This is a genomic window from Motilimonas pumila, assembly GCF_003596335.1.
Classification (GTDB): Bacteria; Pseudomonadota; Gammaproteobacteria; order Enterobacterales; family CBDFNC01; genus Motilimonas; species Motilimonas pumila.
Map to the genome: position 1 here is coordinate 1 of NZ_QZCH01000030.1, position 45,411 is coordinate 45,411.

A 45,411-nucleotide genomic window follows, 5' to 3' on the forward strand; every position below is an offset into this window, starting at 1 on the left:
CTCTGGCAACGGCCGTCACGACTTTGTTGTATTCTTTGCCACGGGCTTTGAGTGTATAAAACCGGCGACACAATCTTAACTGAGCCTCCCAGGAGCGTTTCACTAATTGATAAGTGGCAACGGCAAACGCAGCAATTTAAAAGGTATTGGTGAAAAAGTATGCAGCATATTTACTGCAAATGTTTTTTTGCAACAAATAAGGGCTGTTTAAAAGGGGTGAGTAAATGTGCGTCTACCATATTTCAGCTAATGCCATTCAATGCCGCCGTTAAATTTTTTTTTTGCTTTGGGGCGCTGCTCACTTTTCTAGCCGAAGCCTTTTTTAATGCACTCTTAAGATTTAGGCTACTGCTAAGAGCAACTGTTCTAGGCTACAACACTAGGCTACAACAAAGGGAAAGTGGACAAGGCGTGGCTATTATTTGTTTGGGTAGGCAGTCTTTATCTCGCTAAAAGATCACTATTATCACCTGAGACGTATCTTGATTCATATTGTTATACCAGAGAAAAACATGACAGATAAAAAAGGCACCAAAGTTCCTACCTCTCGGTTTGCGCGATTGTCAAAGCTGGGCTCATTGGCGGCAAAAGTAGCCGGAAACGTGATGCTTGAGGGCGCGAAACAAGTCAGCAAAGGCCAATCTCCAAAATTGGACCAGTTAGTGTTGCAACCTCGAAACATTGAGCAATTGGCGGATAAACTGTCTCATCTTCGCGGCGCAGCGATGAAACTTGGGCAGTTGCTGTCGATGGACGGCGGCGATCTACTGCCAGAAGACTTAAGTCAATTACTCGCAAAATTGCGCGCAGATGCGCAGCCCATGTTACATAAGCAGTTGGTTCAGTTGCTTGAGCAGGAGTGGGGCACCCAGTGGGTTGATAATTTTAGCCACTTTGAGCTGCGGCCTTTTGCGTCTGCTTCAATTGGCCAAGTGCACCTTGCCTACGATGAGCAAGTTAAAAAGTTAGCGGTAAAAGTGCAATATCCGGGCGTGAAAGCCTCTATTGGCAGCGACGTGGATAACCTCGTTACCTTGTTGCGTATATCCGGCTTATTGCCGCAGCAACTTGACCTTACGCCGCTGTTTGAGGAAGCCAAGCAGCAACTGATTGCCGAAGCAGATTATGAACAAGAGGCAGAGTATGTGGCGGCTTATCGCGCCAAGCTCACCACTGACAAATTTACCTTACCCAAGGTTAACACTGAAATCAGCAACGGTAATATTTTGGTCATGTCTTATGTCGAAGGGGTCGACATCGATCAGACTGTAGATTTGTCGCAAGCGTGTCGAGATAACATCGCCACGTCGTTAATCGATTTATTTTTCAAAGAGCTGTTTGATTTTTGCTTAATGCAAACCGATCCAAACTTTGCCAATTATCGCTACCAACAAGACAGTCAAAAAATAGGCTTACTGGATTTTGGCGCTACCAGAAAAATCCCCGTGCACATCAGTGAAGGCTATAAAGCTTTGATTGCGGCCGGCGCCGACAATGACGAAACGGCCATGTACCAAGGGGCCAAAAAAATTGGCTTTTTCAACCAAGATATCGACCCGGAATATCTCAGCAAGGTACTTAAGCTGTTTGCGTTGGCTTGTGAGCCTATTCGCGCAAGTTCGGAATATGATTTTGGCCAAAGTGACCTCGCGCAAAAGATTAAACACACTGGCATGTCTATCAACAAAGACAAGTCTGAGTGGCACACGCCGCCCGTAGACGCCTTGTTTATTCACCGAAAATTGGCAGGCCTTTACCTTTTGGCAACCAAACTCAAGGCAAAGGTCAACGTAAACCAATTGTTTGCACCATATCGCGGCCTTTGATATGTGACTTTCACCTGTTTCTTGGCAGTGTGGCTAAGGCCGTTAGGCCTCATTATTATGCTCTCAGTCCCTATGAAAAAGCGGATTAATTAATTGAATAGGCTTGCCATTGCGCGAGCCCACCGCCGCAGTGACCGCGTGACGGGATATAAAGCTTTAAGGTTTTTGTGAGTTGATAGGGCTGGGCGGCGAGGCCCTAAATGGGGCAAGCATTGCTGGCGCATACGCGTTGGAATAAAACGGCAACATGCACCTTTGAACAAACTTAGTTATGTAGTCACGCTTACCATAAAAGATGACCGCGAGTTTAATAGCGCTTAACCTGAACCTTTATTGGTATCATTACAGTCTATGCCAAGGCCATACATGTGAACGGAGCGAGGCTTATAGCAAGGGCTAAATTGTTTCTATACCAGAGCGGGGTTAGGCAGTTTTCATGATGATCACCGCGCTTATCATCAAAGCGATACCTAACCAGCCAATAGGCTTAAGGGTTTGGTTGAAAAGCAACCAACCGCCGAGCGCGGTGCCTAAAATGCCGATGGCGCCCCAACTTGCGTAGGCAATAGCCAGATCCATGCCTTTTACAGCTTGTGCCAGCAAGGTAAAGGCGGTTAACACTAAAGCAATAGCGGCAAAACCCCAGGCCTTATTTTGAAAGCCATTTGACTTAGCCAACGCCATATTGGCGATAATATCCATGATAGCGGCCAGCACCACGAATCCAAATGAAACGGTTAAAAATGCATTCATGATCTTCTCCTTTTGAAATGTTGAAAGCGTTAGAACTTCACAATGATTAAGCTGTTTTAACGCGCTTGCCGGCAACAATTTGTGGCTCTGTCGTCACTTGCTTATTGGTTTCAGAACGACTCTCTGGGCTGTCATGACTCTCGCCCAAGGTAACCAAAACCACCCCGACAATTACTAATAGCAATCCCACCAGTTGCTGCGCCGATAAGCTAGACTCGAAAAAAAATACCGAAGTCAACGTAATCAAAGCAATGCCTAAGCCTTCCCAGCAAGCGTATGCCACGCCAATGGCTATTTTCTTTGCTGCTAAAGAGAGGCTGAAGTATGAAAGTGCTATCAGTGTGTACATAGCCAAATAGCCCCATACGTTGCCCGAATCGCCCGCCAGCTTCATTGAGCTTGTACCGGCAATTTCAGCTAAAATTGCGAATAATAAAAATCCTCTTGCTAACCACATTGCTTCCTCCTATTCAGGTCACCGAGATTATATTCAAGTATCAAAAAGCGGTGCTTACCTGAGTTGATGAGTGCATATTAGTTATTCACATTCAAAAGGTGAAGGGATAGCAGGTATACAAAAATGAATATCAAATTGGTTTTCAGCAGAGCGCTTCAGTCACTCAGTCAGTTAAGTGGGGTTTGTTTAACGTAAGAGGCATGAACGGCAAAGATACCTTGTTCTACCGTTGCAGAGCTGGTATCGGGTTAACCGTGGGTGGGCAAATCAGCGCTCAGTGGCCAACGGGGTTAAAGCAATCTTGCATAACTTGATGCAAGTATGCGTATTTAGGTTGGTTACGGCGGGTTTGCAAACAGCCTCCAAACACCCGAAAGTCCGGAAGTTTTAGTGAAGTTTGCGGTAAGGGGTATTGTTGTAACCCCGAAAATTGACGCGCAGTGCTTGAGCTGCCAAACATAATGGCATTTGACTCGGTTAAGTAGCGGCACGCGGCAGTGAGACTGTGAGTGGTAAAAGCGATGCGGGGTTGAATGCCTTGATCTAAATAGGCTTGTTCCACCAAGGTATAAGGCTCGGCTTTGTTTGGGGCGGGCAATAATACCAAGGGTAACTCGGTGAGTTGTTGCCAATTAAAATCTTGGCTAAGCACCGGGTGTTGGTTTTTGGCAATGATGCTTGCGTGCTCAGCGTACAGCGGTTGCATAAACACATCTTGCGGCAAACTCATATCTTGGTCTAATACGCAGTAGTCAAATGCGCCGGCATACAACTCTGCCAAACTGTGTTTGTTCCACAAAATGAACTTAAGCTGCGCCTGTGGTAGGTGATGGCGCAATGACGTGACCATTCGCGGCGATTGTTCTTCCATAATGTAGGGATCTATCGCAATAATGAGTTCGCCAATAAACTGCTGCGGTTCAAACTCAAAATAATCTTCAAGGGCAAATTGCAACGGCGCAAGCATTGCTTGCTCCACTGCGGCAAGCTTAAAAGCCAGCGCAGTTGGGCTCATACCATGAGAGCCTCGCACAAAAAGCGGGGCGCCAAACGCTTGGTTTGCTTTGGCTAAATTGCGGCTGACGCTGGCTTGAGACATGCCCAGTTGATCTGCGGCGGCCTTGGTAGTTTTAAACTTGATCAAAGCGGCGATCAGTTTCACCAGGTTCAAATCTAAAGACGATACGTCAATATTCATGGCTCGGACTCAAGGTGGCTATGCAGAATGGTTCTGCATAGATAGTAGCCTTGGCCATTGTGCGCTGGCAAGTGAATTACGCCTGCGGGATATGGCTGACGCGTGAATAAAATATGTTTTAAGGTGAAATTGAGTACATCTTAGAGAGGCTCCCTTAGAAATCGATAAGACAGTCACTTGGGCTAAGGTGGTGGTTGTCTAAAAACCAAGCCTTGTAGTGTACCGTGGTCCACTTGAATTTATCAGCCATATTGTGCTGCTGCGAGAGTGAGAGCCCTTTTTGGTAAGCGGATAAGCTTTCCCCTTTGTGCAACGCAGCGCTTACCATGTCTTTGCTGTCCATCGCTTGTTCGGCGCAAGCCATGTGTTTTGCCGCCAAGGTTGACCAAGTGACGACTTGGTCGGGCAGTTGTGGGTTGGGTTTACTGACTTCAGCTACCACCGTTAAGGGCTGTAAGCCATACATTGTCATCCCCAGCAGACACACTCGTTTCATTAGGCACTCTTTGAATTACTCGTTGAACAAGTAAGAGTGTAGGGTGTGCGTACTGAACTTGAGCTGAACCAGGTCGCGAGTCAGCTCAGCGGTTATTCAGTGTCGATGGGCAACAATAGAGATGATTTTCTCCGTTTGTCTGCCATGGCGTTTAGCTGTCTTCGGGCTGTTTGGTCGCAATCGCGTCGGCTTTTTGTTGCTCAATTTGTTGTGACAGGGTGTAAGCCAAGTAATATTTATAGACGTTTGCTACGTATTGCACCGTTTCGCGCCCCGTTTGCATGCCCGCTGCGATTTCCATATTGCCAAACCAGACGTTTTTATCTAATCCCATCTTTTCAGCGCGCTTTTGCATTTTTGCAAAATTCCCAGGGCCCGCGTTGTAAGCCGCCCAAATCAAAGGCAAGTCTTCGCCTTCTTTTATGCCTGGGTCGTTAACAAAGTGACGCTTTAGCCAGGCTACGTATTTAGCCGCGGTGGCGATGTTTGCCTCTAGTTGTCTAAAGTTTTGCATGCCCATTTCTTTGGCGGTAGAGGGCATGATTTGCATAATACCGACCGCGCCGCGATGGCTAACGGCGTTATTGTTTAGGGTTGACTCTTGATAACCTTGCGCGGCAAGGGCGATGGGGTCGTAGTCGTATTTATCCGCGTATTTTTGAAAAATTGGGGCCAATTTTGCCAGTTTATCTTTTTGGCCTTGAACGTCTGCCGCTTTGATCCACTGGGTATTTTCGTAATAGGTTTTAAACAGGCTGTTGCCAACCAAGGTGCCTTGCTTGGCTTGCTTTTCGACAAACTCAGTCAGGCTTTGTTGCAGCTGCGGGTTGTTCTGGCGAACGGCCCAGCCAACGTAGTTGTTAATACTAATCGGCATGTCTTTGTGTACAACAATGTTATCAAACACTTGCGCCCACAGCTCGGCTTTGTAATCGTCTATCAGGGTGGCTTTAACAATGCCGGCGTTGACCATTTCTAAAATATCCTCAGACAATAAATTTTTGTCCGCTTCAATCACGTTAATGGGCAAGCGACCTTGTTTGGTTAAAATACGATTGATGGTATTGAGGTGCTCGATATAGCTGCTGCCTTTGAGCACGGTAATGTCTAAGCCGGATAAGTCGTGAAAGCCTGTGACGCTGTCGATGGTTTTATCCGTCACCAGAATTTCATCAACGCTGGTGGCTAAACTGGTGGCGAACGCAACGCGGCGTTGACGGTGTGGGGTGATGCTTAAAAAGGCGGCGGCAATATCGCCGTGGCCTTCTTCTAAACTTGGAATAAGCTGATCAAAACGCACGGGCACGTATTTGATACGAATTTTATCGACTTCTTTTTTCACGCCTTTATTGAGGCTGTCTTCGTAGCGTTTAAGCAATTCAAATTGCATGCCTTTGAAGTGGCCGTGATGGATAAAGAAATCGGTACGGCTATAAGTGACCAAGGCGCGAATAACTTTACGCTCTTTTATCTCATCTAAGTCACCCGTGAAGGTATTGTTTTCGTAGTAGGGCAGAATATTTCCGTCGACGTCTTTCACTTCTACCGCTTGTGCATGGAACATAAAAATGCAGCTAAGCAATAGCGTGATACCGTGAATGGCGCGCTTCATAAGTGACCCTTTTAGATGAAAAACTTGCTTTACCATAAAGCAAACTGGTGAAAAAAAATGCGATTGTGGCATAAAAGCAGACAATTTGGTGTAAGGGTTATCCTTAGTGTGACGTGTGTTTTGTCTTTTATACGGTCAAAAAAAAGCAGCCAAATTGGCTGCTTTTCTATTTATATCATTAAGTTAGAGATTAACCAATGATCGCGTTTAGGGTTGCGCTTGGGCGCATTGCCGCTGATGCTTTATCAAAATCAGGTTGGAAGTAACCGCCTAGGTCAACTGCCTTACCTTCACTTGCTTCTATTTCAGCCAAAATCTTCGCTTCGTTGGTCGTTAATGACTCAGCGATACCTGCAAATTTAGCTTGAAGATCAGCGTCTTGCGTTTGCGCAGCTAGTGCTTGAGCCCAATACATTGCTAGGTAGAAGTGGCTGCCACGGTTATCTAGCTGACCTACTTTACGCAGTGGAGACTTGTTATTCGTCAACAGTTGGCTAGTGGCTTGGTTTAGCGCTTCAGCAATCAGCAGTGCTTGGCTGTTGTTTGTCTTTTGACCTAAGTCTTCGATAGACACTGCCAGTGCTAGGAACTCACCTAATGAATCCCAACGTAGGTGAGATTCTTTCTCAAATTGCTGTACGTGTTTTGGCGCAGAGCCGCCAGCACCTGTTTCGTATAAACCGCCGCCTGCTAGCAGTGGTACGATAGACAGCATTTTCGCACTGGTGCCTAGCTCTAGGATTGGGAAAAGATCCGTTAGGTAGTCACGTAATACGTTACCCGTTACAGAGATAGTGTCTTGACCTGCTTTAACGCGATCTAGCGTAAACGCAATGGCTTCTTCTGGCGCTAGAATTTGAATGTCTAGGCCCGCAGTGTCGTGATCCGCTAGGTAAGTGTTTACCTTCTTGATTAGGTTTGCATCGTGAGCACGGGCTTCGTTCAACCAGAAGATAGCTGGCGAGTTCGTTGCACGAGCACGGTTAACCGCAAGTTTCACCCAATCTTTGATTGGCAGATCTTTCGCTTGCGACATTCTCCAGATATCACCTTCTTCAACTGCGTGCTCCATTAGCGTGTCGCCCGCTTGGTTAACAACGCGGATAGAGCCGTTCGCTGCAACTTCGAAAGTTTTATCGTGAGAACCGTATTCTTCTGCTTTTTGCGCCATTAAGCCAACGTTGGCAACGTTACCCATAGTTGCAGGGTCAAACGCGCCGTTTTCTTTACAGAATTCGATGGTTTTTTGGTAGATACCCGCGTAACAACGGTCTGGGATCATCGCGTAAGTATCAGCCAGTTGACCGTCTGGGCCCCACATTTGGCCTGAAGAGCGAATCGCTGCAGGCATAGACGCATCAATAATTACGTCGCTTGGTACGTGTAGGTTAGTGATGCCTTTGTCTGAATCAACCATTGCTAATGCAGGTTGCGCCGCGTAAACCGCTGCAATGTCTGCTTCGATTTCGGCTTTTTTGTCTGCTGGAAGGTCAGCAATTTTAGCTACTACGTCGCCAAAACCGTTTTTAGTATTTACGCCTAGCTCAGCGAATAGATCCGCGTGCTTAGCAAAAACGTCTTTGAAGTACACAGATACCGCGTGACCAAACATGATCGGATCTGAAACTTTCATCATGGTGGCTTTTAGGTGTAATGAAAGCAGTACGCCAGCTTCTTTTGCCGCGGCGATTTCTTTTTCAAAGAATGCACGCAGTGCTTTAACGCTCATGCGAGATGAGTCAATCACTTCACCTGCTTGTAGTGGCGTAGACGCTTTTAATACAGAAACTGACCCATCTGCTGCTACGTGCTCAATGCGCACGTCATCTGCTTGTTCAAGGATCACAGATTGCTCGCTGCCAAAGAAGTCGTTGTCATCCATGTGAGCAACGCGCGTTTGCGAGTCTTTGCTCCACGCACCCATTGAGTGAGGGTTGTTTTGTGCGTAGGCTTTTACTGGGCCCGCAACACGGCGGTCAGAGTTACCTTCACGCAATACAGGGTTTACTGCACTGCCTAGGATTTTAGCGTAACGAGCTTGAATTTCTTTGTCTGCGTCGTTAGCTGGATCAGCTGGGTAGTTAGGAATGTCGTAACCATGAGCCTGTAACTCAGTGATGGCTGCAACTAGCTGAGGAATAGAAGCACTGATGTTTGGCAGCTTGATGATGTTAGCCGCAGGCGTTTTAGCCAGTTCGCCAAGCTCAGTCAGAGCGTCAGATTGGCGTTGTGCTTCGCTTAGGTGTTCAGGGAAGTTAGCAATGATACGACCTGCTAACGAAATGTCTTTTGTGGCTACATCTATATCACCAGCTTCAGTGAATGCCTTCACGATAGGAAGGAAAGAGTAGGTCGCCAAAGCTGGCGCTTCGTCAGTAATTGTGTAAATGATTTGTGAAGTTGGTTTAGTCATGATGTTCCTTCTTTATTCAGTCGAGCTGTAAAGTCATGAAAAAGACAATCAAAGTGTATTTTTATTATATTTAGCTCCGAGACAGGCGGTTAACGTTGCCGCCAAAGTCATGTCTGCAAAACCAGTTTGCGACAAGAGCGTACTACAATACAAAGCAAGCTTTGATGTGCCGGAAATCGGCACGAATTTTTGCTGGGTAACGGTATTTTCTATAAACAGAAAGGCACCAGGCTCCAGACAATTTTAAAAAATCACTGGGATGTTAATGAAATTGGCAAAAAAAGAAAGCAAAAATGTTTATCTATGGCAGGTTTTTCGAGCCAGGTTCCGTAATATTCTGACTTAAATCTCGCTTTAGCAAAGTCATTTTGCTTAATTTAGCTCTCCTCTACTATGTTACATACTGGTTACTTTAGCGTTACAAGTTGAATCTAAGAGTCAACAGCGTGATAAATTATCAAATATTGCTGATATACGCTTACACACGTGTTTTGAGGTTGTACTATTTTTTTTCATCGCTACAATCCGGCCTCAGTTTTGATACTCAGCATTTTAAAGGACTAAATTTCATGACAATTCAGCCCGCTTTTCGTAAAACCCTTGTGGCCATTGCTTTGGCTTCTGTTTCTGGCACAAGTCTCGCTGCTGGGTTTCAGCTTAACGCCCAATCTGCTTCTGGCTTAGGCCGTGCATTTGCAGGTGATGCCGTGATTGCCGACAACGCGTCCGTAATGGCCAAAAATCCAGCGGCCATGGCTTTATTTGATGAGATGTCTTTGTCACTGGGCTTTGTTATGTTGGATACCGACATAGAAGTGAAAGACACGACTTATACCACGCCATTTGGCGTAACTACGTCGAATTATGGCGATGCGGGTGACGTGTCGTTTGCCCCAAACATTCATTTTATCATGCCCATTAATGAGCAATTTGCATGGGGCGCGAACTTATATTCTAACTTCGGTACCAAAACCGAATTTGATGACAGTTTCACAGCTTCTGAATACGGTGGTTTAACCGACGTGAAAAGCATGAACTTAGGGCTGGCGGGATCTTATCGCATTAACCAAGCCTGGAGTATAGGCGCGGGCATCGACTTTATTTACGGCAAAGGCGAAATGAAGCGCAATTTTACCACGCCAATGGGCTCCCAAGAAGTATTGAACATTGATGCTGATGGTTGGGCGGTGGGTTTTAACCTTGGCGTGGTGTACGAGCTAGATGACGCAAACCGTTTTGGTTTGTCTTACCGCTACAGCCCTAAATTGGAAGCCGAGGGTGACATCCTGTACGCAGGCAGCGCCGCAGCGGGTAAACCGCCTCTGGCAAAAGACGACACCTTGTACATGCCGTTACCAGACATTATCGAGTTCTCGGGCTATCACCGTTTGAACCAAGAATTTGCAGTGCACTACAGCGTGCAATGGATAGGTTGGAGCAGCTTCGATGTCTTAAAATCGGACGCCCACGGTGTGCTTAATGACTATCAATGGCAAAACGGCATGCATTACGCCATTGGAGGCACTTATTACGTGAATAAGGATTGGACGCTGCGCGCCGGTTACATGCACGACACGAGCGCACAAGACCAAATCACTTCAATTTCTGTGCCTGACTCTGATCGGAATTGGTTTTCCGCCGGAGCTTCTTACCACTTCGCAACCAGCTCGACCGTGGATTTTGGCGTGACATATTTGTCAGGAAAAGACGTCAGCGTGGAAGAAGAATTTGCCGGTATTACACACCTAAAAGGCAAAACCCGAGCCAACGCTTGGCTGGTGGGTTTGCAATACAGCCAAGGCTTTTAAGCTCAAGCATTCAATAAAAAAGACCCGCAAGGGTCTTTTATTATGGCTGTACAACCTCATTCTATTGCAACAGGGCTTACTGCAGCATAATGGCTGAGTAGCCAGCCGCAATGGTAAACGGTTTATTCCGTCGCCGTTTCTGGGCTGGTTTCGGTTGCCGCTGTTTCTTGTATTGCCTCTTGCGCCTCTAATTTGGCTCGGTCTGCCTTTGATACGTACTTAGGCTTATTGCTGTGATGCAGCTTGGCGTTGGCTTTCTTTTGCTTTTTCTTAAGCGCTTGGTTAATGCGTTTTTTACGATTCATGTTCGTGGTTTCCTTCACTCTTTGCGGCAAATTGTAAAGGCCGTTACATAAATGGCAACGTAAACTTAATTAATTCATCGTAAGTTTCCCAAAGTGGACCGTTTCTGCTTCAATTAATGCAAACCGTTTTAGAGTGTAAGTGAATGAAAATACTTGTGATTGGCGCATTTGGTACGATAGGCAAAGCACTGGTGCCGGCTTTGGTTGCTGCTGGCCATGAGGTTAGCGTTAGTTCGCGGCGGGCAAAAAATCCTTTGCCTTGGCCTAATTTGCCCGTGCACAGGTTCACCTTAGACTTGCTGATACCAGAAACCATTTCGCCGGCCCTCGAAGGCATTGAGCTGGTTTACTATTTGATGCATGGCATGAGTGATGGCCAGCAATACACCAAAACGGAAGTGCAGGCGGCGCAGTTCTTTGTTCAGTGCGTCAATCAAAGCCAAGTGAAGCAAGTGATTTACATGGGCAGCTTGATTTCGGCTAACCCACAATCTAAACATATGCAGGCGAGGGTAAAAACCGGAGAGATATTGGCCAGCGCTAACATGCCTGTCATTGAGCTGCGCGCCGGAATCATTATCACTCCGGGCTCAGCCGCTTTTGAGGTGATGCGAGATTTAGTTGGTCATTTACCGGTATTATTCGCGCCGCGTTCGATCCATTTGTCGAGCCCGCCTATTGCTATCGATAACCTTGTTTACTACTTAACTTGCCTTGGGCAGGACACATTCAGTGAAAATCAGTGTTTTGATGCGTTAGGGCCGCAGTGGCTCAGTTACGTGGAAATGATGCAGTGCATTGGCAAACACCTTAAGCGTCGTTGCCGAGTATTGGCTTTGCCTTACTTACCGCTAAGTTGGTCTTCTGCGGTATTAGGCATAGTGACCAGCGTGCCAAAACATCTGGCGAAGGCGTTAATTGCCGGATTAGACGAGGCCATTATAGGCAATGATAAAGCGCTGCGTGAGCGCTATCCACAAACGTTATTGACCTTAGACCAGGCCATGGAAAAAGTATTGGCAGCGGAAACCATTAAAACGTACCCGCAAGAATGGCAAGACGGCGTGCCCGAGTTTCGTAACTTTTCCCCTCTACACGGTTTTTATGCCAAGAGCGCTGATATTGATATTAGCATTCCGGCTTCGACCCGCAGCGTGTGGCAAGTGATTAATTTACTTGGCGGTAAGCACAGGTATTTTTACCTAAATATGCTATGGGCAATGCGAGAGTGGATGGACGCGGCCGTAGGCGGAGAAGGGCGAGCCCATGGCCGAACCAACCCTGACGAACTGGTTGTTGGTGACAAGGTAGACTCGTGGACCATTTTGAGCGTGCAACCAGAACGACTATTAGTGATGAAGTTTGGCATGAAAGCGCCAGGGGGAGGTGGCATGCAATTTCGCTTAAAGCCGAATAAAGACAATACCCGCACCGATATGAGCTTGCGACTATTATGGCACCCTGCGGGGTTTTGGGGCTTGGCATATTGGTATTTCTTTGCGCCTTGGCATCGTTTATTGCTTAACGGCATGACAAAGGCCATGGCTAAACTGGCAATGCGTTTCGAGCAAGAGTGATCTTTCGCTGCCATGGCATATTGGCTGAAACAGGGTATTGCTTAATTTAATTATGGGTGCAATACTGAATTTATGAATACGAATAACTACTTCCAGCAAATTATTATCATCATTCCATAGGAATGGTGGGTTTGTTCGTATAACAAATATTAACCCGCCTAAGAGGCGGGTTTTTTTGTCCTTGACCTCTTAGCATTGTTTACCGAGGTCTATGATGAGTAATACCCCTGCAGATTTAACTCACCCAGAGCAAAACTGTAACAAGCAAAATGACGATGGTAGCTTTTCCTTTGTGCAAGCCGAGCACGAGGTATTGGCATTTTGGCAGCAACACGGCATTTTTGAACAGTCACTGCTGCAAACGAAAGGCAATCCCGAATACGTATTTTACGACGGACCACCCTTTGCCACGGGCCTTCCTCACCACGGCCACCTTGCGGCCTCAACAATCAAAGACGTCATTCCACGCTATCAAACGATGAAAGGGCATTATGTCGAGCGCCGATTTGGCTGGGATTGCCACGGTTTGCCGATAGAGCACGAGATAGATAAAGCGTTTGGTATGTCAGCGCAGGAGGCGGTGGCAAAGTTCGGCCTAGCCCGCTATAACGATGAATGCCGTGCGATTGTTCAACGTTATAGCCAGCAGTGGCGAAAAACCATCACTCGTCTTGGCCGTTGGGTGGACTTTGATAACGATTATCGCACCTTAGAGCCCTGGTACATGGAGTCGGTCTGGTGGGTGTTTCAACAGTTATGGCAACAAGATATGGTGTATCTCGGGCAAAAAGTGGTGCCATACTCCACCGAGCTCGCGACGGTATTATCCAATTTTGAAGCCAGTTCAAATTATAAAGATGTGCAAGATCCTGCGGTTACTGTGTTGTTTGAGTTGGTGAAAGAAGATGCCTACATTGCTGCGTGGACTACCACGCCATGGACGTTACCGGCCAATTTGGCGTTGTGTTTACATCCTGAGTTTGAATACGTCAAGGTCCAGGTGACAGGGTTTGACAAGCCGATATGGTTGGCAAAAGAGCAAATAAAATCTGTTTTTGCGAAACAAGATTGCGAGGTATTGGCGCGAGCCTTAGGTAAGCAAATGGCAGGTAAAGCCTACCACGCGCTGTTTCCGTATTTTGCGTCTGATGCCCCGCAAGCAACGTTTACTTTACTGGCTGATGAATTTGTGCAGTTAAACAGTGGCACTGGGGTGGTACATCTTGCCCCGGCATTTGGTGAAGACGACCAAAGGGTTTGCTTGCAACACGACATAGCATTGAGCCCTTGTCCAATCGATGAGCAAGGGAGATTTACCCATGAGGTCGCAGATTATGCGGGCCAATACGTCAAGCAGGCGGATAAATGCATCATTCGTGACTTAAAGCTGCGGGGTTTGGTATTGCGCCATGAAACGATATCTCACAGTTACCCTTTTTGTCCTCGCTCAGATACGCCCATCATCTATCGCACCGTGCCATCTTGGTACATCAAAGTGAGCGAGATGCGCGATGAGCTGGTGGCCAATAATGAGGAGGTAAACTGGGTTCCCGGTCACATGCAGCAAGGGCGAATGGGCAATTGGCTTGCCAATGCCCATGACTGGGCTGTTTCTCGTAACCGCTATTGGGGAACGCCGCTGCCAATTTGGCATAACGATATCACGGGTAAATATTATTGCGTGGGCTCTTTGGGTGAGCTGCAAACACTCACTGGAGAGACGGTGACAGATCTGCACCGAGATCATATTGACGACTTGTGCTTTAGCTTGAATCAAGAGCAAGGGGTGTATCGACGCGTTCAGGAAGTGTTTGATTGCTGGTTTGAGTCCGGTGCCATGCCATACGCGCAGCAGCATTACCCGTTTGCCAACAAATCCAACTTTGAGCAACGTTTTCCGGCAGACTTCATCGCGGAAGGCGTAGATCAAACCCGCGGTTGGTTTTATACCTTACAGGTAATAAGCCAGTGTTTGTTTAAACAGCCGGCTTTTAAAAACGTCATTGTCAATGGCACGGTGATGGCCGACGACGGTAAAAAAATGTCTAAACGGCTCAAAAATTATACGCCGCCAGACAGCTTGATGGAGCAATATGGTGCAGACGCTCTGCGTTTATATTTGCTCAACTCAGGTCTAGTGAAGGCTGAAGAGCAACGCTTTAGCGATAGCGGGGTGCAAGAAATGGTACGCCAAGTGCTGCTGCCTTGGCATAATTGTGTCAAATTTTTTCAAACCTACGCTGACATCGACCAATGGCAAAAACCTGCCCCTTGCGACCCGACTTCAGCGTCAAACAATGTTTTAGATCTTTGGATAGTGTCAAAGCTTGAAAGTTTGAAGCAGCAAGTTGATCAAGCAATGCAGCAATATCGCTTAGACCAAGTTGTAATGCCGCTGTTTGAGTATTTAGAAGACTTAACCAATTGGTATATCCGGTTAAACCGCGGCAGGTATTGGGCGAAAAGCATGAGCAAAGATAAGCAAAATGCTTATCGCACACTTCATTATTGTTTGAGCGAATTTGCCACTTTAATGGCGCCTTTTACCCCCTTTATGGCGGAATATACGTTTCAAGCTCTGAGTCAATATCAAAAGGAGGAGCGGCCAAAATCGGTCCACTTATGCCAGTACCCCGCAGCAAATGCGGCTTACCTTGACCAAGACTTAGAAAGCAGCGTTAAACGTTTTCAAGATTTGGTGACCATGGGCAGGCAAAACCGCAATGATCTCAAAATCAACCTTAAAACGCCGCTCTCATTAGCCACTGTGCTGCACACTGATGAAGCCGTGTTGAATGACGTTAAGCGGTTAGAAGATTATATTCGCGCTGAGCTTAACGTGAAAAAACTGCATTTTAGCACGGCTGAAAATGACTACATTCAGTTGCAATGTAAAGCCAATTTTAGCCGTTTAGGTAAGCGCCTAGGCAAACAAATGAAACGGTTTGCGAGCTTACTGGCGGAGTTATCTGGCGCTAAAATTTCCGAGCTGCAGCAAATTGGCAGCCTTACATTAGCAGGTGAAACATTCACCCTGGCTGACGTTATGATTGTGCGCCAAGCAAAAACTGGCGTTAACGCAGTATCAAATGGCCATATCGCTTTAGCATTATCGCCACAATTAACCCCGGAGCTTTTGGCTGAAGGTATGGTGCGGGAATTAACGAGTCAGTTGCAAAAGCTTCGAAAAGCCAGTGGTTTTGCTATTACGGACGCTATCGTTATCACTCTGCGGGCTGAGTCAGAAACACAACAGGCGATTCAAGCGCTGCAAGATTATCTAATGACGGAAACTTTAGCCCAAGCATTGTCGTTTGACTTAACCGCGGGCAGTGGCACCGTGCTCACGTTGAGTCAAAGCACGGTTGAAGTGTTGCTAGAAAAAGCCCAATAAGCTGATGTTGATGCGCGCCAGCCAAGTGAATTACTTGGCTGGTTTTTTAGCTTGTTCGGCGGTCAGCAAGGCTTGTTTACGCGCTAAACCCCAGCGATAACCGCCTAAGCCGCCGTCACTTCTTAATACTCGGTGGCAAGGCACTAATACAGCGATGCGGTTTTTACCGCACGCCGTGCCGACTGCGCGCACGGCTTTTGCGTGGTCGATGTTATTCGCCAATTGCTGGTAACTGCAGGTAGTGCCTGATTGCATTGATAATAAAAATTGCCAAACTTTTATTTGAAACGCGGTGCCACGGAGATCGAGTGGCAAATCGGGCCGCGGCGCGCCTTCGCTCATGTGCGCGTCTAACGCGGCTATCCAATTAGAAAGAGCGGGGCTGTGTTGCTGTTGGCTTAACCTGAACTCGGCATGGGGGAATTCGCCTTTGAGCTGGTCAATCAACTCTTGCTCACCGCCACCAAATTGGGCAAAACACACGCCTTGGTCAGTGGCGGCCATTAGCATTAAACCTAAGCTGGTTTGTCGGCAGGCATAGTGAATCTGTTCACCTTTGCCGCCGGTACGGTAAGCATTAGGCTTCATGCCTAGTTGTCTTGATGCTTCTCCATAGACGCGACTACTGGAACTGAAACCGGCTTCATAGATGGCGTCGGTGACGCTGGCAGCGTGTTGCAAAGCCGATTTAAAGCGCGCCATTTGCATGGCACTTTGGTAAGCCTTAGGTGAAATGCCAAACGTTGCCTTAAAGGCTTTTTGTAAACGTGAAGGCGACATCGCAAATTGCTCACCGAGTTGCTTTAAGCTTATGGGGTGTTCGGCATGTTCTTTTAGATGGTTCGCCAGTGCTATCATTCGCTGCTTTTTATTATCCGTATTATCTTGCAACGTTAAGCTAGGGTTGCAACGCTGGCAAGGTCTAAAGCCCATTAACAGAGCGTCGGGTAATTGCGTAAAAAAGCGCATCTTATCTGGTTGTGCCGGTTTTGCGGGGCAAGAGGGGCGACACACTATGCCGGTAGTGACAACTCCGTAATAAAAGCGTCCGTCATAGCGGGCATCGTGATTTTTCACGGCCTGCTGCATTTCCGAAAGTGGCAGAGCGGCCGTGGTCGACGGTGTTGATTTACTCAAGAAAAAGCCTATTTGTCGCATGCAATAAAAACACTGAAAATCAGTTTACTGGTAATGCACGTCAAGATGCTATCCGATTCTTGCCCCATAATGAAAGAAATCGCAGTAAAACTTGGGACGGTGTCGCTACAATAAACACACTGAGCGGGTGTAAAACATACGCCAAGTAATCATCAAACAAGGGCACAAGGCCATAGCATGATAGACGAAATCTGTATTGAACAAGGGATCATGGCGCTTGCAAAGCGAGATGCTGATTTGGCCAAGGCGGTAACCCGCCAAGGTTTACCCGAGCCGCGGTTACAGCCCCATGGCTTTGCGACATTTTTATCCATTATTGTCAGTCAGCAGCTTTCTACTCACGTTGCCAAAGTGATCATGTCAAGGGTGAGCGAGTTGCTCGGCGAGGTGAGCGCTAAAGCGGTATTAGCGACGCCAGATCAAGCATTGCGGGATACCGGCTTGTCATGGCGAAAAATAGAGTACGCAAATGGCTTAGCCCAAGCGGTTGAATCTGGAACGCTAGACATAAACGGCTTAAGTTTGTTATCTGATGAAGAAGCGATTAAGCAGATCGTAAGACTAAAAGGTTTTGGCCGTTGGAGCGCAGAAATCTATTTAATGTTTAGCTTAGGCAGGCAAGATATATTTCCCGCAGACGATTTGGGCATTTTAGTGGCATTGGCCAAATTAAAGGGCTTAGAAAATAAACCTACACCGAAACAGGCCCGGCTAATGACAGAGCATTGGCAGCCTTGGCGTAGCGTCGGCGCATTGTTTTTGTGGCGTTATTACCAAACTTTGTAGGCTAGCTAATTTTTCGCGGTGAATGTTGTTCGATCAAACATTTAACCGCGGCAAGCTAATCGGAGGCAGCTAAGTGGCTTGTCATTTGGCGTACAATTGTTTGCGCCTGCACTTAACTAAGGGAAGGTGTCAACACAGCAAAAAATGGTATTAGTCGAGCCCTTCAGGCTGTGTATTGCTCACTTAAACTGCGCGTTCGGTGTCTTATACAAATGGCAACGGCAATACAAACAGCCGGCACTAAAACTGTCACGACAAAAGCTTGCTTCGAGAGAACTCTGCTTAGCATCCGCACCTTAGCTATTTATTTGTAACATTCAGCCCTAAAGGGGTTCTGGTACATTTACCTGCAACATACGGGTCAAGGTACGCGCCATAATGGTGATATTTTACGGCGCACTGAAAATTTATTTCCAATAATGTGGAAATAAATTGACACGCGAAAGGTGTATGATTATATTTCGACTATTCCAGAAATGTAAGGTGTTAAAAATGAACATAACTCAACAAATGGTGATGGACGCACTGGGCATGTTTGCCTTTTTAGCGGTAGAGCTAACATTGTTATTTTTGTTGATAAGCTATGGCGTAGGGGTACTGCAAAGCTATATACCTCCAGCCAAGATCCAGCATATTCTTAGCAGCAAAAATGGTAAAGGTTACGTCGTCGCAGCCTTGCTCGGCGCTATCACGCCTTTTTGTTCGTGTTCCACAATTCCTTTTTTAAAAGGGTTATTGAGAGCTCAAGCGGGCTTTGGCACCATGATGGTGTTTTTGTTTGCCAGTCCTTTGTTAAACCCGATAATTATTGGCCTTTTTGCTGTGACCTTCGGTTTACACGTGACTTTATTGTACTTCACGGTCGCGATGGGGGTCTCAGTAGTGGCGGGCTTTGCATTAGAAAAGTTAGGCTTTGAGCGTTACGTGCGCATGGAAGCGTATGCTGAACCTGAAAGCAAAGGCTGCGGATCAAGTTGCGGCGCCAGCGCCAAGCCTGAAAGTAAATGGCGGAAAATTTGGCGTAGTACTTGGAAAGACTTTATCCAAGTATTGCCTTACTTATTAGGCGGCATTGCTATCGGCGCGTTAATATACGGCTTTATGCCAACCGAGTTTGTGGCCAAAGTGGCCAGTGAAGATAACCCTTTTGCCATTCCTGTGGCCGCGGTGATCGGCATACCTTTATACATTCGCGCGGAAGCGGTGATCCCTTTAAGCGCGGCATTGGCTGCTAAAGGCATGGGATTAGGCGCAGTCATGGCGTTAATCATTGGCAGTGCCGGTGCGAGCTTAACCGAAGTGATTTTATTAAAATCTATTTTCAAAAATCACTTAATAGGCGCATTTTTAGTGGTGATCATCACCATGGCCATCAGCGCTGGCTTGCTTTATCAATGGTTGTTTTAAGGCGCGCAGATTAAACGCAGTAGCGAGCTCCATCAAGCTCGCTTTTTTTGCTTTATGAATAGCGTGCTTACTACAACTAGGCGTGGTTTATATTGTCACCAGGCCCGGTATCACCCCACAGTAATTATGCATCCCCATAAAAGTGATATTTGTTGGGCGTATTAGTCACTTTGAGACCCGCTGTCGCTTTCGTTGCGAGTTACGCCGCTATATTGTTAGCTCAATCGTATCAATAACCAGAAATGGCCTTAATACACGTCAACTTAATACCCGCTAAGCAAAGTGATTAAGGACCCTGATGATTGCTCACTGTATCTCATCTCACAATTTAATGGTTTTGCCTTTTGAGCGGTAATGGCTTGATGCTTGAGCCTGTCACGCTTAAACATTCATGGCGAGCGTAATCCGTGACTTTAGCCAGTACTATTTATTGTATTTATCATACATGTACTCAAGCTACGTCTATAATGTATGGGTTTTCCAAGATATATATTACTGTTATCCCGGTGTTTGTAAGATTTTTTGAAATGTACACTTGTGATCTGAAAGATTCATATATAATATAATCATACAAATAAACGTTGCGAGGAATTAAATATGTCAAAACCTGTAATTGGTTTTATTGGTCTGGGCCTGATGGGCGGAAACATGGTAGAAAATCTGCAAAAACGCGGCTACCAATTGAACGTTATGGATTTAAACCAAGAAGCGGTAGCTGCGTGCGTGGCGCGTGGTGCTAACGCGGTTACCAGTGGCAAAGAGCTGGCTGAAAACAGCGATATTGTCATGTTATGTTTAACAACTTCTGCGGTTGTTGAAAAAGTGGTTTACGGCGACCAAGGTATTTTGGCGGGTATTAAAGAAGGTGCGGTACTGATTGATTTTGGTACATCTATCCCAGCATCAACGCGCAAAATCGGTGCCGAGTTAAAAGCCAAAGGGGCAGGTATGATTGACGCTCCGCTTGGTAGAACACCAGCTCACGCTAAAGATGGCTTGCTTAATATCATGGCAGCCGGTGATCAAGAGACCTTTAATAAAGTGAAGCCTGTGCTTGACGAGCAAGGTGAGAACGTCTTCCATTTAGGTGAGTTAGGCGCTGGCCACACCACTAAATTGGTGAATAACTTTATGGGCATGACTACGGTATGCGCCATGTCACAAGCATTTGCGGTAGCGGATCGTGCCGGTGTTGATCGCCAGCAATTATTTGACATTATGTCTACTGGCCCTTCAAACTCGCCATTTATGCAGTTTTGTAAAAACTACGCAGTAGATGGTGTGAGCGATTTAGGCTTCTCTATTGCTAATGCCAACAAAGATTTAGGCTATTTCTTAGAAATGGTGAAAGACTTAGGCACAGAATCAAAAATTGCCGAAGGCTCGTCAGCCAACCTACAAGCCGCGCTTGACGCTGGTTTGGGCAACGGCAATGTCCCTGAGATTTTTGATTACTTCTTAAAGCTTGAGTCGTAAGCGCTCGATAATTTGTAAGCTGATTAGTCGTACAAATAGACAACTAACAGACAAAACAGATAAAGCAACGATCAAAGGTGCCCTTGGGCACCTTTTTTATCACCGTTCAAAAATATTTGCGCAGATTGCATGTTGCCGCAAATGATTTTTTAAGCCAGATGCAATGGTCTCAAAGGCTATAAAGCGAGGTTTAGAGTCGGCAAAAAAGGTGTTTATCGTGGTAACGTTTTACTGGTAATACTGACTTGAGTGCCAAGCCGAACGGTTAACATATGCGTTATTGAGTTCCGGGTTTTGTTTCACGCTGCTCATTATGTTTTATTCGTCTTCAGGCTCTTAAAGGGTCAAGCGCAATGCGTAGCGTGCTTTACTCATTCAAACGCTATTAAGGCGAGGCAATACAGGTGTGGCTTTGCCATCAATCGTCTGTTTCCCACTACTTACTGCAATAGGCATGCGCTGGGAAACTACTTTATGCGTTTCGCAACTGCTGTAATAACCGCCCGTACTTATCTCGGTATTTGAGCAAAGTCAGTTTGTGCCGTTAAACGGTTTGTTTAGCTGGTATTAGTTGGTATTAGTTGGTATTAGCTGGTATTAGTTGGTATTAGTTGGTATTAGTTGGTATTAGTTGGTATTAGTTGGTATTAGTTGGTATTAGTTGGTCTTAGCTGGTATTAGTTGGTCTTAGTTGGAATTAGTTGTTTAGTTGTAGTTGGTTGGTATCAGTTGGTATCAGTTGGTATTGGTTGCTATTAGTTGGCTAGTTTAGATGCTTGTGCAGAAGGCTCGTGTGGAAGGGCTGCGCTGATCGGCGTTGGCGAGTGTTATGTCGCTGAGTCTGGTGTTGTATGCTTGAGGCTGCGAGTTCGTTATGAATCAAGGGGTGTCTTGAGGCAAAGCCTGCTCGCACAAAAAAACCGCCAAACGGCGGCTTTATCATCTTAGCTCACTTACGTTGACAGTGAGCGCGACCTTTCAGTTACTCGTAGTCTGTGGCGTACGTTTCTTCATATGTGTGTGAGTAAAGCTCAAACAAGTTACCAAATGGGTCTTCAAGGTAAATCATTTGCGCAGGTTTGCTATCGTCTTCTGGGTGATAGCGCATAATGTCCATGCGCGTTTTGCCGCCAAACTCTCTTACCCGTTCGATAACACCTTCAAAGTCGTCGGTTTGCAAACAGAAATGGAAGATGCCCAAACGTTTGAAATCCACGTCGTGGCGTTCTTGACGCTCTTTCATTTCAAACAGCTCTACACCTATGCCACCTGTTGTTACCAAATGGGCGATATTGAAGCCTTTAAAACCTTCACCAAACACGGCGATGCACATACGGCCAATCGCGCTTTCACGTTCTTCTATGACTTTGGTATTGCCCATCACCACTCTTAAGCCAAGCGCTTTAGTGTAAAACTCAACGGCTTTGTCCATGTCGCCAACCATGATGCCTACGTGATTCATTTTCATATTTGACTCCGAATGTTTGTGTTGTTAACTGTTGTTTGTTTCGATGTGGAGAGTATATGGTGACAGTGAAATTAATAAAAATTATCAATTGTTATTCTAATGATAAATAAAAATTATATGTTAATAAGGTAATGTGCGAAGGAAGCGGTCGAAGATGTGAGCATAGGGGCTGGTGTCACAGCTTTGGGGCGCAGGCTATGACAATGAATGTATTGTCATAGCCTACTTACAGATTTTAAACGTTAAAGCAGGTTGAAGGGCTCGTTAAAATGTGTAGCGAAGGCCTGCTTTGAACTCGTTGTCACGAGACTCGTTAGCGGTGTATTCAACGTAAGGCTGCGCATCGCCAAAGCCGGTGTATACAAGTTTCATTTCGTGAGATTTATCGCTGCCTTTTATCGGCCCAGAGAAGTTTTTGTGCACGTAGTTGTACTGCGCCACTAATGGTGCAATGTCTTTTGCGTCATACCCGAGCGTGAGATCCCAACGATTTGTTTTGAGCTCTTTATTTGAACTTAGTTGGTAGCTGCCTTGGGCCACGGGAACAATTTCATCTTTTGACCCTCGAGCTAAGTGTGCTGTGTGTGTGGTACTGTTCACTTTTAACTGAGCGCCGCCTATTTCATGGCGAAAACGGGCAGAAGCAAACAAACCATTGTTGAATTGGTAGCCAGTTTTTAGGCCAAATTTCGCGACATTGGTACGCGTTAGGTCATACTGGGTGGCAGTGGCCCACGCACCCATACCTACCCATTGAGCATTACCGTCAACAAATGGCATAACGCCATAGTCGGTGATATTCGCGCCTTTTATTTGCATGCTTTTATTGAACACGTAATTGACTGAAGGAGTGACGTACCAGTTTTCGGTAATATTGAATTGGTAAGCGGCTTCAAGTTCCGTTTTGTCGTAATTGCCTTTAACGGTTTGAACTTCTGCGCTCAAGTCTAAGCCAGTGAAGCCAAAGTCTGAGCCCAGCTTGATAGCGCCAACGTCGTGAGATTTGTAGTTAGCGTCTAGATACACTTCGCTTGCCAATACGTTAGCCGAAAAGAGTGCGATTGAAGCTGCTAATAATGTGCGTTGCATTGTAAATCCTCATTAGTAAAACTCATTCCATGAGGGGGAGCATCCGTTAATGTTCTCGACTGTTTGATTAGCCGTTAAAGCGCTTGTGCTTTTTATCGACAGGGCTGGCGGCCCAAAGACGTATTCAAAACAGCCTTGATGTCGGATGAGCATGTTACTGGCTAAAGCATTTCGAGTGATTTAACGCAGTGTTACAGGTCATTAGAAATACAATAAAAACACGGCGCCGAGTATCAAAGTGCAGGCGGTGATTTAAACGCAGTATGTAGCAGTATTTAGTGCGACTAAAGCAAGTCTGATTAGCATGGATCCGGCTTCAGGTGAACATTGGCTTATCATCTGGCATCAACCGCTACAGGGTATTTTGTGAAAGCCAGTGAAGGTGATTGGAGATAAGACAGAAAAGAGCCGCTCAGACATTGCATTCCATCGCGCGCTCAATATCGTGAGTTGCCCTTGGTATAATATTTAAACCAAAGGCTTAAGGTCTACAAGCCTTTGGTTAGTTGGGGTGGGTTATTACCACGCGTAGGTTTCTATCACATTTTTCTTGGCCATGGGGTTGTAGGCAATGTGCTCATTAATGTGCGCTAAAAAAGGGTCTCGCACTGCGGGCCATTCACCTTTCATTGAGGCGATATTGTTACCGTGATCGCCCCAATAATAACAAGGAAAGTCACCCATATTTTCCAATAGATACTTTTCTTCTTCGAGCAACTGCAAAGGCGTTGGCAAGATAAACTCGCCACGTTGGATCTGCGCGGCAAGCTCACTGCCAGGTTGCACCGCTAATGCCATCGGTGCTATGGCGTCTGGTTGCATTATATTGAGCAAGCTTGTGGTATTTTCAGCGTGCTCTCGCGAGCGGGTTTTACCGCCCAAGCCAAAAATAAACGAGGCCAGCACCTGAATACCGGCTTCTTTGGCCCGAGCCATGCCTTCTATAGCGTGCTCCCGTGTCATGCCTTTTTTGATGTTTTCTAGCACCACTGGGTCGCCGGACTCGAGGCCAGAATACGCCGTGGTTAAACCCGCAGTGCGTAATGCTGTTAAGTCTGCTACCGATTTACGGCGAAAATCGTTAAAGCAGGAATACAGGGCCAAATGCTGCAGCTCGGGAAAAGTATCACGAATTTTGTCAACGATACGCAGCAACTTCTCAGTGCGCATGGCCATCACGTTGCCGTCGATCAAAAAGATAGACTCAACCTTGGCGTGGCGCTGTCTGGCGCTGGCGATGTCGGTGAAAATATCTTCTAACTCTCTGACTTTAAATCTTTTGTCATCAAACATGGTGCAAAAGGTGCATTGGTTATTGCTGCAACCTAAAGTGGTTTGAATTAAGACGCTGTCGGCCTCCATCCAGGGCCGGTAAATTTTACCTTGGTAACGCATCATCTGCTCCTGTTAGCGGTGGGGCTCTGCGTGTATAGCGCAGAGAATTCATCACATGCAGTGTATGCGCATCGTATAAATTTGATAATAACCGTTAAAATTAAATCACTTTATACAAAATCTATATAGTTTTGAGATGGAGATACTGCTCGATAAACCTTAAGAGTGGGTAAGCTATATTTGGCAAGGCAAGGCAAGGCAAGGCAAGCCAAACCAAACAGCAAGTATTTGGTATTGAAATTTCATCAAGGCGGGTTTCTGGGCCACTAAACTATTATGGCTAAGGGTATGGCTAAGGGACTTTTATTATTTAGTTAACTTTCTTTAATCTAATTCGCGTGATTTTTAACCAAAACACTCGACGGTGCACTTTTCATTTAATGGTTTAATCGCTAGCATGCTGATGATTTTCGATTGATGTGAATCAAAGAAGTGTAAATTATCATGGTGGGACTGAAGCAGTGAAAGACGTGAACAGACAATGGAATGTCGTATGTACAGGCAGAACCAAGGTTCATTTTAACCGTCAAATCGTGATTGAAAATATATGCCGTGCGTTAAACACCACTCGAGGCAGCGCCAATGCATTATTGCAAGGCAATAAAACGGTACTAAAAGAAGGTCTCTCTCGTGAGGAGGCGAGTATCGCCCAGCATAAGCTTGACGATATGGGCTTAGACGTTCGCGTAGAGCGGGCGAGGTCAGGCGCTAAAAGTGCTTCTCTAAAAGCCAAACCCAAAGCCATTATCAAAAAAGTCTGTCCAAATTGCGGCAACGTTCAGATCTCACTCAATATCTGTGATTATTGCGAAACCCCCATGGTGGTGAAAAAAGAATTTGTCACCGAGCCGGTCACAAGCAAACAAAGCCAACCTTCTGCTGGTAAACAAGCTCAGGCCGAAACCGCTGCTTCTGAGCTCACGGCGGAAAAGTCCAAAATTGCTGGCGCTGCAACGGCAAAGGTGAGCAATAAGCCTGCAAACAAAGCTGCGCCACGAGCCAGTAAACCAACCATGGCAGACAGCGCGGTGGATAAAGACTTAGAAGTTAATGAGTCACAAGCAAAAAAAGCGAAACAGCGAAAACTGAAGTTACCCAAGATGGCGCTGCCCAAAAATAAACACTCAACCTCAGAAGCACCTGCAGAGCAAGCGGCTACCACGCCCACTTTCTCATCGCAACCCACTTATGTGGTGGAAAGCCGTTGGCACAAGCTGGTTAAGATTAAAGCAGGGTTAGTATTAGTTTGCGCTTTGGCAGCTTCAGGTTGGTGGGGCTACGACTATTTAGGTCACTACCAAGTGGCCGCACAAACTGGATTGGCTAAAAAGCAGATAAAGGCTCAGCAATCCGCACTGGCGAGGCAGGTTGCAAGCCAAGATGATTTAACCCCTTTGCTGCAAGGGCAAAAATACTCTGTGTTAGATGCGCACTTTAATGATCTCAGCCAAAAACTGTCACAAGATATTCAATGGGAGCGGGCGCTTACACAAAGTATTGACGTCTTAGCGAATATCAACACAGCCCAACATGAACTTGATAATTGGGTGACTCAAGCTCCTTCGCCTTATGCTCATTTAGTTCGCGGTGTTTATTATGCGCAGCTTGGCCAGTTAAGCGCTAAAAGCCAAGCCGACGGTCAATTAACGGCGGCTCAAGCAAAAGCCAGAGATGCGCATTTTAATTTAGCATATCAAGATTTAACGCAAGCCAAGCAAATGGCACCCAGTCTTTTACCCGTGTACGACTGGCTGATTGTGATAAATAAAGGCACTGCGTTACTGAACCCGCGTAAAACGTATTTACTTGAAGCTATTGCAATTAACCCAGCAGGGTATCAATATCGCGAGAACTATATGACTGCTTTACAGCCAGAGCAGGGGGGGTCGCTGGAAAAAATGCGCGCCTTCGCTGAAGAGACCCAAGGCTTTGTGAAACACAACCCTCGGCTATATTTGTTGGCGGGTGCGGCCGCTGCTTGGCAAGGCAATCAAGCCTACCTGAATGGTCAAGATGGCAAGTGCATTACCCACTACAGTGAAGCTCTGCAGTTTGGTTTAGACGATGAATGGTTACGTAAGCGAGCCTATTGTTTGGCCGAAAAATCAGAATTTGAAAAAGCCTTGGCAGATGCTGAGCAATCTCTACAAATGCAAGACCATCCGTTGGCCCAGAAAGTAAAACGCTTGGCGCAAAACCAAATGGCAGCAAACGTCAGTGGTTAGCTCAGCAAGGTAAGCATCGTTGTAAACTTGCTCATCGTTGTGTAATTGTTGTAGGGTTTACTTGTTAAAAGTCTATAATTATCAGTTTATTGCCAAGGAGAAACGGTGAAACTATTCATGATGCTAGGTTGGCTGTTCACAGCTTGCATGGCCAGTGCTTTTGCCAGCGAAGAAATTGATTGCGATAATGCCGTAAACACCTTACAAATTAATGATTGCGCCGGACAAAAGGCTGAACTCGCCGCGCAAGAAATGGCCACCTATCTTGCTAAAAGTAAAAGCCATAACAGCTCTGACGCCGAGTTAATCAAAGCCATTGATGCGTCGCAACAAGCATGGCAAACCTATGCGGATGCTCATTGTAATGCCGTATACACTTACTGGCGTGAAGGCAGCATTCGCGGCGTCATGCATGCCACCTGCATGGAAAAGATGATTAAGCAACGCACCCACGCGTTATGGTCTAATTACCTGACTTACATGGATAGCACTGCACCTGTGCTGCCCGAGCCGCAGTAGACATTACCACACTAATTTACTTACGGTTTAAACCTACACTAAAAGCTTACCCAGTGCGTTGTGGCATCTGCAACGGGGTAACCGTAAGCAGTAATTTGCTTGAGGGCTTCTGGTTTGAGTTTTGATGAAAAGCGGGTGCCTATGGCTATGGTTTACCTTGTAGAGCTAAGTTACATTTTTATCGTAAATAGTATCGGGTGATCTCAGCCTTGTCAGACGAGTTGAAATGTGTATTTGCAAGGGAAAGTTCCAGATGCCATCAGGGTAGGGTTTCAGATAGCGCATGTTTAGTACAAACAACCAAGATTCTACGATTTTAAATACAAAAGCGGCAAGTCAATGACTTACCGCCTTTCCAAATGTTTGGTGGGCTGGCGTAAGTTGATCTTAATCTTTAAGATCTTGAATTTAAATGCTTTATTTCGGTTTGATTTTTTGTTTGGTTACTAAGGTGGTTACTAAAGGTGGTGGTGACCACTAAAATGCTTTCAATAATGTGATGTGGTCGGGCTATTCGGCTAAGTATTGGTCTAGCTCTTTTTGAGCTTCTTGTGCTAAATCTTGCAGTTTTTTGTTCTCAGCTTTTAGTGTATCAGTTTCTGCTTGCAAGGCTTTTAACTTGCTTTTTACCTCAAGTAGCTCCGCTGTTTTCTCTTTAATGGTATCTCTTGCTTTTCCTAACTTTTCTTTACTGGTGCTCTTCTCGTAACTGTTTCTCTTTTCTAGTTGCTGTGTAACAAGTTCAGCTTTAGCCATCAGCATGTCATCAGCAAAAAAAGTGGATAGGAAATTGCAGTTGACTGACCTGCCATAGTCTTTTTCTTTCAATACACGAGCTAACTGTTTTTGAAGGTGTTTTATTTCCTGAGCATTAAGTAACAGCTCTTCAATTATGCCACTGAAACTGGAATTACCATCCTTTGCTAGCATTTCAAGCTGATTCCTGGCAGCTGAGGATATGGTATATGAACCCTCGGAAAATTTTTGAGTTCGTTTATTCTTATCTCGCTTATCCCAAGATTGCCATGCAGCTTTGAGATTTCTGCATCGTTCTCTTGTGTCGGCATTCTCATCCCACGTTATCGCTTCAGTCAAAAAAGAGGTTACATAATTACTAGCCCACCCACTAAAAGGGGTATTCGAGTACCAACCTTTCTGACTAATGTAGCCTCGCAACCATTCTGCTTGTCTTGGTTCTTGTGGCGTTATCCAACTAAGTCTTTTTTCCATTTTAGGGTTGGCACTATGCACTGATTTTACCTTGAAGTTTCTAGCTTGCTTAAGGCATATTCTCATCGCTCCTTGAATCAGTCTAGTGGTTAGTTCACATATTTAAACAGATAAGCAAACAACTTATATAACGTGTTTTTGTACGTGTTAATATTCTTTATATACAGACTGTTTTTAAGTTGGTTATCCGTGTTGGAGTCAAGTTTTGCCTAAAGAATTATCCCCAGAATCAATCTATCTGTTGGTCACTTTGTTACGCCGATTCAGACAGGACTCGCACTTCGAAATTAAGGTTGAAGACATCGTGACGGAGCATTATTCGACGAGGAATACAGTCAATAATCTCTTAAAAAAACTTGAATCTGAAGGGTGTTTAGAAACAGAGAAAACGAGAAATTATCGAGGTAAAGGTAGAGGACCAACTCGCTACCGCTTCACTGTAAAAATGGAAAAGGTTATTGAGTCGACGCCATTGTTAAAGAAGTTCTGTGAGGCAAATGTCCATACTATGGCACGAATTATTGATGCCGACGGCAGTGGTTGTGGTGACGCTTTAAAAGGTGGATTTAGAAGTTCTAACAAATTGTTTTTGCTGATACTCGTTCTTCACTCTGATGAAATGGGGGTTGTGTCTAACTTAGGTACAGCAGAGATATCCAGATTAATGGGAGGCATAAGTAAGGATAGATTCAAGTCTCAGTTGGCTACGATGGTTGATAATGGGCTTGTCAGAGCATATGTTCCTGGGGTTACAGGGGCTGAACTATTTGGCAAGGTTAAAGCAAAGTACTACCTAAATGTATACCACCCCCTTCTAACGGGATGCTACCCAAATGCTTCTCGGCTTACTTTCTACGTAAATGGTATCACGTGGGGGAACATGTCTACCGAGGCAGACGCACTTTTTGGGACAAGACCGTCCAAAGGAGCAAGTTGGCCCCAGATAATTGCTAGGTATTGCCAGTACCTGGATATGAAGAATATCTATCCGTTTCTCAAGCGCAAGTCGCTTGCCAGCCAGTATCAACTTAAGTTGTTTGAACTCGCGTCTGTGATGCTAAGTGAAAACATGCACACCTTGGCTGAAGAATCGACCTTACTTAGGGTCATTGATTTGGTTTCACCCAACGTGTTCCTGGGTAAAACAAAAGCAGCTTCGCTTATGGACACGACTTTGAAGCTGGTGGCTGCTATTGATGCTCCCGAGGGAATTTCAGCTTTAAAAGATGAGTACTCTGTTTTTGATTACATTAGAAAGCAACTTGTATTAAGCGTTGAAGGCGAAAAAAGAGAGTTTAGCGAAGTGACCAATCTATGGTCTGGATATCTTGATTTTGCTTTGCTAACCCTTTCTATTGCACAAGGGATAGCGAAGAGGTATCAAGCTATCCTGACATACTCTTATACCGAGTTAAGCGTCGATAAAGTCGTTTTGGTACCGGTGTTTACTTACAGGGCCACAGAAAAACGAGAAAAGTACATTGAGTCATTCGAGGTGCTGTTTACGTCTAATCAATGGTATGGAGAATCTAAACTCACACTTTTAAAAGATCGTTGTGAGGTAAGTCATGAAGGGGCTTCCCCTCACGTTGTTGAGTCTTTTGAAAATCATGAGCAATTGAGTAAACGAGTCGACAAATTGCTTTTGCCATGGTGAGTTTTTATCAGAGTGACCTATGATCCCTGAATGCTCCTATTTCAAGGGGATTTTGACAAGCAGTACATTGATATCGAACTCTGATCTAACTACCTCAATGTCGGTTTGTTAATACTAGTGTCTATATATCAATAACTAATCACTAGTAAGCAACAAGCTTACTAGGTGAAATACTTCCTTATCGAACAGTAGGTCAGAGTTAAAAAATACAGTGATCACTTCTTCTATGGAAACTAACCATAGGAAGAAGAATGATGAATAACCTATACAATTCAACAAACAATAAATCATTAACATTCAATGGACTAGAGGTATTGTCGAATCTTACGCTAAGCGAAGCCTATCTCAGTTCAATCTACAATTTAATGGATCGAGCAATGGCCGAACAGGCTCGTACAACGGTACTTCGCTTTGACTTGCACCTTCCCAATTTACAGACCTATCTAGAAGAGCCTACACAAGAGTATAGTTCTAACGTTATTACTCGGTTTATTGAGTCTTTCAAAGCACAAGTTCGAGCAGGCATTGCCAAAAAAGAACGTGAAGGTAAAAGAGTACACCCGTGTACTATTAGGTACGTTTGGGCAAAAGAAATGAATGCGGCTACGCAACCTCACTATCACGTAGCCCTGATTCTAAATAAAGATGCTTATTTTGGCTTTGGTGATTACCGAGAGCTACGAAATAACCTTGCTGGAAAGCTCTACAGAGCTTGGGCTAGTGCATTAATGTATGAGAACCCTGAAGACGTTGTGTCTTTAATCCACATCCCTTCTGATACTCCTTATTACCATTTGGACAGGAATTCATCGGATTACCTCCAGCAGTGCAATGATGTCTTTCGACGACTGAGTTATTTGGCAAAGTATGAAACAAAACAGTATGGGAGCAGAAGTAAAAATTTTTCATGTAGCCGAGTATAGAGGTTGCATGTAGGGACAGGACCGTATTTGTGATTCACTAATAGTGGCAATCATCTTGATAGAGCTTGGGACTTCCCAAGCTCTCTATGCCGTGTTGAAAAATCATGCCAATTTGTTCTCTATCTTATGAGACCTAGTGATTCTTGGTGATGCGTGATATCTGGGCCTTCAAGAGAGTCAATTGTTTAATTATAAGGGTAAGCAAGATGAGATTAATTCGCCTAAAAGAAGTCTTACACAAAACAGGCCTAAGCAAAGCTACGTTGTATCGCTTGATTCAGTCAGGTGACTTTCCTGCGAGTGTTTCCATTGCAAATAGAGCCGTGGCTTGGGAAGAGTCGTTAGTTGATGAGTGGCTGATAAAAAAAGTGAGTGAGCACAATTACAAAAGAGAGCAGATGGAAATGAGGAACAGCCCCAACTACGTTGAGCCTAGACAACGTTACAATCCTTTTGCTCGTTGCTAACAACTAAAAATAGAGTGAAGAACAATACTTTCGCTCTTGTATTGGAGATTGCGACCAAAACGTCTTTTTCTTTAATAATATACGTTTCAAACTAGGTTGTTTCGTTGTTGTATTATGTTGTCGATTAACAGGCATAAAAAATCCTTACTACCCATTGTAGAGCAGTAAGGGGTATGGTTAGACGCTTGTTAGCGAGAAAGTTTCTTTAGAACAGTAAGGGTGAGCTGATTGAAAGCTTTTTTACGGAGTAATCGCACAAAGGCTTTGTCCCATGATTTAAACAGCTCGATCACTTCAGGCCTATTCAAGTCACATTGCTCGATATCTGGCTGATAAAACCAACCTTGTTTCAAATTGAAGTAAAGTTGCACCTCCATTTGCGAGCTTGCGGCTTCTGGGTATGCAAAGCACGCCATGATAGCTATGTGCCAAGGACTATCCTGTGTTTCTCTAGCTAAGTGAACTTCAACCGGGAGTGAACCCTTACCAGTTTGGTTGTACTGTGTATCTCTAAAGTTCAGTGCTATTCGTTTGGCGTCTCTGGGTATGTTGCAAAGCTCAAGGGATGTACTCAAACTAACCAAAAGTTCATTTGATAATGGCAATATGCTATCTCTCAAGATTGGTAGATTCATATTAGTCCCCTTTCCGCAAACGACACACATGATTCACCAACGATGAAATGGTCGAGCACTCGAACATCGACTAGAGCAAGAGCATCCTTTAAACGTGAAGTAATTCGTCTATCTGCCTGAGATGGTTCCGATACCCCTGAAGGGTGGTTGTGAGCGAAAATTACAGCAGCTGCATTCGTCTTTAGTGTGAGCTTAACAACTTCCCGTGGATAGACACTGGCAGAGTCTATCGTGCCAAAAAACAGTTCTTTAAACTCAATAAGTCGATGCTGATTATCTAGCATCAAGACAGCAAATACCTCTCTTTCATAGTTCCCCAGTTTGTAGGTTAAAAATTCCTTTGTCGCTTCTGGACTAGAAAACACATCGCCCCTCAGATACTTGTTAGCAATGATCTCTGCTGCTTGTTCTAGTACCTGGTGGTCGGATAATTGACTCGTTGTCGGGTAATCTGTCGATAAATTTTCTATTTGCATAATTCAACTCTCCTAGGTGCATCCGTTTGGATATGCACTTAGGTAATATGTGCTTGAAAATTTTTTGAATTGAATCTTGGATCGTCGGCTTGAGAACTAGTGAGACGTCTTGGGTTAAAAAATACGCATCGGACTCCTTTTATGGATGAATAAAGGAGATACCGACATGAGATTTCTAAAACTAAAAGAAGTAATGCAAAAGACAGCCCTTAGCCGCTCTACGATTTATCGTAAGATGAATAATGACGAGTTTCCTAAGTCCATCTGTTTAGGGGATAGAGCTGTGGCTTGGCTGGAGAGCGAGGTTGATGAATGGATGGGAACAGTTCTACAAAACAGGAACATAGATCTTAGTTAGTCGATTGAAAACTAAATTTTGGCTAGAGGTGAACTTATTGCGAGATCAAGGGGAATATCACAACTTATTTATAATCAATAGCCTAGCTTCTCGATTATATCGGCTTTATTCGTTATTATGCTTTAGTGTGTATATGTGACATGTAGTGGATTATGTTGGGTCAATAGTTCACGGTTTATTGAGAGTTATTGTCAATTATGAAGCTGTTGTCGTTACCTCCAGTGGCTGGGCCATTTGTCCAGAGTCTTAGAAGTATTGGATATTCAATGGAATCTGCGGTTGCTGATTTAATTGATAACTCTATATCCGCAAGGGCAGGATCTGTCGAAATATTTACAGAATGGCGCAATGCCGATCCAGTACTTGCTATCATAGATGATGGCTATGGTATGACGCCAACGGAAGTACAGAAAGCTATGCAGCTTGGTACTATTGGTCCTGACAATGAGCGATCTGAAAATGACCTTGGTCGATTTGGAATGGGGCTTAAAACGGCATCATTTTCTCAATGCAAGAAGCTTACACTTATCAGTAGGGCAGACAGCAATGATGATTGGTACGGAATACGATGGGATCTTGATTTAGTTGAGAGAGAAAACCAGTGGTTAGCGCAAATTATTAAGCCCGCTGAATGTGAGTTGTACCTGAAAGATGTTGGATTCGAATATTCAAAAGGTACTGCAGTTATATGGAATACTTTTGATAGAGCTTTAGACCTAACTGCTGCCAGTGCTGAGCGAGCTTATGATAGGCGCGTTAGCGCTCTAGTTGATCATCTTGCACTTACTTTTCATCGATTTATAAGAGGTAGGGAGGGTACAAAGAAACTTACTCTGCGTCTTAATAAACGGCTTATTAAGGGGATGGATCCGTTCGCAACCCGGCCTGAAACTAGCAGACAAGCATCGACTTTATTGTCTGATGAGACTCTGAGGTTGGGTCATTGCTCTATCAAGATAAAAGCCTACCTATTACCGCACCCATCTAGCATGACTCACTCATTTGCTCAAAGAGTATCTCTTAACGGTGAACATCATGCTGGGCAAGGCTTATATATTTATCGTGCGGGAAGGCTAATATCTTCCGGGAGCTGGTATCGGCTTGCTAGAGCATCTGAAGCTAACAAGTTAGCTCGAGTTCAAGTGGATTTTGATAACAATGCTGATCATTTATGGCGTATTGACGTTCGGAAGTCTCGAGTAGATTTACCGGCTTCACTTCGTGAGCAGCTTAGAAGAGTCATAATTCAGTGTTCAAAGAAGTCATCAACTACGTTCACTCGCCGGGCAAAGATGCCATCGTTAGATATAGAGCCAGTTTGGCAGCGGGTTTACGATAGAGATAAAGAACAAGTTCATTACGTTCTTAACCGCAGTCATTCTGCGCTTGCTGTAATGCTACAGTCAATTACTTGCGGTCAAACAAGGTCTGCTTTAGTAAGCATTATCGAGACTGCGCTGCCTTTAGCACTGATAAAAAATGATGTGTCCGCGACAAATATAAAACTAGATCAAGACTCAGAAGATTTGTTTGGTCAAGGTCAGAAATTGGCTGAAAGTCTATTCAAAGCCGGAATCGATCTTGAAATTATCTTTAATGCGTTAGTTCACGACAGCAATATTGGCCTTACTAGAGAGCAGGCCGAGAAAATTATAAATAAGATAGAGGTTAGGTAATGTTATCTAAGGATACAATCGTTGAAATGGTTGTGAATCAGATGGAAAAAGATGCACACCGTTACGATCGAGAAATAACAAAAAACTGGATTGACGAGCAGTTAGATAGCTATCGAACCAAACTAAACCTTGATCAGGTTGATGTTGAGGTTATCGAAAAACTTTTTCGAGAAAAAGTTGCTGTTACCGTTGGTGAGGCGGCAATCCTAATCAGCGATGAACCACGTAAAGAGTGGTTAACAGAAGACAAAAAGCAGACGATTGACTGGTACTATTGGCGACGCTTCAAGGATCATTTTAAGACTAAAGATATACCAGAAAGTGTATTAAAAAGGACTGATACTGATACTGACCGAATTCTTTCTCTCATTGGCGATCCTGAATCTAGCTCAGGTTTTCCGTGTCGAGGAATGGTGATCGGTGATGTTCAAGCTGGAAAAACTAACAACTATTCTGCTTTAATCAACAAGGCTGCCGATGCAGGCTATAAACTAATCATTGTCTTGACCGGAACCGTAGAAGATCTCAGGCAGCAAACTCAGGAAAGGCTTGATAAAGATTTTGTTGGTAGCGTCTCAATTGCGGGGAAGTCCAATAAGGACAGAGAAACAAAAATAATAGGGGTTGGTCGCTCAAATGACTCGAGGCTTCCATTCTGTCTGACAGATCGAGATGATGATATCAAGAAGGACCCTCGTTACAGAATTTCCACAATAAGTGAGCCAATTCTTGTTGTCACCAAAAAGAACAAGCACCCACTGCAACGACTTGTTACTTGGCTAACTTCTGAGGTCAATGCAAAAAATGGTGGAGTGGAACAGCCTGTCTTAATTATTGATGATGAAGCTGACAATGCTTCAGTTAATACAGGTAACGATGATGAAGATCCAAAAACCATCAATCGTCTGATACGTGAAGTACTTCATGCATGTAGAAAGTCGAGCTATGTAGCTTATACGGCGACTCCTTTTGCTAATATATTCATTCATCCAGATTCGGAAGGCGATAGGGCTGACACTGACGATCTGTTCCCTAAAGACTTTATCGTGGCATTGGAGCCGCCAAATAATTACTGTGGTGCACGTTATTTCTTTAGGAATAACGAGGTGACAGATCGAACCTGTGTTGAAATTGAAGATGCGGGAGAACATCTTCCTATAACTCACAAACCGGGTACTGCTGTTACCTCCATACCTAAGTCGTTAAAAGAGGCAATCGGAGCTTTCCTTCTAGCCTGTGCTATTAAGGATATCCGCCGTAATAAGTACCTGATCAAGCACGACCATGACTCAATGCTTATCAATATGTCGAGGTTAACGACAGTACAGTCTGATATCACTCCTTTGGTGGATACTTGCCTAGATGAATATTGGAGTGCGATAACTGTACACGCATATAAACTAGGATCTGAAGTTAGCTCTGAGGGTATGAAGGCTCTTCACTCTATATGGAGTAAGCATTACGAAGGTTGCTCCAAAGAGTCTTGGGATGAAGTGCGTAGTTCTTTGGCTGAAATGGAGAAACCTAAAACAGTTACAGTTCACAGCAAATCCGGTGATTCGCTGACATATGAAAAAGATGGTCCCAAAAAACAGATTGCGATAGGTGGTCTTAAACTCAGTCGTGGCCTTACGCTTGAAGGGTTGGTTGTAAGTTACTTTTATCGACGTTCGGTAATGTATGACAGCCTCATGCAAATGGGACGTTGGTATGGTTACAGAGATGGATATCAAGATCTGTTACGTCTTTGGATTACCTCCGAGTCCTTGGATTGGTACGCTCATATCTCTGAAGCATCTGACGACTTGCGTGAACAAGCCGCTGAGATGCAGCGCAGAAAGATGACTCCAAGCGAGTTTGGTCTTCGAGTTCAGGCGTCTCCAGATTCGCTGATGGTAACCGCGGCCAACAAGATGAGAACAGCAAAAACTATTATGACCCGACTTCGTTTTGATAACCGACTTTTGGAAACAGATTGTGTTGACTCAAGACCAGATGTCATTGAAAACAACTTTGATGAGTTCTCCAACTTCCTAGGACGAATAGCGGATAAACGTTACAGCGGTTCTGATATACCAAAAGCACATCGTCAGCATATTCATTTTAAGAATGTAGACGCAGGAAATATTATCAAAGGTCTTAGAACATTTAATAATCATCCAAGTTGTGGTTTTTGGGCAGAGAATAACTTGTTTCTACAGTACCTGGAGGAACGTTCAGGTGATGAATTAGCAATTTGGGATGTATTTGTTTATCAGCCAAATAAGCCCAAAGAAGGTGAATGGGTAGCAAGTGATGGCGAGAGATTTGCACGCCTACGAAGAGGGATAGTTGATAAACCAAAGAACGAGAAAAACCTTCATGAATTACGGTTAAGTCGAAAGCAATCGATTACTAGCCGTGGGGTAGAAGCGTTGGGACTCACTCAAGATGAAATTGATGCTGTGGAGCAAGGCTCAGGACTTGTTGCCGATAAGAAGTACCGAGCTGCCAGAAAGAAGCCTACGCTAATTTTTCATGTTATTAAAGCATGTGAATACGATGGTTCCGATAGGAAAAATATCTTGTCAGAGCGTGATGTTCTTGGTTGGGCCATATCCATTCCTGAGTCTTCTGAACCTCAACCTGATGTTCTGTGGAATGTGACTATCGATTGGTTTGAAAAATATGGCATAGAGTTAATCGATGAGTCTGAATTATGAGTAGTATTGAAACGCCATGGACAAATATGCGAGCACCTAGAACTGGTGCATTAACAACAATACTAGTGGATCAAGAGCAAAATAATTCATGGTACTGGATACGGTGTAAAGATGGTCAATTTGGTGTTGCTATCCAGCTTCCCAGTGATGCAGTTACTTCAACTGCATCTATAAAGGGAACGTCAAAGCTAAATATTGCTCGTGTTAATGATATGAATGGTGAGCATTATTTAGGGGTGGTAATCGGTGCGTCTGAGCTTGCGACAGTATTTTATCGGCTGTGCCTTGACCTTATGTCCGCATGTCAGTTTTCTACATCTCCAGAGCAGATTGTGGCGATTTTAAAGCGTAGAGTTCTTGTGTGGCAAAGGTTGTTTGAAAAGGGGAGGCGTAAGCTGAGTCCAGAAGAGTGCTTAGGGCTCATCTCTGAACTAAAGTTTTTACGTGAAATCTGGATCCCTGATGTATCTACAAACGGTGTTTTGGGCTGGCAGGGGCCTACGGGGGCAGCACAGGACTTCTATGATGAGACGATTAGTGTGACAGTCGAAATTAAATCTCATGCTTTTGATTCCAGTGTTGTTAAAATCTCATCACGCGAGCAACTTGATGCCGAAGGGCATTTATTTCTTACTGCCTATCCTGGAGGTCTATCTTCGGATGGAAATGGGGTGACACTTAACGACTTTATAGAAGAAACGAGAACTATGATTCCATCTAGTCAATATGCCGCCTTTGATGAGTTATTACTTAGCGCTCGATATATCAAAGACGATTGTTACGATGAATTGTATTTCGAACTTGGTGAACCTAGAGTATTTCTAGTTGAAAATGACTTTCCTCGGTTGACAGGGGATAACCTTCCATCGGCAATAGGTAGAGTCAAATATGATCTTGATTTAGTCTTAGCTGCTGACTGGGCATGTGCGATTAGTGAGATTAGTGCGAGAGCTAAAGGCTGATATGAATGAACTGACTGAGTATTACACTTCGCTTATTGAGCATGTAAAGGCTTCATCAGATGTTGAAGGACGTTTAGTTGAATTCGAATTTCTTAGCTACATCCTTGATCTTTTGTCTGATGCTGGTGAATTTGATGATTATGTGATCGTCGAAGATGGTAGAGATGGTGCAGGAAGGTGGTTGATTGATGGTTACTCCTTTGATACAAGTAACTTTTCTTTGTCATTGTTTGTAACTCTAATCTCTTCATCAGAAGAGGCGTCAACACTAACGAAGCGTGAAATTGAATCAGCAATTAAAAAGCTCTCCAAGTTTGTAAAAAATACTCTTACAGAGCACTTGCCTTCAGTCTTTGAGCCATCTAGCAACTGTTATCAAGCCGCCCGTCTAGTTTTGGATAACTGGTCTGACATATCCAGAATCAGGTTTGTTGTGGTGTCTAACAGGCCTACTTCAGACAGAATGCGTGATGTTATCCTGGATGATATTGATGATCGACCTTGTACCGTCCATTTGTGGGATCTTAAGCGGATATTTAAACTCGAATCCTCTCGTAATGAGCGAGAGGAGATGATTATAGACTTTCGTGATAACCCGCTACCATGTTTGGTGGCTCATGATGATACAGAAGGGGAACAGTCAATACTTGCTGTAATGCCTGGTACTAGATTGGTTTCACTCTATGGGGAATGGGGAGCACGATTACTTGAGCAGAATGTCAGAAGTTTCCTTCAGCACAGAGGTAAAGTAAATAAGGGGATCCGGACAACCATTCTGAATGATCCAAGCCATTTTTTCGCATATAACAACGGATTAACAACAACGGCTCAAGGAGTGGTAATTGAACAAACCAGTCATGGACCAATGATTGTTGAGCTTAGAAACCTCCAGATTGTTAACGGTGGGCAAACAACAGCCTCTATTTACAGTGCATACGTCAAGGATAAGGCTGACTTATCGCGAATATCTCTGCAAATGAAACTAACTGTTCTTTCTAGTGAGGCATCAACAGAGCTTGTTCCAAGGATTTCTAGGTACGCAAACTCCCAGAATAAAGTTTCTGATGCAGATCTTTTTTCTAATCATCCATTCCATGTTCGTCTGGAAGAATTTTCAAGAAGAATTTGGGTTCCTGTGCGCACAGGTCAGAACGCACAGACACATTGGTTTTATGAAAGAGCCAGAGGGCAGTATCTAGATTCACAGGCATATCTAACACAGTCAAAGAAAAAACAATTTCAGCAACTTCACCCACGATCACAGTTACTTACAAAGACTGATGTAGCAAAGATTATGAACTCTTGGGATTGCTTACCACATGAAGTAAGTAAAGGTGCTCAGAAGAACTTTGCAAAATTTGCAGAGCTTATTGATGCTCAGTGGGAAAAAGATGATCTAGTATTCAATGAGTTGTATTTTCGTAAGCTGATCTGTAGAGCCAGTATTTTCAGAGCTCTTGAAAAAGTGATAATGAAAGAAGATTGGTATACTGGTTATCGAGCCAACCTCGTTACTTATGCTATTGCCCGGTTATCATATGAGGTTAGTGAGAATTCTTTAGACTGGAATTTGGATGTTATGTGGAGAGCGCAAGTTATACCGGAAGCAATTATGATGACTCTTCGTAAGTTGTCTTATGCAGTTCATGAGTTATTGCTTTCTGAGCACCGCCCGGTTGGAAACCCTAGTGAATACGCGAAGCGACAAATGTTCTGGGATACTGTAAAGAATTTAGAGTGCGATATTCTTGAGGTCAGTACTCTCTTGATAAGCAAAGCGGATGTTATGGAGCAAGCTGTAACTTCCAAGAAGGTTCAGAAGATTGATGACGGTATTGACGCGCAGGAAAGAGTTTTAAAAACACCTAAGAAAATATGGGATCAAGTAGAGTTACACTTGCTTGACGACGATGCAGCAACACCGGCTTTGATTGGAATTTTGCAGGTAGCAAAAAATCCCGCGAAACTACCATCAGAAAAACAGTCTACAGTACTAGTTAAACTATTGAGTCGCTATTCGGAAAGGTTATCACTTGAGCATATTATAAAAAATTAAGTATAGATATCAAGGTAGTTATTGGGGAAGTAAAATGACAAACACCTATTACGTATATGCCTTAAAAGATACTCGAGTTACCCCTGCACAAGTTTTCTATATTGGGAAAGGTACAGGAAGTCGAGCAACTGATCATTTAAAACGAATAGATGACACGCGAAAAGGTAAACACATTCAAAACATTCTGGATGCTGGTGCCACAGTAATCATTAGTAAAATTGTCGAAGATATCACTGAAGAGCAAGCTTTAAAGATTGAACTTGAATTTATTTCTAGCTTTGGGACCATCGATAATGGTGGCACTCTCTACAACAGTGTTATACCTAAATCAATTTCAAGGAAAATAGATTCTAATGTTAGCGTTGCAATAGGCTCAGTAGAAAAAGCTCAACTTGGCCTTAAACTATTGAAAGACTCTATAACATCATTAGCAGAAGAGAATCCTGAAGGTATAACAAATTCAGATTGTGCTCATTATTTAGGTCTACAATCGGATAATGAAGGTAATCAACAAGATTACCTTAGCTATAGCGTGCTAGGGCTATTGCTCAAAGAAGGTGTTTTGGAAAGTGCTAAAGTTGGTAACCGCCGAAAGTACAAGAAGCTCTAATTAGGTGTATTAGTTCAGACAAGATCTGACATTTCGATTTGAAAAATTGAGAGTTACCCGTTTTGATAAAGGTGTCGAATCTTTTAATCAAAACAACCCAAAAGGTGGTAACTCTCATGTTGCATACTAACAACCCAATCATAAAACACAAAACTGGATTACTTAATCTTGCTGAAGAATTAGGTAACGTGTCAAAAGCCTGTAAAGTCATGGGCGTTTCAAGAGATACATTTTATCGATACCAAGAGCTAGTCGAAGATGGTGGCTTGGATGCGTTAATTGATAAAAGCCGTAGAGCACCAAACATCAAAAATCGTGTAGATGAAGTGACCGAAAATGCGGTTGTTCAATACGCTATTGATTTTCTTGCGCACGGTCAGCACCGAACCAGTAATGAACTGCGTAAACAGGGAGTATTCGTTTCAGGCAGTGGGGTTCGCTCAATCTGGCTACGGCACGACTTGGAAAACTTTAAGAAGCGCTTAAAAGCATTAGAAGGGAAAATTGCAAATGAAGGCATTATCTTAACTGATAGCCAAGTCGCTGCACTGGAGAAAAAGAAAAACGACGATGAGGCCTGTGGCGAGATTGAAACAGCACATCCAGGCTATCTGGGGTCACAAGATACCTTCTATGTTGGCAACCTTAAAGGCGTAGGCCGTATCTATCAGCAGACGTTTATCGATACCTACAGCAAAGTAGCTTTCGCTAAGCTCTACACCACCAAAACACCAATTACGGCGGCCGACATACTCAATGATAGAGTTCTGCCGTACTTCGAGCAGAACGAACTGCCAATGCTGCGTATTTTAACTGACCGAGGCACTGAGTATTGTGGCAAGGTTGAACATCATGACTATCAGCTTTATCTGGCGATTAATGATATTGACCATACTAAAACTAAAGCAATGTCGCCTCAAACTAATGGCATCTGCGAGCGCTTTCACAAAACGATACTTAACGAGTTCTATCAGATTACGTTCCGCAAAAAGCTTTACAGCTCGCTTGAAGCACTTCAAAAAGATCTGGACGAATGGATGGCTTATTACAATAATGAGCGAACTCATCAAGGAAAAATGTGTTGTGGCAGAACGCCCTTTGAAACATTACTTGACGGGAAATCGATTTGGGCTGAGAAGAATTTAGCTCAAATCTAAACTGACAGTCACCGATAGAAAAACGGGTAACTGTCAGATCAAGTCTGAGCTAGTACAAATTAGGAATATGGAAAAATGCCAAACCTAAAACCAAGAGCTTCTTACTCTAAGTAACGTCATTTAGTAGTTTTAGCACGATTTGACCAATTTGCTGCGCCAAAAAAGGTGGCACAGCATTGCCTACTTGTACATATTGTTGTGTTCTATTGCCTTCAAATAGATAGTTATCTGGGAATGTCTGTAATCTTGCAGCTTCACGAACAGTTAAACTACGACACTGTTTTGGATCGTAATGGATAAAGTAATGGCCATCTTTTGAAATATGGCTGGTTACTGTAGTAGCTTCTTTATTCGCAGATTGAACTCGGAATCGATCAGCATGTGTCCCTGTATTCCAATTAGCATGTGCTGGTGCTAAGAACGTTGGAAAATCACGAGATTTAGGTGAAACACCATTATTTAATAATGAGTAGGTTGCACAAAAGGCGTAACGAAGTAAATCCTCATTCATATGACCTCTTGTTTCATGATTTAGCACACAGCCTAAATTTTTATCCAACAACCAATTGCTAAGTGGCTGCGGAATTTCTGCACTATCTATATTGGAGTGTACTGAATTTTTACGCTTTAGATTTTCATATGGCGTTAAATCTAGCCCGGCAAGCTTTTCATTCGGATACTGATTACATAAGAATTGCTTTAATTGCTTAGCATGGTTTTTAACGGTACTAGTCCATATGCAGGTATCATCTTTTTGTTTAGAGAAGCCACTTCGCAGTTTTGGTAAATCATTCAGAACACTTCGTGTCGTAATTGGATATTCTACTGCCTGTTGTAATGTCTTAGGAACAGCTTCAATGTCGTCACGAACACCTAGGAGGATTACGCGGTGTCTTGCTTGAGGTATGCCATAGAATTCTGAGCGTATTAAGAAGTCTGATGAGTTAATATAGCGAGGATCTTTCTGAACATCCGCATCAACAACTAAAGAATAGATTTTGTAACCTGATATACCAACTACACCAGTAACCGTATTAGGGTTCCTTAAATCTTCAAGGATTTGGGGAAACATCATCTTACCGTCAACTTTAGCCGACAATATCCCTCGGACGTTTTCCATTACAAACACTTCAGGTTGAGCAATAGATATGACTTTTAAGTATTCTTTGTATAAAAAATGTCGATGATCATCCTCGGCTTTATAATCTTTAATACCCGCATTACGAGAACGTCCAGCTAAAGAGTATGCTTGGCAAGGCGGCCCGCCAATGACTATCTTAGGACCTTGGTGTCCGGTGACTAGTTCTTGAATCCTTTCATGGATAAGCTCGTTATCTTCACCAAGAGCCCTTGGTTGATATAATGTTTCCTTAAGTGCCGCTTGAGCTTGAGCATCATATATAGAAAAAAGCTCATCGCGAGTAATTAGACCACGAACGTATTTATAGTAATCATTTCTAGCTGCGGAGTTATCTGCGATTTTTCTAAAAAATGCTCTAGTTGTCAGTGTTCTATGTGCTGATGGTTCTTTTTCGACCGACACGCCAATATCAAATGGCTTAATACCATTTTTAGTAGTACATGACGAGATCCCTTCACCAAGCCCACCAGGACCAGCAAATAGATCAATAACTAGAATTTCGCCTGCTTCCATTTTTTACTATTTCTTTTCATTAAAATTCTAGGCAATCATACCAGGCTAAATTCTTAGGGCAACAAGATATGGTTGTTCTTGTTAATATAGATTGGAAGGGGTTGAAGTTTAGACACATAAGCCAATTTCAATGCTTCTATATACCACCTCTACGTGGTTAGCATGGGTATAAATCGTTCTAAATGAGCGGAATGAGTATCGACACAAAGAGTCTAGTTATCACATCTGTAAATAAAGTACATCGACGTCAAAGTTTACCCATTAAGTGTAAGGCTAGCCACTGAACGTAATAAGCGCCGACAAACAGGCCTACCAGCAAGATAAACGTACGTTTTTGAGCCATATTATAACCTTACAGGAACATCGAAAAAGCGAGTTGCTAATGAGAATCTTTTTTATTGTTTCGCTAGACCTTGCTAAACAATAATTTTTAAACCTTTAGTTCCAGTAACAGAGAGGCTACCTTTGGCGGCCTCTCCTATATGCCCGCTCCACCAGCACATCATAGGTATTCGACGCTCTAGGTAGTCGGTACGGTTATAGGCGCTGCGAACCTGGTTATCATCAACGTGAGCAAGTGCAGCTTCAATCAAATCAGCTTCAAAACCTTGTTCATTGAGCGTTGTACTCGCTAGTGAACGTAAACCATGACTAACAAGCCTACCAGCAAAACCCATACGTTTGAGAGCCATATTTGCTGTTTGGCTATTACATGGTTTCTTAGGATCTCTGTCTGAAGGAAAAACAAATTCCCTATGTCCGCTAATTGGTTTCATTACTTCAAGCAGATCAAGAGCTTGTTCAGTAAGGGGGATACGGTGTTCCCTACGTTTTTTCATTCGTTCGGCAGGTATGGTCCAAACTTTTTCATAGATATCAATTTCACACCATTTAGCTCCAGAAGCTTCAGCTGGGCGAGTCATAGTGTTCAATTGCCACTCTAACAAGCATCGAGTTGTACGTTTGATGCTAGCATTTGCAATGGCTCCCATAAGTTCTGGTAACTCTGCTGGTTTTAACGCTACCATATTTTCTTTTTTAGGCTTCTTAAAAGCGGCTTTAATCCCAGTCAATGGGTTAGCTTGAATTAGACCGCAGTTGGTAGCGAAGTTCATCACTTCATTGAGGCGTTGAGATAAACGTTTCACGGTTTCTAAGCTGCCTTTAGCTTCGATAGGCTTTAGAAGCTCAATGACTAATGGCGCTGTAATACTTTTAACTGGCATATCGGCAAGGTGAGGAAATATATGAAGCTCTAGAGACCGCCAGATGTCAGTGGCGTAATCTGGAGTAACCGAGTCTTTCTTAACTTCAAACCATTCCTTTGCCACGTTTACAAAGGTGTGTTCATGAACCTCTTTATACTCTTGCTGTTTTTTCTTTTGGTCTTCTTGAGGATCTATACCTTGCAGGGCGGGATCGCACTTTTTCAACGAATATGATCTAATAGGCTCAAACCCGTAAATCGATACGAATTTTGAGCCTG

The 45,411-nt window shown here is 44.1% G+C and carries 34 protein-coding genes and 1 pseudogene; 19 read left to right on the forward strand and 16 right to left on the reverse strand.

Translation table 11 applies throughout. From position 1 onward, the window contains the following. Window positions 1-512 precede the first annotated feature (512 nt). On the forward strand, window positions 513-1,826 hold the full coding sequence (locus tag D1Z90_RS17390) for an ABC1 kinase family protein (protein ID WP_119912068.1): 1,314 nt from the start codon (window positions 513-515) through the stop codon (window positions 1,824-1,826). 423 nt (window positions 1,827-2,249) lie between these two features. Here D1Z90_RS17390 and D1Z90_RS17395 read toward each other — a convergent pair whose 3' ends face one another. The 6 genes from D1Z90_RS17395 to D1Z90_RS17420 all read right to left on the reverse strand — a co-directional run bounded on the left by D1Z90_RS17395 (window position 2,250) and on the right by D1Z90_RS17420 (window position 8,755). Further along, complete coding sequence (locus D1Z90_RS17395; RefSeq protein WP_119912069.1) at window positions 2,250-2,579, reverse strand: SMR family transporter; 330 nt, start codon at window positions 2,577-2,579, stop codon at window positions 2,250-2,252. Between the two features lie 46 nt (window positions 2,580-2,625). Continuing rightward, the gene (locus D1Z90_RS17400) at window positions 2,626-3,036 is read right to left on the reverse strand and encodes an SMR family transporter (RefSeq protein ID WP_119912070.1); all 411 of its coding nucleotides are present in this window, start codon (window positions 3,034-3,036) and stop codon (window positions 2,626-2,628) included. 274 nt (window positions 3,037-3,310) lie between these two features. Beyond that, the gene (locus D1Z90_RS17405; protein ID WP_119912071.1) at window positions 3,311-4,234 is read right to left on the reverse strand and encodes a LysR substrate-binding domain-containing protein; all 924 of its coding nucleotides are present in this window, start codon (window positions 4,232-4,234) and stop codon (window positions 3,311-3,313) included. 154 nt (window positions 4,235-4,388) lie between these two features. Beyond that, complete coding sequence (locus D1Z90_RS17410) at window positions 4,389-4,730, reverse strand: hypothetical protein (RefSeq protein WP_147378791.1); 342 nt, start codon at window positions 4,728-4,730, stop codon at window positions 4,389-4,391. Window positions 4,731-4,881: 151 nt separating this feature from the next. Next, the gene (locus tag D1Z90_RS17415) at window positions 4,882-6,342 is read right to left on the reverse strand and encodes an MltF family protein (RefSeq protein ID WP_158587177.1); all 1,461 of its coding nucleotides are present in this window, start codon (window positions 6,340-6,342) and stop codon (window positions 4,882-4,884) included. 190 nt (window positions 6,343-6,532) lie between these two features. After that, window positions 6,533-8,755 carry an NADP-dependent isocitrate dehydrogenase gene (locus D1Z90_RS17420; RefSeq protein WP_119912074.1) on the reverse strand — a complete coding sequence of 741 codons (2,223 nt, stop codon included), beginning with the start codon at window positions 8,753-8,755 and terminating at the stop codon, window positions 6,533-6,535. Between the two features lie 569 nt (window positions 8,756-9,324). Between D1Z90_RS17420 and D1Z90_RS17425 the strand changes: the two genes are divergently transcribed. Further along, entirely contained in the window at window positions 9,325-10,563 is a 1,239-nt protein-coding gene (locus D1Z90_RS17425) for an outer membrane protein transport protein (RefSeq protein WP_119912075.1), read from the forward strand. 122 nt (window positions 10,564-10,685) lie between these two features. Here the strand turns inward: D1Z90_RS17425 and D1Z90_RS17430 are convergent, their stop codons facing one another. Further along, entirely contained in the window at window positions 10,686-10,868 is a 183-nt protein-coding gene (locus tag D1Z90_RS17430) for a DUF2986 domain-containing protein (protein WP_119912076.1), read from the reverse strand. Window positions 10,869-11,011: 143 nt separating this feature from the next. On the opposite strand from D1Z90_RS17430, the gene D1Z90_RS17435 reads away from it, so the two are divergent. Together D1Z90_RS17435 and ileS are read left to right on the forward strand one after the other, a co-directional pair. After that, window positions 11,012-12,445 carry a DUF2867 domain-containing protein gene (locus D1Z90_RS17435; RefSeq protein ID WP_119912077.1) on the forward strand — a complete coding sequence of 478 codons (1,434 nt, stop codon included), beginning with the start codon at window positions 11,012-11,014 and terminating at the stop codon, window positions 12,443-12,445. 214 nt (window positions 12,446-12,659) lie between these two features. After that, a complete protein-coding gene (gene ileS / locus D1Z90_RS17440; RefSeq protein ID WP_119912078.1) occupies window positions 12,660-15,839 on the forward strand; it encodes an isoleucine--tRNA ligase in 3,180 nt (1,059 codons plus the stop codon). A 30-nt stretch (window positions 15,840-15,869) separates the two neighbouring features. On the opposite strand, the gene ada is transcribed toward ileS, so the two are convergent. Next, the gene (gene ada, locus D1Z90_RS17445; protein WP_232525288.1) at window positions 15,870-16,976 is read right to left on the reverse strand and encodes a bifunctional DNA-binding transcriptional regulator/O6-methylguanine-DNA methyltransferase Ada; all 1,107 of its coding nucleotides are present in this window, start codon (window positions 16,974-16,976) and stop codon (window positions 15,870-15,872) included. Between the two features lie 198 nt (window positions 16,977-17,174). On the opposite strand from ada, the gene D1Z90_RS17450 reads away from it, so the two are divergent. The 3 genes and pseudogenes from D1Z90_RS17450 to D1Z90_RS17460 form a co-directional block, all read left to right on the forward strand. After that, entirely contained in the window at window positions 17,175-17,783 is a 609-nt protein-coding gene (locus tag D1Z90_RS17450) for a DNA-3-methyladenine glycosylase family protein (protein ID WP_232525289.1), read from the forward strand. Between the two features lie 492 nt (window positions 17,784-18,275). Beyond that, the gene (locus tag D1Z90_RS17455) at window positions 18,276-19,190 is read left to right on the forward strand and encodes a permease (protein ID WP_119912080.1); all 915 of its coding nucleotides are present in this window, start codon (window positions 18,276-18,278) and stop codon (window positions 19,188-19,190) included. 594 nt (window positions 19,191-19,784) lie between these two features. Next, a pseudogene (locus D1Z90_RS17460) lies at window positions 19,785-20,666 on the forward strand (NAD(P)-dependent oxidoreductase); the annotation flags it as partial. 982 nt (window positions 20,667-21,648) lie between these two features. Here D1Z90_RS17460 and D1Z90_RS17465 read toward each other — a convergent pair. From D1Z90_RS17465 to D1Z90_RS17475, 3 genes are all read right to left on the reverse strand, one after another. Beyond that, window positions 21,649-22,134, reverse strand: coding sequence for a VOC family protein (locus tag D1Z90_RS17465; RefSeq protein WP_119912082.1), 486 nt, complete (start codon window positions 22,132-22,134; stop codon window positions 21,649-21,651). Between the two features lie 264 nt (window positions 22,135-22,398). After that, entirely contained in the window at window positions 22,399-23,223 is an 825-nt protein-coding gene (locus D1Z90_RS17470) for a hypothetical protein (RefSeq protein ID WP_119912083.1), read from the reverse strand. 519 nt (window positions 23,224-23,742) lie between these two features. Continuing rightward, window positions 23,743-24,621, reverse strand: coding sequence for a radical SAM protein (locus D1Z90_RS17475; protein WP_232525290.1), 879 nt, complete (start codon window positions 24,619-24,621; stop codon window positions 23,743-23,745). 458 nt (window positions 24,622-25,079) lie between these two features. Between D1Z90_RS17475 and D1Z90_RS17480 the strand changes: the two genes are divergently transcribed. Together D1Z90_RS17480 and D1Z90_RS17485 are read left to right on the forward strand one after the other, a co-directional pair. Beyond that, a complete protein-coding gene (locus tag D1Z90_RS17480) occupies window positions 25,080-26,843 on the forward strand; it encodes a hypothetical protein (RefSeq protein WP_147378792.1) in 1,764 nt (587 codons plus the stop codon). Window positions 26,844-26,948: 105 nt separating this feature from the next. Further along, window positions 26,949-27,362 (forward strand): lysozyme inhibitor LprI family protein, encoded by a 414-nt coding sequence (locus D1Z90_RS17485; protein WP_232525291.1) that lies wholly within the window; start codon window positions 26,949-26,951, stop codon window positions 27,360-27,362. Window positions 27,363-27,872: 510 nt separating this feature from the next. On the opposite strand, the gene D1Z90_RS17490 is transcribed toward D1Z90_RS17485, so the two are convergent. Beyond that, a complete protein-coding gene (locus D1Z90_RS17490; protein ID WP_147378793.1) occupies window positions 27,873-28,613 on the reverse strand; it encodes a hypothetical protein in 741 nt (246 codons plus the stop codon). A gap of 184 nt (window positions 28,614-28,797) precedes the next feature. On the opposite strand from D1Z90_RS17490, the gene D1Z90_RS17495 reads away from it, so the two are divergent. From D1Z90_RS17495 to D1Z90_RS17505, 3 genes are all read left to right on the forward strand, one after another. After that, on the forward strand, window positions 28,798-30,249 hold the full coding sequence (locus D1Z90_RS17495) for a hypothetical protein (RefSeq protein WP_119912087.1): 1,452 nt from the start codon (window positions 28,798-28,800) through the stop codon (window positions 30,247-30,249). Window positions 30,250-30,500: 251 nt separating this feature from the next. Continuing rightward, entirely contained in the window at window positions 30,501-31,172 is a 672-nt protein-coding gene (locus D1Z90_RS17500) for an inovirus Gp2 family protein (RefSeq protein ID WP_119912088.1), read from the forward strand. Window positions 31,173-31,378: 206 nt separating this feature from the next. Then, window positions 31,379-31,639: a helix-turn-helix transcriptional regulator gene (locus D1Z90_RS17505; protein ID WP_119912089.1), complete on the forward strand. Its 261-nt coding sequence runs from the start codon at window positions 31,379-31,381 to the stop codon at window positions 31,637-31,639. Between the two features lie 188 nt (window positions 31,640-31,827). Here D1Z90_RS17505 and D1Z90_RS17510 read toward each other — a convergent pair whose 3' ends face one another. Both D1Z90_RS17510 and radC read right to left on the reverse strand, forming a co-directional pair. After that, a complete protein-coding gene (locus D1Z90_RS17510) occupies window positions 31,828-32,274 on the reverse strand; it encodes a DUF2787 family protein (RefSeq protein WP_158587178.1) in 447 nt (148 codons plus the stop codon). Beyond that, the gene (radC, locus tag D1Z90_RS17515) at window positions 32,271-32,750 is read right to left on the reverse strand and encodes a RadC family protein (RefSeq protein WP_119912091.1); all 480 of its coding nucleotides are present in this window, start codon (window positions 32,748-32,750) and stop codon (window positions 32,271-32,273) included. The genes D1Z90_RS17510 and radC overlap by 4 nt, the downstream gene beginning before the upstream one ends. A 166-nt stretch (window positions 32,751-32,916) precedes the next feature. Between radC and D1Z90_RS17520 the strand changes: the two genes are divergently transcribed. The 7 genes from D1Z90_RS17520 (at window position 32,917) to D1Z90_RS17550 (ending at window position 42,271) form a co-directional block, all read left to right on the forward strand. Continuing rightward, window positions 32,917-33,108 carry an AlpA family transcriptional regulator gene (locus D1Z90_RS17520; protein ID WP_119912092.1) on the forward strand — a complete coding sequence of 64 codons (192 nt, stop codon included), beginning with the start codon at window positions 32,917-32,919 and terminating at the stop codon, window positions 33,106-33,108. Window positions 33,109-33,374: 266 nt separating this feature from the next. Then, entirely contained in the window at window positions 33,375-34,784 is a 1,410-nt protein-coding gene (locus D1Z90_RS17525) for an ATP-binding protein (RefSeq protein WP_158587179.1), read from the forward strand. Then, window positions 34,784-37,486 carry a Z1 domain-containing protein gene (locus D1Z90_RS17530; RefSeq protein ID WP_119912094.1) on the forward strand — a complete coding sequence of 901 codons (2,703 nt, stop codon included), beginning with the start codon at window positions 34,784-34,786 and terminating at the stop codon, window positions 37,484-37,486. Before D1Z90_RS17525 ends, D1Z90_RS17530 begins: the two co-directional genes overlap by 1 nt. Then, a complete protein-coding gene (locus tag D1Z90_RS17535) occupies window positions 37,483-38,448 on the forward strand; it encodes a PD-(D/E)XK motif protein (RefSeq protein ID WP_119912095.1) in 966 nt (321 codons plus the stop codon). Before D1Z90_RS17530 ends, D1Z90_RS17535 begins: the two co-directional genes overlap by 4 nt. Window position 38,449: 1 nt before the next feature. After that, on the forward strand, window positions 38,450-40,504 hold the full coding sequence (locus tag D1Z90_RS17540) for an AIPR family protein (RefSeq protein WP_119912096.1): 2,055 nt from the start codon (window positions 38,450-38,452) through the stop codon (window positions 40,502-40,504). Between the two features lie 34 nt (window positions 40,505-40,538). Beyond that, complete coding sequence (locus D1Z90_RS17545; RefSeq protein ID WP_119912097.1) at window positions 40,539-41,114, forward strand: GIY-YIG nuclease family protein; 576 nt, start codon at window positions 40,539-40,541, stop codon at window positions 41,112-41,114. Between the two features lie 116 nt (window positions 41,115-41,230). Then, a complete protein-coding gene (locus tag D1Z90_RS17550) occupies window positions 41,231-42,271 on the forward strand; it encodes an IS481 family transposase (protein WP_119912098.1) in 1,041 nt (346 codons plus the stop codon). Between the two features lie 106 nt (window positions 42,272-42,377). Here the strand turns inward: D1Z90_RS17550 and D1Z90_RS17555 are convergent, their stop codons facing one another. Together D1Z90_RS17555 and D1Z90_RS17560 are read right to left on the reverse strand one after the other, a co-directional pair. Next, window positions 42,378-43,925, reverse strand: coding sequence for a DNA cytosine methyltransferase (locus tag D1Z90_RS17555; protein WP_119912099.1), 1,548 nt, complete (start codon window positions 43,923-43,925; stop codon window positions 42,378-42,380). Window positions 43,926-44,341: 416 nt separating this feature from the next. Beyond that, a partial coding sequence (locus D1Z90_RS17560; RefSeq protein WP_119912102.1) for an integrase domain-containing protein occupies window positions 44,342-45,411 on the reverse strand: 1,070 nt, incomplete at its 5' end.

Bases quoted from the DNA above. Each gene is read 5' to 3' on its own strand.
- D1Z90_RS17390 (WP_119912068.1), top strand. From the start codon at position 513: ATGACAGATAAAAAAGGCACCAAAGTTCCTACCTCTCGGTTTGCGCGA.
- D1Z90_RS17395 (WP_119912069.1), bottom strand. From the start codon at position 2,579: ATGAATGCATTTTTAACCGTTTCATTTGGATTCGTGGTGCTGGCCGCT.
- D1Z90_RS17400 (WP_119912070.1), bottom strand. From the start codon at position 3,036: ATGTGGTTAGCAAGAGGATTTTTATTATTCGCAATTTTAGCTGAAATT.
- D1Z90_RS17405 (WP_119912071.1), bottom strand. From the start codon at position 4,234: ATGAATATTGACGTATCGTCTTTAGATTTGAACCTGGTGAAACTGATC.
- D1Z90_RS17410 (WP_147378791.1), bottom strand. From the start codon at position 4,730: ATGAAACGAGTGTGTCTGCTGGGGATGACAATGTATGGCTTACAGCCC.
- D1Z90_RS17415 (WP_158587177.1), bottom strand. From the start codon at position 6,342: ATGAAGCGCGCCATTCACGGTATCACGCTATTGCTTAGCTGCATTTTT.
- D1Z90_RS17420 (WP_119912074.1), bottom strand. From the start codon at position 8,755: ATGACTAAACCAACTTCACAAATCATTTACACAATTACTGACGAAGCG.
- D1Z90_RS17425 (WP_119912075.1), top strand. From the start codon at position 9,325: ATGACAATTCAGCCCGCTTTTCGTAAAACCCTTGTGGCCATTGCTTTG.
- D1Z90_RS17430 (WP_119912076.1), bottom strand. From the start codon at position 10,868: ATGAATCGTAAAAAACGCATTAACCAAGCGCTTAAGAAAAAGCAAAAG.
- D1Z90_RS17435 (WP_119912077.1), top strand. From the start codon at position 11,012: ATGAAAATACTTGTGATTGGCGCATTTGGTACGATAGGCAAAGCACTG.
- ileS (WP_119912078.1), top strand. From the start codon at position 12,660: ATGAGTAATACCCCTGCAGATTTAACTCACCCAGAGCAAAACTGTAAC.
- D1Z90_RS17450 (WP_232525289.1), top strand. From the start codon at position 17,175: ATGATAGACGAAATCTGTATTGAACAAGGGATCATGGCGCTTGCAAAG.
- D1Z90_RS17455 (WP_119912080.1), top strand. From the start codon at position 18,276: ATGAACATAACTCAACAAATGGTGATGGACGCACTGGGCATGTTTGCC.
- D1Z90_RS17465 (WP_119912082.1), bottom strand. From the start codon at position 22,134: ATGAAAATGAATCACGTAGGCATCATGGTTGGCGACATGGACAAAGCC.
- D1Z90_RS17470 (WP_119912083.1), bottom strand. From the start codon at position 23,223: ATGCAACGCACATTATTAGCAGCTTCAATCGCACTCTTTTCGGCTAAC.
- D1Z90_RS17475 (WP_232525290.1), bottom strand. From the start codon at position 24,621: ATGATGCGTTACCAAGGTAAAATTTACCGGCCCTGGATGGAGGCCGAC.
- D1Z90_RS17500 (WP_119912088.1), top strand. From the start codon at position 30,501: ATGATGAATAACCTATACAATTCAACAAACAATAAATCATTAACATTC.
- D1Z90_RS17505 (WP_119912089.1), top strand. From the start codon at position 31,379: ATGAGATTAATTCGCCTAAAAGAAGTCTTACACAAAACAGGCCTAAGC.
- D1Z90_RS17510 (WP_158587178.1), bottom strand. From the start codon at position 32,274: ATGAATCTACCAATCTTGAGAGATAGCATATTGCCATTATCAAATGAA.
- radC (WP_119912091.1), bottom strand. From the start codon at position 32,750: ATGCAAATAGAAAATTTATCGACAGATTACCCGACAACGAGTCAATTA.
- D1Z90_RS17520 (WP_119912092.1), top strand. From the start codon at position 32,917: ATGAGATTTCTAAAACTAAAAGAAGTAATGCAAAAGACAGCCCTTAGC.
- D1Z90_RS17525 (WP_158587179.1), top strand. From the start codon at position 33,375: ATGGAATCTGCGGTTGCTGATTTAATTGATAACTCTATATCCGCAAGG.
- D1Z90_RS17530 (WP_119912094.1), top strand. From the start codon at position 34,784: ATGTTATCTAAGGATACAATCGTTGAAATGGTTGTGAATCAGATGGAA.
- D1Z90_RS17535 (WP_119912095.1), top strand. From the start codon at position 37,483: ATGAGTAGTATTGAAACGCCATGGACAAATATGCGAGCACCTAGAACT.
- D1Z90_RS17540 (WP_119912096.1), top strand. From the start codon at position 38,450: ATGAATGAACTGACTGAGTATTACACTTCGCTTATTGAGCATGTAAAG.
- D1Z90_RS17545 (WP_119912097.1), top strand. From the start codon at position 40,539: ATGACAAACACCTATTACGTATATGCCTTAAAAGATACTCGAGTTACC.
- D1Z90_RS17550 (WP_119912098.1), top strand. From the start codon at position 41,231: ATGTTGCATACTAACAACCCAATCATAAAACACAAAACTGGATTACTT.
- D1Z90_RS17555 (WP_119912099.1), bottom strand. From the start codon at position 43,925: ATGGAAGCAGGCGAAATTCTAGTTATTGATCTATTTGCTGGTCCTGGT.